This window comes from Jujubicoccus corallicola (assembly GCF_047345645.1).
Taxonomy (GTDB): domain Bacteria; phylum Pseudomonadota; class Alphaproteobacteria; order Rhodobacterales; family Rhodobacteraceae; genus JBLEFH01.
This window is the reverse complement of record NZ_JBLEFH010000001.1, coordinates 1-57,038: the sequence shown is the minus strand read 5'-3', so window position 1 is coordinate 57,038 and position 57,038 is coordinate 1. Positions and strand designations below refer to the sequence as shown.

50 protein-coding genes, 2 tRNA genes and 1 rRNA gene (1 of these 53 running past the window's edge) are annotated in these 57,038 nt (G+C 59.6%); 31 read left to right on the top strand and 22 right to left on the bottom strand.

Annotation, left to right across the window (positions count from 1 at the left end; genetic code table 11):
* The 6 genes from pdxA to ACMA5I_RS00240 form a co-directional block, all read right to left on the bottom strand.
* On the bottom strand, positions 1 to 874 hold the 5' portion of the coding sequence (pdxA, locus tag ACMA5I_RS00265; RefSeq protein WP_525884214.1) for a 4-hydroxythreonine-4-phosphate dehydrogenase PdxA. Its footprint begins 107 nt before the window's first position; 874 of the gene's 981 nt are visible here — the first part of the coding sequence; the start codon lies at positions 872 to 874; the stop codon falls past the left edge of the window.
* Between the two features lie 13 nt (positions 875 to 887).
* Positions 888 to 1,841: a phosphoglycerate dehydrogenase gene (locus ACMA5I_RS00260; RefSeq protein ID WP_525884213.1), complete on the bottom strand. Its 954-nt coding sequence runs from the start codon at positions 1,839 to 1,841 to the stop codon at positions 888 to 890.
* A complete protein-coding gene (locus tag ACMA5I_RS00255; protein WP_525884212.1) occupies positions 1,841 to 2,725 on the bottom strand; it encodes a dihydrodipicolinate synthase family protein in 885 nt (294 codons plus the stop codon). Before ACMA5I_RS00255 ends, ACMA5I_RS00260 begins: the two co-directional genes overlap by 1 nt.
* A gap of 3 nt (positions 2,726 to 2,728) precedes the next feature.
* The gene (locus tag ACMA5I_RS00250) at positions 2,729 to 4,174 is read right to left on the bottom strand and encodes a tripartite tricarboxylate transporter permease (RefSeq protein ID WP_525884211.1); all 1,446 of its coding nucleotides are present in this window, start codon (positions 4,172 to 4,174) and stop codon (positions 2,729 to 2,731) included.
* Between the two features lie 131 nt (positions 4,175 to 4,305).
* Positions 4,306 to 5,259, bottom strand: a complete 954-nt coding sequence (locus ACMA5I_RS00245) for a Bug family tripartite tricarboxylate transporter substrate binding protein (protein WP_525884210.1) — start codon at positions 5,257 to 5,259, stop codon at positions 4,306 to 4,308.
* A 32-nt stretch (positions 5,260 to 5,291) separates the two neighbouring features.
* Positions 5,292 to 5,744: a tripartite tricarboxylate transporter TctB family protein gene (locus ACMA5I_RS00240; RefSeq protein WP_525884209.1), complete on the bottom strand. Its 453-nt coding sequence runs from the start codon at positions 5,742 to 5,744 to the stop codon at positions 5,292 to 5,294.
* 263 nt (positions 5,745 to 6,007) lie between these two features.
* On the opposite strand from ACMA5I_RS00240, the gene ACMA5I_RS00235 reads away from it, so the two are divergent.
* Entirely contained in the window at positions 6,008 to 7,120 is a 1,113-nt protein-coding gene (locus tag ACMA5I_RS00235) for an iron-containing alcohol dehydrogenase (protein WP_525884208.1), read from the top strand.
* Between the two features lie 51 nt (positions 7,121 to 7,171).
* Here ACMA5I_RS00235 and ACMA5I_RS00230 read toward each other — a convergent pair whose 3' ends face one another.
* Entirely contained in the window at positions 7,172 to 8,056 is an 885-nt protein-coding gene (locus ACMA5I_RS00230; RefSeq protein WP_525884207.1) for a LysR substrate-binding domain-containing protein, read from the bottom strand.
* Positions 8,057 to 8,234: 178 nt separating this feature from the next.
* On the opposite strand from ACMA5I_RS00230, the gene ACMA5I_RS00225 reads away from it, so the two are divergent.
* The 10 genes from ACMA5I_RS00225 (at position 8,235) to ACMA5I_RS00180 (ending at position 17,873) form a co-directional block, all read left to right on the top strand.
* Positions 8,235 to 9,245, top strand: coding sequence for a hydroxyacid dehydrogenase (locus ACMA5I_RS00225; protein WP_525884206.1), 1,011 nt, complete (start codon positions 8,235 to 8,237; stop codon positions 9,243 to 9,245).
* Positions 9,246 to 9,920 (top strand): RraA family protein, encoded by a 675-nt coding sequence (locus ACMA5I_RS00220; RefSeq protein ID WP_525884205.1) that lies wholly within the window; start codon positions 9,246 to 9,248, stop codon positions 9,918 to 9,920.
* Positions 9,921 to 9,946: 26 nt separating this feature from the next.
* The gene (locus ACMA5I_RS00215) at positions 9,947 to 10,900 is read left to right on the top strand and encodes a Bug family tripartite tricarboxylate transporter substrate binding protein (protein ID WP_525884204.1); all 954 of its coding nucleotides are present in this window, start codon (positions 9,947 to 9,949) and stop codon (positions 10,898 to 10,900) included.
* A 63-nt stretch (positions 10,901 to 10,963) separates the two neighbouring features.
* A complete protein-coding gene (locus ACMA5I_RS00210) occupies positions 10,964 to 11,425 on the top strand; it encodes a tripartite tricarboxylate transporter TctB family protein (RefSeq protein ID WP_525884203.1) in 462 nt (153 codons plus the stop codon).
* Between the two features lie 7 nt (positions 11,426 to 11,432).
* Positions 11,433 to 12,938, top strand: coding sequence for a tripartite tricarboxylate transporter permease (locus ACMA5I_RS00205; protein WP_525884202.1), 1,506 nt, complete (start codon positions 11,433 to 11,435; stop codon positions 12,936 to 12,938).
* Positions 12,939 to 13,057: 119 nt separating this feature from the next.
* Complete coding sequence (locus ACMA5I_RS00200) at positions 13,058 to 14,074, top strand: MBL fold metallo-hydrolase (RefSeq protein WP_525884201.1); 1,017 nt, start codon at positions 13,058 to 13,060, stop codon at positions 14,072 to 14,074.
* 62 nt (positions 14,075 to 14,136) lie between these two features.
* Entirely contained in the window at positions 14,137 to 15,111 is a 975-nt protein-coding gene (gene dctP / locus ACMA5I_RS00195) for a TRAP transporter substrate-binding protein DctP (protein WP_525884200.1), read from the top strand.
* A gap of 7 nt (positions 15,112 to 15,118) precedes the next feature.
* Positions 15,119 to 15,631 (top strand): TRAP transporter small permease, encoded by a 513-nt coding sequence (locus tag ACMA5I_RS00190; protein WP_525884199.1) that lies wholly within the window; start codon positions 15,119 to 15,121, stop codon positions 15,629 to 15,631.
* Complete coding sequence (locus tag ACMA5I_RS00185) at positions 15,631 to 16,923, top strand: TRAP transporter large permease (RefSeq protein WP_525884198.1); 1,293 nt, start codon at positions 15,631 to 15,633, stop codon at positions 16,921 to 16,923. Before ACMA5I_RS00190 ends, ACMA5I_RS00185 begins: the two co-directional genes overlap by 1 nt.
* Positions 16,924 to 16,928: 5 nt before the next feature.
* On the top strand, positions 16,929 to 17,873 hold the full coding sequence (locus ACMA5I_RS00180) for an SMP-30/gluconolactonase/LRE family protein (protein WP_525884197.1): 945 nt from the start codon (positions 16,929 to 16,931) through the stop codon (positions 17,871 to 17,873).
* Positions 17,874 to 17,896: 23 nt separating this feature from the next.
* On the opposite strand, the gene ACMA5I_RS00175 is transcribed toward ACMA5I_RS00180, so the two are convergent.
* Positions 17,897 to 18,796 (bottom strand): LysR substrate-binding domain-containing protein, encoded by a 900-nt coding sequence (locus tag ACMA5I_RS00175; protein WP_525884196.1) that lies wholly within the window; start codon positions 18,794 to 18,796, stop codon positions 17,897 to 17,899.
* A gap of 94 nt (positions 18,797 to 18,890) precedes the next feature.
* On the opposite strand from ACMA5I_RS00175, the gene ACMA5I_RS00170 reads away from it, so the two are divergent.
* The 5 genes from ACMA5I_RS00170 to ACMA5I_RS00150 are packed head-to-tail and all read left to right on the top strand — an operon-like array spanning position 18,891 to position 25,270.
* A complete protein-coding gene (locus tag ACMA5I_RS00170; RefSeq protein WP_525884195.1) occupies positions 18,891 to 19,853 on the top strand; it encodes a TAXI family TRAP transporter solute-binding subunit in 963 nt (320 codons plus the stop codon).
* A gap of 3 nt (positions 19,854 to 19,856) precedes the next feature.
* Positions 19,857 to 21,716 (top strand): TRAP transporter permease, encoded by a 1,860-nt coding sequence (locus ACMA5I_RS00165; RefSeq protein WP_525884194.1) that lies wholly within the window; start codon positions 19,857 to 19,859, stop codon positions 21,714 to 21,716.
* Positions 21,713 to 23,041 carry an acyclic terpene utilization AtuA family protein gene (locus ACMA5I_RS00160; RefSeq protein ID WP_525884193.1) on the top strand — a complete coding sequence of 443 codons (1,329 nt, stop codon included), beginning with the start codon at positions 21,713 to 21,715 and terminating at the stop codon, positions 23,039 to 23,041. The genes ACMA5I_RS00165 and ACMA5I_RS00160 overlap by 4 nt, the downstream gene beginning before the upstream one ends.
* A gap of 1 nt (position 23,042) precedes the next feature.
* Positions 23,043 to 23,348, top strand: a complete 306-nt coding sequence (locus ACMA5I_RS00155) for an AtuA-related protein (RefSeq protein ID WP_525884192.1) — start codon at positions 23,043 to 23,045, stop codon at positions 23,346 to 23,348.
* Positions 23,349 to 23,401: 53 nt separating this feature from the next.
* A complete protein-coding gene (locus ACMA5I_RS00150) occupies positions 23,402 to 25,270 on the top strand; it encodes a 3-hydroxybutyrate oligomer hydrolase family protein (RefSeq protein ID WP_525884191.1) in 1,869 nt (622 codons plus the stop codon).
* A 500-nt stretch (positions 25,271 to 25,770) separates the two neighbouring features.
* On the opposite strand, the gene ACMA5I_RS00145 is transcribed toward ACMA5I_RS00150, so the two are convergent.
* The 10 genes from ACMA5I_RS00145 to ACMA5I_RS00100 form a co-directional block, all read right to left on the bottom strand.
* A complete protein-coding gene (locus tag ACMA5I_RS00145) occupies positions 25,771 to 26,010 on the bottom strand; it encodes a hypothetical protein (RefSeq protein ID WP_525884190.1) in 240 nt (79 codons plus the stop codon).
* An 807-nt stretch (positions 26,011 to 26,817) separates the two neighbouring features.
* On the bottom strand, positions 26,818 to 27,729 hold the full coding sequence (locus ACMA5I_RS00140; RefSeq protein WP_525884189.1) for a LysR substrate-binding domain-containing protein: 912 nt from the start codon (positions 27,727 to 27,729) through the stop codon (positions 26,818 to 26,820).
* A gap of 87 nt (positions 27,730 to 27,816) precedes the next feature.
* On the bottom strand, positions 27,817 to 28,773 hold the full coding sequence (locus tag ACMA5I_RS00135) for an alpha/beta hydrolase (RefSeq protein ID WP_525884188.1): 957 nt from the start codon (positions 28,771 to 28,773) through the stop codon (positions 27,817 to 27,819).
* Positions 28,774 to 28,830: 57 nt separating this feature from the next.
* A complete protein-coding gene (locus ACMA5I_RS00130) occupies positions 28,831 to 29,292 on the bottom strand; it encodes a (R)-mandelonitrile lyase (RefSeq protein ID WP_525884187.1) in 462 nt (153 codons plus the stop codon).
* 18 nt (positions 29,293 to 29,310) lie between these two features.
* Complete coding sequence (locus ACMA5I_RS00125) at positions 29,311 to 30,060, bottom strand: carboxymuconolactone decarboxylase family protein (protein WP_525884186.1); 750 nt, start codon at positions 30,058 to 30,060, stop codon at positions 29,311 to 29,313.
* Between the two features lie 483 nt (positions 30,061 to 30,543).
* On the bottom strand, positions 30,544 to 31,851 hold the full coding sequence (locus ACMA5I_RS00120) for a tyrosine-type recombinase/integrase (protein ID WP_525884185.1): 1,308 nt from the start codon (positions 31,849 to 31,851) through the stop codon (positions 30,544 to 30,546).
* A 165-nt stretch (positions 31,852 to 32,016) separates the two neighbouring features.
* A tRNA-Thr gene (locus tag ACMA5I_RS00115) sits at positions 32,017 to 32,092 on the bottom strand.
* Between the two features lie 75 nt (positions 32,093 to 32,167).
* Complete coding sequence (locus ACMA5I_RS00110) at positions 32,168 to 33,634, bottom strand: heme biosynthesis protein HemY (RefSeq protein WP_525884184.1); 1,467 nt, start codon at positions 33,632 to 33,634, stop codon at positions 32,168 to 32,170.
* Positions 33,635 to 33,649: 15 nt separating this feature from the next.
* Positions 33,650 to 35,329 carry a COG4223 family protein gene (locus ACMA5I_RS00105; protein WP_525884183.1) on the bottom strand — a complete coding sequence of 560 codons (1,680 nt, stop codon included), beginning with the start codon at positions 35,327 to 35,329 and terminating at the stop codon, positions 33,650 to 33,652.
* Between the two features lie 123 nt (positions 35,330 to 35,452).
* Positions 35,453 to 36,109, bottom strand: a complete 657-nt coding sequence (locus tag ACMA5I_RS00100; RefSeq protein WP_525884182.1) for a uroporphyrinogen-III synthase — start codon at positions 36,107 to 36,109, stop codon at positions 35,453 to 35,455.
* Between the two features lie 98 nt (positions 36,110 to 36,207).
* On the opposite strand from ACMA5I_RS00100, the gene tsaD reads away from it, so the two are divergent.
* From tsaD to ACMA5I_RS00065, 7 genes are all read left to right on the top strand, one after another.
* Positions 36,208 to 37,281: a tRNA (adenosine(37)-N6)-threonylcarbamoyltransferase complex transferase subunit TsaD gene (tsaD, locus tag ACMA5I_RS00095; RefSeq protein WP_525884181.1), complete on the top strand. Its 1,074-nt coding sequence runs from the start codon at positions 36,208 to 36,210 to the stop codon at positions 37,279 to 37,281.
* Positions 37,278 to 38,201 (top strand): NAD(P)H-dependent glycerol-3-phosphate dehydrogenase, encoded by a 924-nt coding sequence (locus ACMA5I_RS00090; protein WP_525884180.1) that lies wholly within the window; start codon positions 37,278 to 37,280, stop codon positions 38,199 to 38,201. Before tsaD ends, ACMA5I_RS00090 begins: the two co-directional genes overlap by 4 nt.
* A complete protein-coding gene (locus tag ACMA5I_RS00085; RefSeq protein ID WP_525884179.1) occupies positions 38,202 to 38,468 on the top strand; it encodes a YciI family protein in 267 nt (88 codons plus the stop codon).
* Positions 38,465 to 38,884 carry an EVE domain-containing protein gene (locus ACMA5I_RS00080; RefSeq protein WP_525884178.1) on the top strand — a complete coding sequence of 140 codons (420 nt, stop codon included), beginning with the start codon at positions 38,465 to 38,467 and terminating at the stop codon, positions 38,882 to 38,884. The genes ACMA5I_RS00085 and ACMA5I_RS00080 overlap by 4 nt, the downstream gene beginning before the upstream one ends.
* A 280-nt stretch (positions 38,885 to 39,164) precedes the next feature.
* Positions 39,165 to 40,403 (top strand): efflux RND transporter periplasmic adaptor subunit, encoded by a 1,239-nt coding sequence (locus ACMA5I_RS00075; protein ID WP_525884177.1) that lies wholly within the window; start codon positions 39,165 to 39,167, stop codon positions 40,401 to 40,403.
* Positions 40,400 to 43,555, top strand: a complete 3,156-nt coding sequence (locus ACMA5I_RS00070) for an efflux RND transporter permease subunit (protein WP_525884176.1) — start codon at positions 40,400 to 40,402, stop codon at positions 43,553 to 43,555. The genes ACMA5I_RS00075 and ACMA5I_RS00070 overlap by 4 nt, the downstream gene beginning before the upstream one ends.
* A gap of 129 nt (positions 43,556 to 43,684) precedes the next feature.
* Positions 43,685 to 44,920, top strand: coding sequence for a Hint domain-containing protein (locus ACMA5I_RS00065; protein ID WP_525884175.1), 1,236 nt, complete (start codon positions 43,685 to 43,687; stop codon positions 44,918 to 44,920).
* A 62-nt stretch (positions 44,921 to 44,982) separates the two neighbouring features.
* Here ACMA5I_RS00065 and ACMA5I_RS00060 read toward each other — a convergent pair whose 3' ends face one another.
* The gene (locus ACMA5I_RS00060) at positions 44,983 to 46,302 is read right to left on the bottom strand and encodes an MFS transporter (protein WP_525884174.1); all 1,320 of its coding nucleotides are present in this window, start codon (positions 46,300 to 46,302) and stop codon (positions 44,983 to 44,985) included.
* 212 nt (positions 46,303 to 46,514) lie between these two features.
* Between ACMA5I_RS00060 and cyoA the strand changes: the two genes are divergently transcribed.
* The 8 genes from cyoA (at position 46,515) to ACMA5I_RS00020 (ending at position 55,097) form a co-directional block, all read left to right on the top strand.
* Positions 46,515 to 47,558: a ubiquinol oxidase subunit II gene (cyoA, locus tag ACMA5I_RS00055; protein WP_525884173.1), complete on the top strand. Its 1,044-nt coding sequence runs from the start codon at positions 46,515 to 46,517 to the stop codon at positions 47,556 to 47,558.
* Positions 47,559 to 47,569: 11 nt separating this feature from the next.
* Positions 47,570 to 49,579: a cytochrome o ubiquinol oxidase subunit I gene (cyoB, locus tag ACMA5I_RS00050; protein WP_525884172.1), complete on the top strand. Its 2,010-nt coding sequence runs from the start codon at positions 47,570 to 47,572 to the stop codon at positions 49,577 to 49,579.
* 22 nt (positions 49,580 to 49,601) lie between these two features.
* The gene (gene cyoC, locus ACMA5I_RS00045) at positions 49,602 to 50,213 is read left to right on the top strand and encodes a cytochrome o ubiquinol oxidase subunit III (RefSeq protein WP_525884171.1); all 612 of its coding nucleotides are present in this window, start codon (positions 49,602 to 49,604) and stop codon (positions 50,211 to 50,213) included.
* Positions 50,213 to 50,599: a cytochrome o ubiquinol oxidase subunit IV gene (cyoD, locus tag ACMA5I_RS00040; protein ID WP_525884170.1), complete on the top strand. Its 387-nt coding sequence runs from the start codon at positions 50,213 to 50,215 to the stop codon at positions 50,597 to 50,599. The genes cyoC and cyoD overlap by 1 nt, the downstream gene beginning before the upstream one ends.
* Complete coding sequence (locus ACMA5I_RS00035; protein ID WP_525884169.1) at positions 50,596 to 51,336, top strand: SURF1 family protein; 741 nt, start codon at positions 50,596 to 50,598, stop codon at positions 51,334 to 51,336. Before cyoD ends, ACMA5I_RS00035 begins: the two co-directional genes overlap by 4 nt.
* A 364-nt stretch (positions 51,337 to 51,700) precedes the next feature.
* Entirely contained in the window at positions 51,701 to 53,290 is a 1,590-nt protein-coding gene (locus ACMA5I_RS00030) for a sodium:solute symporter (protein ID WP_525884168.1), read from the top strand.
* 16 nt (positions 53,291 to 53,306) lie between these two features.
* The gene (locus ACMA5I_RS00025; protein ID WP_525884167.1) at positions 53,307 to 54,632 is read left to right on the top strand and encodes an ABC transporter substrate-binding protein; all 1,326 of its coding nucleotides are present in this window, start codon (positions 53,307 to 53,309) and stop codon (positions 54,630 to 54,632) included.
* A gap of 12 nt (positions 54,633 to 54,644) precedes the next feature.
* Complete coding sequence (locus tag ACMA5I_RS00020) at positions 54,645 to 55,097, top strand: universal stress protein (RefSeq protein ID WP_525884166.1); 453 nt, start codon at positions 54,645 to 54,647, stop codon at positions 55,095 to 55,097.
* On the opposite strand, the gene ACMA5I_RS00015 is transcribed toward ACMA5I_RS00020, so the two are convergent.
* The 3 genes from ACMA5I_RS00015 to rrf all read right to left on the bottom strand — a co-directional run bounded on the left by ACMA5I_RS00015 (position 55,049) and on the right by rrf (position 56,857).
* Complete coding sequence (locus ACMA5I_RS00015) at positions 55,049 to 56,131, bottom strand: LacI family DNA-binding transcriptional regulator (RefSeq protein WP_525884165.1); 1,083 nt, start codon at positions 56,129 to 56,131, stop codon at positions 55,049 to 55,051. The two genes, ACMA5I_RS00020 and ACMA5I_RS00015, sit on opposite strands and share 49 nt — an antisense overlap.
* 430 nt (positions 56,132 to 56,561) lie before the next feature.
* Positions 56,562 to 56,638 (bottom strand) — tRNA-Met (locus tag ACMA5I_RS00010).
* A gap of 104 nt (positions 56,639 to 56,742) precedes the next feature.
* A 5S ribosomal RNA gene (gene rrf / locus ACMA5I_RS00005) occupies positions 56,743 to 56,857 on the bottom strand.
* Positions 56,858 to 57,038 lie beyond the last annotated feature (181 nt).

The window sequence follows — 57,038 nt, the reverse complement described above, 5'->3', positions numbered from 1 at the left end:
CGACAGAACAGCGGTCGAGAGGGAGACCGAGCGAGACATTCACCGCAGTGTCGAAGGCAATCAACTTGATCGGGATATGACCCTGATCGTGATATTGCGCGATCACCAGATCTAAGGCGCCGGTGTTGGCGCGGTGATACACTGTGTCGGCCGAGATGGGGCCGACCACATTGATGCCCTCAGATTGCGCGCGTTCGACCCCCGGCATCACCTGAATATCATCTTCTCTCCCGAAGAGACCATTTTCACCGCAGTGAGGATTGATCCCGGCAACGGCGATGCGCGGCTCAGCGATGCCCATCCGTTTCAGGTGCGTGTGCCCTGTCTTGATCGTTTCATAGATCCGCTCAGGTGTGGCGCGCTCAATCGCGTCCTTGAGCGAGACATGCGTGGACACATGGAGCACATTCAGTGTGGGTGAGGCGAGAAGCATCCACGAGGATTTACTGCCGGTGAGATGCGCCAACATACCCGTATGGCCGTCATAGTGGTGTCCCGCCGCGTTGAGTGCCTCTTTGTTGATCGGTGCGGTGACGATCCCTTTCGCGTCCTTGTTGAGACAAAGCTCCACAGCTTTTTCGATATACCGGAAACTGGCTTCACCGCAGGCCTCTGAAAGAACGCCGAACTTGCCGGGGAGCCCATCTACAGGAACATGAATAACCTGCAACGCGCCGTTTTTCGCGCTGCCCGGTTCGGTCAAATCTAGGTCAATCTTTGTCGCCTCCAGCGCGCGCTCAAGGGTATCCCGGTCACCGATTACGGCGTAGCGGGCGCGTTCTTCGGGCGAGAGGGTCGCCATCGCTTTCACGGTGACTTCAGCGCCAACACCGGACGGATCACCCATAGTGATGACAATTGGTTGCTGGGTCATAAGGATCTCCGGTTTACGGGTTCAGCGCGGCAGCGTTGAGGCAACGCGGTGGACGTTTACCGCTCAACGCGGCATCAAGACTTTCAATCACCATGAGGCCGACATTTTCGACGGCCTCAATTGTGTCGGCGCCAGAATGCGGGGTGAAAATCGCGCGTGGATGCTTGAAGACCGGATGGCTGATATCCGGAGGCTCTGAGACATAGGCGTCGATGGCCGCAGCCCCAAGCTGCCCGCTTTCCAGCGCATCGGCTACAGCATCGAGATCAACAACTTCGCCGCGCGCCAGATTGATCAGTGCCGCGCCGGGCTTCATCATCTCCAAAGTCTGTGGATTGATGAGGGCAGAGTTCCCTTCGCCGCCAAACACATGCAGTGAAAGGTAGTCCGCGCGGGCAAGCACGTCCTCGAATGATAGCAATTCGATGCCATGGTCCTTCGCGAAACCTTTGTCGGGATATTTGTCCGTCGCGATCACGGCCATACCGAGGCCTTTGGCAAGTATCGCAAGGCGTTTACCGATATTTCCAAGCCCGACGATCCCGAGAACTTTGCCGCCAAGCTGCGTGCCGACTTGACGATCCCAACCTCCGCTCGTCACGGAGGCGTGGCCCTGTGGAATGAAGCGAGCCATCGAGAACATCATGCCGATTGCCAGTTCCGCCACCGCGTCCGCATTGGCACCGGGCGTGTTGCAAACCGGAAGACCGGCTTCGCTGCAGGCCGCAATGTCAATATTGTCCACGCCAACGCCATGTTTGACCACGGCCTTCAATTGCTCTGCGCCCTGTAACGTCTCAGCATTGACCGAAACCAATCCGACCACAAGCGCGTCGGCGCGGCCGATATGCTCGCAAACCTCTTTCGCATCGGCACAGCGCACGAGGTCCCAGCCTCGGCGCTCAATTTCCTCCGGCACGCGCCCGTGTTTTCCGAAACCGGGTGAGGTCGTGACAATGAGGCTCATCAGATCAACTCATATTTCTTGAGAATGGCCTCGATGGCACGATCCTGCTCTGGATCTGGAAGAAGCGCCGGTTGCCGCGATGCGCCGACAGAATTGTCCATCACCCAGAGCGCACGCTTCACGAGCGCAGGCGGATAGCCCAGACCATAAAGATCCTTGCGGAAATTCCCGTATATTTCCTGCGCTTTTGCGGCGCCTTCCTCGTCGCCCGCATTAAAGCAAGTGACAATATCGGCCAGCACATGCGGCATGACATTGCCGAGGCCGGAGATGGCGCCTTTTGCACCATTCTGGAAGGCCCAGTGAACGAGGTGATCGGGGCCCGAATAAACGTCGAAGCTGCCCTGCTCATTGCTGATCGCGATATAGTCCTCAAGCGTTTGCTGAGCCCCGCCGGAGTCCTTGATGCCAGCGATATTCGGATGGTCAGAAAGACGACGCGCGGTCTCCGGCTCAATGTGATTTTGCGTCCGTGGCGGAATGTCATAGAGATAGATCGGCGTGTTCACTGCATCAGCCACCGCCGTGAAATGCCGCACCAGACCGTCTTGCGTGCAAGCGATGAAAAACGGTGTGATCACAGCGATCCCGTCAACGCCAATTTTATCGAACGCTTTGGCAAGCTGGATTGTTTCATAAGTCGCGGGCATTCCGGCATTCACGATCACCTTCGCCCGGCCAGCGACCTCGTCGACCACCTCTTCGGTGAGTCGAACCTTTTCATCAAAAGTCAGCGCGGAAAAATCACCATTCGTGCCAGCGCACATGATGTTGTTGCCAGCATCAATCTGACGGCGGACCTGATTGCGCGTGGCCTCGTAATTCAGCGTCTCGTCATCGTTGAAGCATGTGACGAGGGCGACGAAGGCTTCTTTCTGAGCCATCTTTTACTCCTTCGGTTCGGTGAAGCGCTTGCGCGCACGGGCTGACGCGATGAACGGCCATGCGATGGATAGCGCGGTCAGGGCGAGAAACAGCAGGGTGATCGGGCTCGACACGAAGGCGATCACGTTGTCATTGCTCTGCTGAAGGCCGCGCCGCAGGTTGGATTCCAACAGCGGGCCGAGGATGAGCGCGATACAGAGCGCCGCTTGGCTAAAGCCGAATTTGTGCATCCCCCAGCCCAGCACACCGAACCCGACCATGGTGTAGAGATCAACCACGTTCAGATTGATGGCGAACGATCCGATGAAGCAGAAGATCACGATGGAGATGGCCAAGAGCCGGCGCGGGATCATCAGGATGCGGCTGAAAAGTGGTATGAGCGCCATCCCGAAGATGAACATAAAAATGGTCGCGATGAAGGTTCCGCCGAAGATGCCGATCACAACGTCCGGATTCGTTTGGAAAAGCATTGGGCCTGGTGCAAGGCCTTGGATAAGCAGCCCGCCCATGAGAACAGCGGTCACCACGTCCCCCGGAATGCCAAGCGCGAGCAGCGGGATCAGCGCGGCGGCGCAGACGGCGTTGTTGGCGGACTCGGTGGCCGCGATGCCGGGTGCATAGCCGGTTCCGAATTTCTCGGGTGTCTTAGAGGCGCGGCGGGTCTCGTTATATGAGATCCATGAGGCGGTTCCCGAGCCGGTTCCGGGGACAATGCCGATCAATGTCCCGATAATCGACCCGCGGAAGAATGCGCCTCGGCTTTCTTTCATGTCCTGACCTGAGGGCCAACGGCCTGTGACGCCGCGGATGGGATCTTCATTAGAGGCAATCCGCTCCATCTGCGTAAAGACTTCTGAGAGGGCGAAAAGGCCGATCAGAGCGGGTGTGAAGGCAAACCCCGATGCGAAGCCCTGAATGCCGAAGGTATAGCGCATGACGCCAGCAATCGGGTCGGCCCCAACGGTGGAGATCAGAATGCCAAGAATGCCGGATATCGCGCCTTTCAGAAGGTCTCCCGACAGCGATGCGATGATCGTCAGGCCAAACAGAGCGAGTGCAAAATACTCCGAAGCGCCGAATTCAAGAGCGATCCCGGCGAGTTGCGGCGCCAGTGCAGCGAGAACGATAGCGGCGAAGAGCCCTCCGATGGTGGAGGCAATCGTCGCCATTCCAAGCGCCTTGCCTGCTTCGCCGCGCTGAGCCATCGGATAACCGTCAAGCACCGTTGCAGCGGAAGCGGGCGTGCCGGGGGTCCGAAGCAAGATGGATGAGACGCAGCCGCCATAGATGCCGCCGATATAGATCCCGATCAGCATGTTCAGCCCCATCACCGGGGTCATTCCAAATGTCAGCGGGATCAGGAGCGCGACGCCCATGGTCGCCGTCAGGCCGGGCAGCGCGCCGATGACCAGGCCGCCCAGTGTGCCAAGAGCGATCGTCCAGAGCACTTGAGGCTCAAAAAGCGGGGTCAGAAAAGCGATAGTTTCCACAGCGTCCTCGGATCATCTTGGCCGCGCCCTGTGGCGGGCGCGGTTAATGAAGAGGCGGCGCATGTGAGGTCACACGCGCCGCGGCGCTATCAGTTGTTCATGCCAAGCATGCCAAGGTTTTCGAGAACCTGTTCGGATGTTTCGAGTTCAGAGCGCGCACGCGCCTCAAACTCTTCCGGCCCCTCATAGACAACGAGCTCACCCATATCGGTCAATTGCTGGCGAAATTCTTCGTCATTCGCAATTTGCTCAACGGCGTCGCGAAGGAAGGCCAAAACTTCTTCATCGAGGCCCTTGGGCGCAATCACGCCTTTCCAGGACGACCAAGTGAAATCGACGCCTTTTTCAACGGCTGTTGGTGTGTCCGGGAAAAGGTCGATCCGCTCATCTTCCATGACGAAGATCGGCGTCATCTGCCCTGCGTCTGACGCGGCTTTGGCTTCTGCCGGGGACGCAACCATCGCGTCGATATGGCCGCCGATACAAGCGGTCCGCGCTTCGGAAGACCCGTTAAAGGGAACAGATTCAATCGCGATCTCTGCGCGAGCTGCGAAGGCTTCTGCCGAGATTTGGTTCGCCCCACCTGCACCGGAGTTGCCGACCTGAATCGGCGACTCAGCCGCGTATGCGATCATCTCGTCATAATCGTTGAACGGCGCATCTGCGCAAGCGACCATGACTTGCAAGGACCGCGCGTAGAGCCCGATAAACTCAACGTCGTCAAATGAATAGTCGGTTCCGCCGATAAGGGGCTTGATGACCAGCGGTCCCTGTGCGCCGGTCCCGAGTGTATAGCCATCCGCGCGTGCGTTCAGCGCCGCAGAGGAGCCGATACCGCCGCCACCGCCGGGCTGGTTGCGCACAACCATCGTCCCATCGAAAAGGCGCTCGAACGTGTCCGCGACGATCCGCATGGACAGATCCGTCGATCCCCCTGCCGAGTAAGGGACCACAACCTGTATGGGTCTCTCTGGATAATCGGCCCAAGCCGTTCCTGTCATGGCCGCAATGGCCGCTGTGGTCAGAACCAGTTTTTTGAACATTTAACGTCCTCCCTTGTCATGTTCTGTGTGGATCAGGGCAACCAAACCCCGAGAAAGCGCGTGAATCCGAAATAGACGACCGCCGTCATTGCGATCGGAAACAGGATCACGATTAACCAATTGCGCTCTCCCAAAAGCAAAAGACCGATGATGAAAGTTGCGAGGGTTGCGGGCAGATAGCCGAGGGGCATGAAGGCGGCTGCGTAGGCAAACATCAGCACCGCGAAGGCACCCATAGCCAGCAATGTCGCACGCGACGGCATCTCGATATTGTCGTCCCCAGCGGGACGCTTCAGGGCTCGCAGGATAAGCAAAATCGCGAGACAGAAGAGAAAGGCGATCATCAGCCACGGGATAAATGACGGACCTGTAAAACTCGTGCTGAATCCCGAGCCAATATAGGTCGTCCGCCACGCCGTCAGAGCGCAGAAGACGAGCAGACCGGCGCCGATCCAGATATCGGAGTTTCGCTCAGAAACACGCATAGATTGTCCTCCCCGCAGCTGTTTTTCACGCCGCTTGTGGCCATCTTGTAAGGATATCGTTAAATTGTCAATTAGTAAAATTAATTAGGAGTCAATGCGTGGATGGAGACGGATTATTTCCACATAAAACATATGTTTAACTCATATTATTGGCTTCAATAGCACAAAATTTCTGGAGGTATAATTGTAAAAATAATTGACAAATCACGCTCAGATAGACTCATCTTGGGAAAGCCAACGCTATATTCGGAGAGGATTCGCCCATGCTCACGCTGGTAGACAACATCGACTTACGATTCCCGCCCCTCATCAAATTCGGTTTCGGGACTCTGTCGAAGCTGTCTGAGTGGATCGACGCCCAAGGATATCGTCATCCCTTCGTTGTTGCGGATCCCTTTAATGCCGGGCGTCTCGACCTGCTCGGGCTTGGCGAGGTCGCGCATTTCGGCGCCGTTGAGCCAGAGCCGGGCGTCGCGAATCTCGCAGATGCTGTCGCCGCTGCGAAAGACGCGGATGTCGTCATCGGTTTCGGGGGTGGCTCTGCAATGGATCTGGCAAAGCTGGTCTCGATCCTCAGGGGGCGAGACCTTCAGCTCGACGACATCAGAGGCCCTAACCGTGCGCCTGCGCGGGGTGTCGGACTTGTGCAAATTCCGACCACCGCCGGCACGGGATCCGAGATCGGCGCGAGGGCCTTGGTGACGGATCCTCAAAGCAACAACAAGATCGCGACGGAAAGCCCGTATATGCTGGCTGACCTGGCCATCGTAGATCCTGAGTTATCCATGTCCGTCCCAGCCGCAATCACCGCAGCAACGGGGGTGGATGCGATGGCGCATTGCGTTGAAGCGTTCACGTCGAAACGGGCACACCCTGTCATAGACATGTATGCGCGCGAGGGGATCCGCCTGATCGGCCATTTCCTGCGCCGCGCCGTCGAAGATAGGGAGGATGCGGAAGCCCGCGCGGGTCTCGCCCTCGCGGCACTCTATGGCGGCGTTTGCCTTGGTCCCGTGAATACGACCGCAGGTCATGCGCTCAGCTATCCGCTTGGCACGCAGTATAAGCTGCCTCATGGCATCGCTAACGCGCTCATTTTTCCACATGTGCTTGCCGCGAATGAACCCGCCGTGGCGGAAAAGACACGAGAGGTTCTGCATTGTCTGGGGCTCAGTGACGCTCGTGAGGTCAAGACCGCCGCGCTCGGCTTTTGCGAAGGCCTTGGCTTGGATATGCAGCTTCGGGCGCATGGCGTTCAGGAGGACAGTCTGACGTCCATGGCACAAGAAGCGCACGGCATTCGCCGCTTGCTGGACTGGAATCCCGTCGACTTGTCGCTCGCGGATATCGAAGCGATTTATAAAGACGCGTATTGATAGGACTTTGCGAGCGCCGACATGTTTAAGGATGCTGAAAAGCAAAGTTTTCTAGCGCCTCACACCATATTCACCGCTCAAATCGGCCAGCACATCATGTAACCGCTCGATGATATCGCTCCTTGGCGACACCGTCTGCTCAACGATTCCGATCTGACGTGTGACTTGCGGTTCGCCGAAAGGCAGGCGGGTGAGTTTGCGATCTTCCGGCTCCTGCAGAGCGACATGGGGGACGACGGAGACGCCCATACCCTGCCGCACGCAAGTTACGATGGAGCCGATGGTGTCGATCTCAGCGATGTCATTCGGAACGACCCCAAGGCGCGAGATTTCGGTGTCGATGAGATTGGCGAGCGGGACGGTGCTGCGAAAGCGGATATAGGGCCGGCTTTTCAGCAAGGCAATCGGGTCGCTAATTCCGGTCCCTTTCGGGGCGATGAGCCAGAGCGGTTCGCGCAGAAAGGGGCTCCACCGCAGGGCCGATGGAAAGCCGACATGCTCGGCGACGACCGCGGCGTCGAGGCGCCCGGCGGAAACGTCTGTGATGAGCGTCGAGGACAGCGAGACCCTTAGATTCGCTTTCAAATCGGGGTAAAGCTCGCGCATCCGGACGATGGCCTTGGGGAGCAAATTCAGCGCGCTGGAGCGTACGGAGCCGAGCATCAGGGTGCCTGAAATCCGGTCTCCGCGCAGACTCGCCTTGGTATCATCCTCCATTTTCAGCATATTCTTGGCCATCTCCAACACCTGATAGCCATGGGGCGTCAGCTTCGGCGGGCGCGACTTGCGCTCGAAGAGCGGCGTGTTCAGTTCCTGCTCAAGCGCATGAATTTGCTGACTGACTGCCGATGGGGTCAGGCCGACGATATCCGCCGCCTTCGCAAAGGTTCCGTGGTTTGAAATCGCCACGAGGGTTTTAAGTTGCCGGGTATCCATCGCTTAAATCCAGTTTTGCTTAATATAAACATGATAATTATTCGCTTTTATTAAGTAAATCTTTTTCTTAACGTTATTCCGGGAGGAGTTCACCGCCGGTTGGGAGGCCGTCGCGGAAGCTCATAGACAACAAAAATTTGCACGCTCTGCGCTGTCAGGGCGAACGGAGAAATATGCGATGAGCAAAACCATTCTCGTCACTGGTCCAGACCTTGATGCCCGCGCTGCGCAGTTCGTGGCGGATCGCGGCTATCAGACGGTTCACACGCCTGCTTATGCCGATAGCGATGTGATTTCTACACATTTGAAGGAAACGGGCGCTGTCGGGGTCGTATCGCGAATGGGGCGTCTCGACGCGAGCGTAATGGACGACGCGCCGCAGCTTCGGGTGATCTCGAAACATGGAGTCGGGGTGGACAATATCGACCTCAAGGCGGCGGCGGATCGCGATATTCCGGTGCTTGTCGCGACGGGCGCGAATGCGGTGTCCGTTGCGGAACATGCGATTGCGCTGTTGCTGACAGCGGTGAAGCGGGTGCTTCCGCTTGACGAAAGCCTGCGTGCGGGCCGTTGGGAAAAAGCTGGATTCCAAGGCAGGGAGATCGCGGGCTCGACGCTCGGGCTTCTGGGGATGGGGTCAATCGCGCAAGCAACCGCGCGAATCGCCAAAGGCCTTGGTCTCAACGTTATCGCGCATGATCCTTATGCGAAAGACGATGTTTTCGAAGCGCTCGGCGTGCGTCGCTGCGAGGCGCTTGGCGAGCTGCTGCGTGAAAGCCATTTCCTCAGCCTGCATTGCCCGCTCACCGATCAAACGCGCGAAATCATCAACGCCGATGCCATCGCGCAGATGCCAAAGGGTGGCTATGTTATCAACACCGCGCGCGGCGGGCTGATTGACGAAAGGGCGCTGCTTGAAGCGATCCAGTCCGAACATCTTGCGGGTGCCGGGCTCGACTCTTTCGCCGTGGAGCCACCCGCCGCCGATCATCCGTTCTGGAAGGAGCCGCGCATCGTTGTCACGCCGCATATCGGCGGTGTGACGCATGAGGCCGGCGGACGCGTTGGCGTCGAAGCCGTGCGCGGCATTTTCCAAATTCTCGACAATGAACCGATTGCCGTGCAGCGGATCGCCAACCGTGCGCTCCTGTCCGACGCGGCGATGCCAAAGCTCAAAGGGGAGGAATAAATGTCTGTGGGCTTCCGAATTTGCCAGCGCGAAAGCGCGGCTTCGAAGGATCTGGTTGCGGCTTTTGCCAAATTGCCGGTCGCGAATGTGTCGGACTCAATGTCCCGCGTCTTTGCGGGCGGGCCGAGTTTGCGCCCCCTGCATAGATCGGGTGGCATGGCGGGTGTGGCTCTAACCGTGCGCTCGCGCCCCGGTGACAATCTGATGCTGCATAAGGCAATCGATCTTGCAGAGCCGGGAGATGTGATCGTCCTCGATGCAGGCGGCGATCTTACCAATGCAGTTATGGGCGAGTTGATGCTTGCTTATGCCGTCAAAAAGGGCGTTGCTGGATTTGTCCTTAATGCGGCGATCCGCGATCTCGACGCCTTTGTCGAAACAAACCTGCCGACCTATGCCGCCGGGGTGACGCATCGCGGCCCGTATAAGGATGGGCCAGGCGAGATCAACGTGCCGATCAGCCTCGATGGCATGGTTATCGCGCCGGGCGACATCGTGATCGGTGATGCTGACGGGGTGCTCGCCATCCCGCAGGCCGATGCACAGGACATCTTGAAAAAAACCCAAGCGAAGCAGGATGCGGAGACGCGTCAGATGCAAGCTATCGCCGAGGGAACGAATGACCGCAGTTGGGTAGACGCCGCACTGAAAGAGCGTGGCTGCGTGTTTTTGTAAGTCAAACAAGCAAAGGGAGGAATATCATGCTTGGTAATTTGAAAAAGACGGCGCTGACCGGTGCCATGGTCCTGTTCGCCAGCGCGGCGGCGGCCGAATATCCGGAGAAGCCGATTGAGGTGATCGTTGGCTTCTCCGCCGGCGGCGGGACCGATGTGATGGCGCGGACCGTGGCGCCCTTTATCGAGAAATATCTTGGCGATGGCGCCAGCGTGGTGGTGAAAAATACACCGGGCGCGAGCGGCCAGATCGGGGTGACCGAAGTCGCCGGGTCCGACCCGGACGGCTACACCATCGGCACCTATAACCTGCCCGGCATGATGGCCCGCACGCTCGACCGCGAAGCGGATTACGATGCGGAGAGCTTTGCCTATCTCGCCAATGTCGTGAATGATCCGAACGTCATCGTGACATCGAAACGCAGCGGCCTCGATACCATCGACAAGCTGCTTGAAGCTGCGAAAGCCGAGCCGGGTGCGATCACCGTCGGCATGTCGAGCCTTGGCGGCGACGATCACTTTGCGCTCAACAAGCTGCAAAACCTGACGGAAACCGAGTTTACGATCGTGCCGTTTCGCGGCTCCGCGCCCGCGCGGACGGCGCTGCTCGGCGGCCATGTCGCCATGGGGATCCTGAACATCTCCGAGGTCGCCAGCTTTCAGGATGAGATCAACGTTCTGGGGGTCGCGCAGGAAGAGCGTTCCGATTTCGCGCCTGACGTTCCGACTTTGCAGGAGCAGGGTGTCGATTTGATCAACGGCTCCATGCGCGGATTTGTCGCCCCGGCGGGTTTGCCGGAGGATGTGGAAGCGAAACTTCTCGAAGCGTTCCAGCAACTGGAGCAGGACGAAGAGTTTCAGGCAGCCATGAAGGAAACCGCGAACCCGACCGAGGTGGTCGTCGGTGAGGATTTCAAGGCGCTGAATGCCGAGACTCTCGATCTGGCGGAAACTGTCTGGGAAGAAAGCCCCTGGCAGTAAGCCGCTCCCGGCGCGGCGGCTTATACGCCGCGCCGCCATCCTCATTGAATTGGAACCGAAGTCATGTCCAAACCTGACACACCTCGTCTGGTCCGGGCCGAGACACTGACGGCGATCGGCATCATAATCGCAGCCGCCGCGTTTCTTGTTCCGACCTTCTTCATGCAACCCATGTCGGCGCTTCTGCCCGCCGCGATGCTTGTCGGTCTTCTTCTTCTCGGCGCGGCCATGCTGGTCAGTGATCAGCGCAAAGCCGCCGCGGGCGAGCCGGCCGTCCCGGTGACCACATCCCCCAAACGCGTGATCGGGGCCTTTCTTCTGATCCTCGGCTACGCGCTCTGCGTTGATTTTATCGGATTTTACGTCAGCACGATCATCGCGGTCCCGCTCGTCGCCTATATCTTCGGCTTCCGCAGTCCGGCAGGGCTGGCGCTCGCGACGGCAATCGTCGTCGCCGGGATCTACATCATTTTCAATCTGGCAATGTCGCAGGATTTCCCTGCTGGCCGCCTCTGGAACCTGTGAGGCCGCTATGTATGGAGATCTTCTCAACGCTCTGCCCGAGGTCCTGTCGCTCTCGAATTTCTTGGCCGTCGCTATCGGGGTGATCGCTGGGATCACCGTCGGCGCGATGCCTGGCCTCAGCGCGACTATGGCCATTTCGGTGCTGGTCCCATTCACCTTTGGCCTTGAGCCGCTCGTCGCCCTCGGCCTGATGGCGGGCATTTACAACGGCGCGATGTATGGCGGCGCGGTCCCCGCAGTGCTGTTGCGCATCCCCGGCACGCCCGCAGCCGTTGCAACAAGTTTCGACGGCTACCCGATGGCGCAAAAAGGCGAAGGCGGTTTTGCCCTGCAAGTCGCGGTCGTCTCCTCGGCCTTCGGCGGCATCGCCAGCGCCTTCGCGCTGATGCTGCTCGCGCCGCCACTCTCCAAAGTCACCTTGCTCTTTGGCCCGGCGGAAGTCTTCTGGGTCGCCGTCTTTGGCCTCTGCAGCATCATCTTCCTGCTCGGCGGAAGCGTCGTCAAAGGTTTGATCAGCGCCTGTTTCGGGGTTTTTGTCTCCGTCGTCGGCTCCGATCCGATCTACGGCACCGACCGCTACACCTTTGGCCAGCTCGAACTGCTCGACGGGATCAACATCGTGATCCTTCTTGTCGGTCTCTATGCGTTGCCGCCGGTGATCGACCTGCTCGGAACCCCGCTGAAAACCGATGATGCCAATGAAAATCTTGGCACAGACCCCATCTGGCGCAGCCTGCCACGGATGTTCCGCTTCTGGAAAACCTGGCTCCGCTCGTCGATCATTGGTATCTGGATCGGGATCCTGCCCGGTGCAGGTGGCTCGATGGCGGCTTTCATGTCCTATAACGAGGCCCGCCGTGCCAGCAAAACCCCCGAAACATGGGGCAAAGGCGAGCCCGAGGGCGTCGCCGCCGCCGAAACCGCCAACAATGCGGACACCGCTTCGGCGCTGATCCCGGCCCTGACGCTCGGCATCCCCGGCACCGCGGTGGCCGCCGTCATGCTCGGGGGCTTGCTCATCCACGGCCTGCAACCGGGACCCATGCTTTTCCGCGACAACCCCGATATCGTTTTCGGCTTCATGTGGCAGTTCCTCTTCGGGGCGATCCTGCTGATCTTTCTCGGCGGCTCGCTGGCCACCAACAGCTTCGCCAAACTGCTGAAGTTGCCGCGCCCGCTGCTCGGTTCGGTCATCATCGTGCTGATGCTGATCGGCGTCTACTCGATCCATGGCCGCATGTTCGATGTCTATATGATGCTCGGCTTCGGCGCGGTCGGCTATGTGATGGACAAGCTCGACTTCCCGCTCCCGCCTGTGGTGCTCGGCCTCATCCTCGGCGCCTTCGCCGAAGAAAACCTGCGCCTCGCCCTGCGGATCGGCCGCGGTGACTGGACGACGCTGTTTGCCAACACAACGAGCCAGGTGCTTATCGCGCTGACCCTCGCGGTCGTGTTCGGCCCGACGATCAAGCGCCGTCTCATTGGGAACAAAAAGCAGGAGGGCGAGGGCTGACACGCGGCCCCGCCAACAAGGCGTCTCCCGCGGCTCGATCAGGGGCCGCGGGAGCCCAAAAACCCAAACCACAAAACAGACTTTGGATAGCCAAGGCACAAAAAGTAACGGAGGAAAGAATGAAATTCTCTACCAAATCGTTTGCGCTCGCTGCCACCGGCCTTGCACTCCACGCAGGCCCGAGTTTCGCGCAAGCTGACCCAGATCTTTCGGCGCAGCATGTTGCGGCAGCTCAGGACGCCGCAGGGGATGCTTTCAGTCACGTGCTGGGCAACTGCAACAATATCGGCAAGTCCTTTACGCCGCCCAGCAGTGAGGGGGGCAACCCACTCGAAAAGCTTATCGGCAAAGGTGAACCGCGCCCCTATTCGATTTTCGACAATCTTCATTTTCTTGGCACCGGGTGGGTGTCGGCCTGGGCGATAGAAACATCGGACGGGATCATCCTTTTCGATGCGCTCAACAATGAAGAAGAGGCCAAAACCTACATTGAGGACGGCCTGACAGCGCTTGGACTTGATCCGGCCGACATCAAGAAAATCATTGTTGCCCATTCACATGGTGACCACTATGGCGGCGCGGTTTATCTCAAAGAGAAATACGGCGCTGACATCATCATGTCTGACGCTGACTGGAAAGAGCTCGAAAAACCTGAACTTCAGTTTGACAACGCGCTTTGGGGTCCGGCACCCGAGCGCGACGTAACCGTACAGGATGGTGACACCGTCACCTTGGGCGATACCGAAATCCGTATAATCGTCACTCCGGGCCACACGCCTGGAACCATTTCCCCCATAGTGCCGATGAAGAGCGGTGATGAAAGCTACACGGCGGTCATATGGGGCGGCAACGGTCTGAACTGGGGGCCGGTGGCCGAGCGTTTTGTGTCGATGATGGACGCACAGGCCCGGCTTGCGGATCTGGCAAGCACGGATGATATCGACGTCTTTCTCTCCAACCATCCCGGTCTCGATAACAGCATGGCCAAGATCGACGCGCTGGAGACTCAGCCAGCCGGAGATCCCAATCCCTATGTGATCGGCGCGGACGGAGTTGCATCGGTCATGACGGCGCTGCGCCACTGTGTCGCCGCGCAGCTTGCCAGTTTTGCGCCAGATCAGGTGCCAGCAGAGTAATCGCGAAAATCTTCGGGCTTCGCTGTTGCGGCGCCCTTTTGAACATCGAAAGGAAATCAACCATGAAACTCACGACCCTCACATCCATCGTCGCGCTCACGCTGACCGCGGGGCTCGCCAATGCCGCTAACTGGACCGGCTATACCTATTCGGCCGTATCGACCACCGCCGCAGTGAAGGGGATGAACCGGATCAGCGAACGCGTCGCGGAAGAAACCGACGGCGAGCTGGAGATCACCATCCATCTTGGCAAGACTCTGCAAATTGCGTCCTCTGACATTACGCAGGCCGTGGGCGACGGAATTGTCGATTTCGCTGCGGATTTCTTCTTCTCCGGCAATGTGCCGATCGCGCGGGTTCTGAGCCTGCCGATGCTGATCGAGAATGATGAGGAATGGGATGCGGCTTATGCGGCTATGGAGCCGATCCTGACAGAAGCCTTCGCCGAACAGGGCGTCACACTGCTGGGCGGCTATCGCTACCCGCAACAGGTTTTGTTCACCACCTTCGAAATCGACAGCCTCGACGATCTTTCAGGTCACAAGATCCGCGTCACCTCGCCCGAGCAAGGCCAGTTTGTCGAGGAATTTGCAGGCGCCCCGATCACGCTTTCGGGGAGCGAGGTTCCTACTTCGCTTGAGCGCGGTGTGATCGACGGTGTTCTGACCGCGAGTGCGGGCGGCGCCAAGAACTGGCATGAATTCCTGCCATATAACTATCGGTTTGCGGTGAATTACGGCAACTCGATGATCATTGCGAATACGGACTCCTTCGACGCGTTGAGCGCGGAAGACCAGCAAGCTTTGCAGGACATCGTGACGGAAGAAGGCGCTTCGATCACGGCGGAATTTCTTGAAGATGAGGAAGCGCAGAAAGCCGCGCAGGCCGAATCCGGCATGACCATCACCGAGGCCGCCGAAGGTGATGCCGAAGCTGCGCGCGAGAAGCTCGCTCCGTTCTGGGAAAGCTGGGCCAGCGAAAACGGCCCGGAATATGAAGAGGCGCTGGCGCTGGTGCGTGAAGCGATTGGTAAATGAGATGGAAATGCACAACGTGAAAGGACCGGCTTCGGCCGGTCCGCTCTTTGACCTTCTTGCGAAGATCACCAAGATTGCGACGGGGATCGTTCTCGTCGCCCTCGTGATCCTCGTCAGCGGCGAAGCTTTCCTGCGCAGCACGGCGAATATCTCGCTGGGCTTTGCCGAGGAACTCACCGGCTATTTCGTCGTGATGCTGACTTTTTTCGGTGCGGCGCTTGCTCTGCGTGCTGGCGCCCTTTTCCAAGTAAATTTCCTGTTCAACGCTTTATCGCCACCTGTCCGGACTTGGCTGCGCCGCCTATTCGCGCTGGCGGCACTGCTCATGTGCGTCGTTTTTGTCTGGAAAACCGCGGATGTGATGCTCAGTTCCCTGGATCGCGGGAAATTCGCGCCGACTGTGCTGCGCACCCCGCTCTGGATCCCGCAATTCCTCATGCCAACGGGCTTTGCCTTCATCGCGATCTTTCTGATCGAGCAAATCGTACTGACATTCCGTGCGACCGAGGGAGATGAATAATGGAAGCTATCCTCGCATTTGGGCTGCTCATCGGTCTTATTCTCGGCGGCATGTGGGTGCAGTTCGCCGTCGCCGGTGCGGGCCTATTCTACATCTGGCTGCTGCAAGGCTTTGGCGGATGGAAAGCAATCGGTATCGTCAGTTGGGGCTCGGCCAACAGCTTTACACTGGCCGCGATCCCGCTCTTTGTTCTCATGGCCGAAATCCTTCTCGGGTCGGGCCTCAGCACGCGGCTCTATAACGGTGTTGCGCCGTTTATGCGGCGTTTGCCCGGCGGGCTCTTGCACACCAATATTGCAGGAAGCGGTATATTTGCTGCGATCTCGGGAGGCAGTGCGCCCACGGCAGCCGCGATGTCCACCGTTGCGCTGCCCGAACTCTCCGCGCGCGGCTACAATCGCCGCCTGATTGCGGGCTCGCTCGCGGCGGGCGGAACGCTCGGCATTCTCATCCCGCCCTCCATCACCATGATTATTTATGCGACCTTTACAGAAACCTCTATCGCGCGCCTTTTCGCGGCCGGGCTTATTCCGGGCATTGTTCTGGCGCTGATGTATATGGGGTTCATCATGCTCCGCGCGTCCATAAATGCCGATCTGGCGCCGAAAGATATGACGAAATCCACCCCTGCCGAACTCGGAGCGGCGCTTCTCGATATCGTTCCTTTCCTGCTTCTGATCATCGTTGTTCTGGGCAGCATCTATGGCGGCATCGCCACGCCCACCGAGGCGGGCGCGGTCGGTGTGATCGGGGCGGTCGTCATCGCCGCGATCTATCGCCGCCTCAACGTCGATTTGCTGAAAGGCGCGCTCTCGCGCACCGTCTCAATGAGCGGCAACATTCTCTTCATCGTCTTCACCTCAATGATCTTCGCCTACGCCACAGCGATCTCCGGAATCGGTGAGGAACTGGTGACCTATCTTGAGGAGGCAAATGTCTCCCGCACGGCCTTCCTGCTGATCATCATGGTGGTGTTCGCCATTCTGGGCTGCTTCATGGAAGGCTTGGGAATGATTGCGATTATCGTTCCGGTCATCTTTCCAGCGCTTTCGGCTCTCGGCGTCGACCCGATCTGGTTCGGTGTTTTTGTTGTGATCCTTGTTGAACTGGGCCAGCTTACGCCGCCACTAGGTGTCATCCTTTTCGTCGTCGCAAGCTCGTCCGATGAGGTGAAAGTAGAGGATGTGATCATGGGCACGCTGCCCTTCTTTGCGATCATTCTGCTGTTTATCCTGTTGATGATCGCCTTCCCGCAAATCGCGCTTTACCTGCCCTCCATCACCATAGGATGACCGTTATGACATATCCATTTCCAGATCCCGTGGTGATTGACGCGGAGGTTTTCGCAGAGTTGCCTCCCGCATTGCGCCGGCCCGGCGTGGCGTCTTACTGGGCCGAAAAGAACCGGCGCGGCGCGACTGTGGACAGCTTTATCGAAGGCCCGTCTTTCGATCGCGATGGCAATCTGTGGTTTGTCGATATCCCGTTCGGGCGCATCTTCAGGGCGGACCCGAGCGGGCAGATCACCCAGATGGCGGAATATGATGGCCAACCAAACGGGCTGAAAATCCACGCCGATGGCAGGATTTTCATCGCCGATTTCCAGAACGGGATCGTGCATCTTGATCCTGCCACAGGCGCCGTCTCGGCGGCGCTGGCGGATTGCGACACGGAAGGTTTCAAGGGCTGCAATGATCTGCATTTCGGCGCGGATGGCGCGCTCTATTTCACGGACCAAGGGCAAACTGGCCTACATGATCCTTCCGGCCGAGTCTTTCGCTGGGAGCCGGAGACGGGCGCATTGCGCTGCCTCATAGATAAGGTGCCAAGTCCAAACGGCTTGGTGCTTGATCTGAATGAACATGTGCTGTTTCTGGCGGTCACCCGCGCCAACGCCGTCTGGAGGCTACCCATCTCGCCGAGCGGGCGGGTGAATAAGGCGGGACTATTTCTGCAATTCTCCGGGGGGCGCGCAGGTCCCGATGGTTTGGCGCTCACGTCGCAAAACGGTGTGTTGGTGTGCCAGACAGGGATGGGTCTCGTTTGGGTGCATGACGATCTTGGGCGACCGGTTGCAATCATTCGCTCGCCGCGCGGGCTTGGAACGACAAATTGCGCGTTTGGCGGGGATGATGGACGGTTTTTATATATTACGGAATCTGACAGCGGGAGCATTTTGCGCGCAGAATTGCCTGCGAAGTTGAATATATCCGGCGCACCGATGTTCGCGCATCATCAGTAAGACATGCATGATGATCGGGTGCTCTATCTCCTCGCCTGCTTCACCAGATCGCAAAAGGCGGCGGCGGCGGGGGAGAGGGCGCGCCCGGCGCGTCTGACGAGGCCGATGCGGCGGGTTGCGCCGAAATCGACGATGTCTCGTGTCACGAGGCTTTCCATTTGGAGAACGGGGAGCGTCAGGGTGGGCAGCGCGGTGATGCCGAGGCCAGCCGAGACCAACGCGCCAGCGGTGGCGAGATGCGAGACCTCAAACCGCGGGTTGAGCTGGGCACCTATACGAAGGCAGGCGCCGTTCAGAAGTTCGCGCACGCTCGTCCCTCCGGCCATCGCGATGAAGGGCATGCCGACGAGTTCCGACCATTTGAAAGCGCGATCCTCTTGGAGCGGCCCATCAGCGAGGCCGACCGCGACGAAGGCGTCATTCATGATGGGCTGAAAGTCGAGTCGCTCGCGCGTCGTGACGGTGCCTGCGGTGAAGCCTACATCGGCGATTCCGCTCTCGACAGCATCTAGGACGCTGCCCGAAAGCGCGTCGATGATTTGCAGGTCGATATCCGGATATTTGGCGACGAAGGCTTTGAGAATATCGGGAAGAAAACCGGCGGTCACAGAGGGCAGCCCGGCGATCGTGAGGCGTCCCGATCGCGCCGACATATAGGCATCGAATTCGCGGAGCGCGTCCTGCGCTTCATTGATCATCCGCCTGGAAATATTCGCGAAAACATCCCCTTGCGCGGTTGGCGCGACATTGCGGGTGTCCCGGTCGAACAGCCGCGTATTCAACCGGCTTTCCAGCCCGGCAACGTGGCGCGACAAGGCGGATGGGGAGAGGCCAAGTGTGTCTGCCGCAGCACGAAATGATCCCGTCTCCTGCAGTGCCACAACGATCTTGAAGTCGGTCAAAGAGATATTATTGCTTTCCATGCACCTATAATTAACAAAATTGCACTTCACGCAACGGTTTTGCTACCCCATCCTGAAGCCATGGCCCGACAGAGGCCGGATTTGGGAGAACAACATGAAATCTGCACTTTTGGCGCTGACAAGCGCGACCATTCTATCCACGGCGGCCCTTGCGCAGGATCAGGATATTCTTATCGGCTCGACCTCTGCGTCGTCGAGCCATTACGGCTACTTCGTCGCCGTCGGCCAATTGATCAATGAAAATGTCGACGGCTTTTCCGCCTCGGTCGTGGAGACAGGTGCAACGATGGACAACATTCGCCGCATGTCTCGCGATCAGGTCGATCTCGGGCTCGTCACCACAAACACAGCGCAACACGCCTTTGCCGGAACGCATGAATTCGAAGACAATGCCCAGGATCTGCGGTTGCTTTGGGTCTACACCAACGCCCCGCAAAACGTGATCGTGCGCGCCGATGCAGGCGTCGATAGCCTCGAAGGGCTGCAATCCGTCCGCTTCAATCCGGGCATCCGCGGCTCGGCGACGGAGTCGACCACCGAAGCTGTGTTTGAAACCCTCGGCCTCTCGGGCGACTATGTGCGCGGATCGACCACCGATATCGTCGGCGCGATCAAGGACAACCGCGTCGCGGCCTATGTGAAGTCGGGCTCGGGCATGAAACTTGATGGCTCGACTATGGATATCGCCACATCGACCGACATTGATGTTCTGGGTCTGACGCCGGAACAGGCGGAGACTCTGCGCCAGGAGATGCCGGATATTTCGGTCATTGATGTGCCCGAGGGCGCAGCGGATGGCATTCCGGCCTATACGACATGGAGTTTCGGTGTCGGTGTCGGCGCACCGTCCACGATGGATGAGGAAACCGCCTACAACATCGTCGCGGCAATCATGGCCGACGAAACAGCGCAGGCCAACGCGATGGCGAGCCTGAAAGAAGACGATCTGGCCGAAATGACCCTCGAATATGGCACGATCCCGCTGCATCCGGGCGCGGCGCGTTGGTTCGAGGAAAACGGCTTCGACCTTCCCGAAAAACTTCAGCCGCAGGACTGACCCATGACCCTTGCGCGATTTCAGACGGCGCTCGCTATCCTAGTTGGCGCGTTCGTTTTCTACACCGCTGCGGTCGGCCCCTTCGAGGGGCTGGTCCAGCGTGCGATCTTTCTGGCGCTGGTCTGTTGTCTGGGATTTGCGCTTTATCCGCTGGGGCAAGGCACCACATGGCGGCCAATTGGTCTGATTGTGGACCTTGCCCTCGCCGCGATCACCGTGATCGCCTGCGGCTATATCATCTGGAATTATGAGACGATCATGGGGTCGCTGCCTTGGGCGACACCGCTCGACATGGCGCTCACGGTCGGTCTCGTGGGGGCGGTGCTGGAGTTAGGCCGCCGCACTGTGGGATTGATTTTCCCCATTCTTGTGCTGCTCGGCCTTGCCTATGCCCTCTTTGGTGATGGCCTCCCGGGTGCGCTCGGACATCGCGGATTCGACGCGGCCTTCGTGACGGAGACCATCTTTTTGGGTGACCTCGGAATCTGGGGAATGCTCACCGGTGTTGCCGCCACGGTCATTGCCGCCTTCGTTCTTTTCGGGGCGCTCTTGCTTCATACCGGCGGAGGACAAGCCTTCATGGATTTCGCGATGCGCGTCGGTGGCCGCCAACCCGGCGGCGCGGCGAAAATCGCCACCATCGCCAGCGGCCTTTTCGGAATGATTTCCGGCTCTGCGGTCGCCAATGTGGCCACCACGGGCAATTTCACTATTCCGATGATGATCCGCCTCGGCTATCCGCGTCCCTTCGCGGCGGCGGTGGAAGCTGTGGCCTCAACCGGCGGGCAGATCGCGCCGCCCATCATGGGGGCCGCCGCCTTCGTGATGGCCGAAATTCTCGGCATGTCCTATTGGACCATAATCGTCGGCGCGATCCTCCCCGCCGTTCTTTTCTACGTTTCCGTCTTCATGACGGTGCATTTCGTCGCGATCCGGCGCAATCTGGCAGTCTTGCCGGAGGAAGAGTTGCCCGCCTGGTCACTCGTCCTTGCGCCGCGCCGCGTGCTTCCGATCCTCTGCGCCTTGGGCGGACTTGGCATCGGTATCTATCTTGGGCGGTCGATCGCGACCTCCGCCTTCTATGGCGTGATCGGACTGCTTGTCGCTTTCATCGGCACGCAAGCAGGCCGCCTCTCGCTGCGTGAGATGGTTGGGCGTATTGTTTCCGGCCTCGAAGATGCGGGTAAGGGCATGGTGATCATCGGCGTTCTTCTCGCGGGTGCGCAGGTGCTGGTGTCGATGATCAATCTCACCGGGATCGGCGTCACACTGTCCTCGCTCATCGTAAGTATGGCGGGCGACTCGACGGTGCTGGTGGCGCTGATCGTCGGCGTGATTTGCCTCATCATGGGGATGGGTCTGCCGACGACTGCGGCTTATGTGCTGGTTGCAGCGACCTTGGCGCCCGCGCTCACCGGTGTCGGCGTTCCGCCTCTCGCGGCCCATCTTTTCGTCTTCTACTTTGCAACCGTCTCGGTGATCACGCCGCCCGTCTGTGTGGCTGTTTTCGTAGGCTCGGGCATCGCGAACACGAACTGGCTGCCAGCGGCAGGTGAAGCTGTGCGTCTTGCCGCGGTCACCTATGTCGTGCCCTTCCTGCTGCTGCTTTATCCGGGCATGACGATGCAGGGCGGCGCGTTTGGGATCCTTCAAGCGGTGGTCGCGGGTCTCGCGCTTGTTCTCGCCATCCCGGCGCTACTTGCGCGCACGAAGCTGACTGGAAACCGGCTCGCTGATGTGGCCATCCTCGCGCTCGTGATTGTTCTCGCGATCTGGCCTCACCCGCTGGCGTCACTGTCTTCGCTGGTCATCCTCGCCGCTGCCTACATTCTGACGCACAGAAAGAAGGAGGCTCTGACATGATGATCAGGATCGGAGCAGGCGCCGGATTTGCAGGCGACAGGATCGAACCCGCGCAGGATTTGGCGGAGCGTGGAGAGCTGGACTATCTCGTGTTCGAATGTCTGGCGGAGCGGACGATTGCCTTGGCGCAACAGGCGAAGTTGGAAGACCCGGACAGCGGCTATGACCGGATGCTTGAGCGGCGTATGCGCGCAGTCCTACCGGCTTGCCAGAAGAACGGCACCCGGATCGTGAGCAATATGGGCGCGGCCAACCCTGTTGCCGCTGCGCATAAACTTCGCGAAGTGGCGGCGGATCTTGGCCTCAAGGGCCTTAAGGTGGCGGCGGTGACCGGCGACGATGTCTTTGCGCATGCGGAGGCGCTAGAGCTGCAGGAAACCGGCGCTCCCGCCACAGCGCTCGGCGACAAACTGGTTTCGGCCAACGCTTATATCGGGACGAGCGCGATTGTTGCCGCACTGGATGCGGGTGCGGATGTCGTCATCTGCGGCCGCGCCTCAGATCCCGCACTGTTCCTCGCGCCGCTCATCCATGAATTCGGCTGGGCGATGGATGATTGGGACAAACTCGGGAAAGGTACGTTGATTGGGCATTTGCTGGAATGCGGCGCCCAGATCACCGGCGGCTATTTTGCGGACCCCGGCTATAAAGACGTCGCTGATCTCGCGCATATCGGCTTCCCGATTGCAGAGGTCACCGCAGATGGAAACGCGGTGATCACCAAACTGGATGGCACCGGTGGCGGCGTCAGCAAAGCAACCTGCACCGAGCAGTTGGTTTATGAAATCCACGACCCGGCGGCGTATTTGCAGCCCGATGTCATCGCGGATTTTTCCAAGGTTCAGTTTGAGGAGATTGGTCCTGACCGCGTGGCCGTCTCGGGTGCAACGGGCCACGCGCCAAGTGGCTCATTCAAGATTTCCGTCGGCTATCGAGACGGCTGGATCGGCGAGGGTCAGATTTCTTATGCTGGCCCCGGATGTATCGCTCGCGGCCAGCTTGCGATTGACCTTATTCAAGCGCGTCTCCAACCGCTGAGCGGCGAGGTGCTGGAGCAACGGGGCGAGTTGATAGGCTATAATTCCGTCACGCCGCTGCCTTCGGAAAACAATGTTGAACCCAACGAAGTTCGCATGCGCTTCGCAGCCCGCTGCCTCTCGAAAGACACAGCCGCGCGCGTGGCCGAAGAAGTCGAGGGACTGTATCTCTGCGGGCCATCCGGCGGCGGCGGCGTAACGGGCCGCGTGCGCGAAGTAATCGGGATCGCCTCGGGATTCATGCCCGCGTCCGACGTGCCGACGCAATTCGAAATCTGGGAGGTGTGAGATGCGACTTCGAGAACTGGCCCATGCGCGCACGGGTGACAAAGGGGATATGTCGAATATCTCCGTCATCGCGTATCGCCCCGAAGACTGGCCGCGATTGGAAGCGGAACTCACCGAAGACCGTATCGCGGCGTATTTTCAAGCGCTCGGCGTGAGCGAAGTGCGGCGCTATCTGCTCCCGCAGCTTCACGCGATGAATTTCGTTCTTCGAGGCGCGCTGTCGGGCGGTGTGACCCGGTCTCTGGCACTCGATGCGCATGGGAAATGCCTCGGTGCAACGCTGCTTAATCTGGAGCTCGACGACTGAGCCCGGCCAAGTGCCGGACAGTCAATTATGAATTCAAAGGGAGGGAAGCTGTCATGTCAGCGCTATTTAAAACCACCTTTGCGAGTATCTGCCTGTTTGGCATCAGCCCCGTTCAATCCGCTTTCGCGCAAAGTGAAGCGCCCGAATGGCTTCGGGTGATGGATGAGCGCGTGTTCGACGGAGAGACGGACGATCTCGTGACCGCCGGGCTCGGCGTTGAAGGGATGATCGCCGGGACCCTTTCCGAATATGCCGATCCTCTCAACCCGACAGCCGCCGAGTTGCGTCGTGCCTCGCTAGGCACTAATGGAACCGTCGGTTTCGGAACCCTCTACGGGCCGAATGTGGACGCTTCAACAGGTGAAGTCTCGGGAGATGGAAAGGCGGCAGGCACCGAATATCTCGCCTATGGCGATGATGGCAGCGGGCAACAGAACGTCTCGTTTCTGCTTCAAGTCCCCACAGATTTCGATCGCACAGAGCCGTGTGTTCTCGCGGTTCCGGTCTCTGGCTCGAACAGTCTTTACCGCGACGTGGGAATAATCGGCTATTGGGGTCTGCAAAAGAATTGCGCGGTGGTCTACACGGATAAGGGCCTCGGCAATGGTTTCCACGATCTGGAACGTGATCGCGTCACGCTGATTGACGGGACGCGTAGTTCCGCAGAAGCCGCGGGTGCGGATGCACATTTCAAAGCGGATCTCACCGAAGAGGCGCGCAACGCTTTTCTGGAAGAGTATCCGCATCGCATCGCGTTCAAACACGCCCATTCCAAGCAGAACCCAGACGCGAGCTGGGGGCGCGATGTTGTCCGCTCTATCGAATTCGCGCTCTACCAGTTAAATAATACAAACCCCGAGAGTGAACCGCTCACAGCGGACAACACCCTCGTCATCGTTGCTGGCAATTCCAATGGCGGCGGTGCAGCGCTTTATGCGGGTGAGTATGATGATGCAGGTCTCATCGACGGGATCGTGGCCGCGCAGCCCCAAGTTCAGCTGGACCCGGATGATCGTGTTTCTGTCAGTCGCGGTGAGACAACGCGAGAAGGCACCGGGAAATCTTTGCTGGACTACTTCACTTACGGCCTCATCTATCAGCCCTGCGCCACTCTCGCGACGCCGGACGCCCCTTGGGCAGATCGCGTCACGCAAGCTGCGCAGCGTTGCGAAAGCCTTATTGAGAAGGACCTTGTTGACGCCGATACGGTCGAAGGTGCCGCCGCGGAATCGCTCCAAAATTTGCGGGATTATGGATGGGAGCCGGAATCGGATGCGCTGCATCCTTCGCATTTCGTCATCGCACCGACCGCAACGGCGATGAAATACGCATCGTCCCACGGTCGGCTTGGCGTGGAAGACCGCGTCTGCGGACTTTCCATCGCTTCAGTTGGTAAGGATGGCTTGCCGCGGCCCGTTCCAGAGGCGGAAATCGCACCGATCTTCGCAAACGCACCCGGCGGTGCACCCACAGGGTCCATTGTCGTCATTAACGATCTCGATCCGCGCGGCCCGATTCGCAATGATATTTCCCAATCGTCAAGCACCGGGCGCGAGGATTACAATCTAGATGGTGCGCTTTGCCTGCGCGAACTTGTTGCTGGCGACTCTGACATGGCGATCCGTGTGCAAGAGGGCATCGACGATCTGACCGGCGACGCCGATCTGCATGGAACGCCCACAATCATCGTGCATGGCCGCGCCGATGCGCGTGTTCCCATCGGCTTCACATCGCGCCCCTATCTTGGGCTGAACAATCTCACCGGTGATGCCGACCTGCCGCCCAGTCAGGTTGTGCGCGCAGAAGTGAGCGACGAAGGTCCGGGAGAGGATGGCAGCGGCTTGATCATGCCAGAGATCTCGGCGGATCCGGGCGATGATCTGATTTCCGTCGAAGATGGACACGTGACCGTTCCCGACTGATTTCGCCGGCTCAAGGGGATAAGTTGCGTGACTGTCGTTCGTTATTTTGAGTTATACCCACGCCCCTTTGTTATCGTTTGGATGGCATATCCCCTCCCGCTGATTTCGAAACAACAACCACAACCTAAACCCACACACGCTGCGACGAACAAATTTTTCTACGCAGCGGGCGCGCGAATATCCCCCGTTAGAAAACAGTTTCAAAGGACCCAAAGCTCTTTCAAATAAGGCTTGAGAAGATGAGCGTTTATCATGATCGGGTGAACATCCGTGGTTGAGAGTAGCATATAAAGCTCAACGAATTTGACTGAGAGCGGCCGGCATGGTCGCAAGATCAACCGGGAGCGGGAATGTCGAAAGGCGGGGAAACCGCAAAGCCGTCACAACCGCGCAACTTTTCGACCGTGCCAAGAGATATACCACACCGCCGGCATTGGTTGCGCTTATTTCCTGCGACCTCCGCACTTGCGGGCATATTTGCGCAAGATTGCCGCATGACCTCAGCGCGAGGTGAACGCCTTGCCCTCAAAGGCGATGTGATATTTGCGAAGGCGCTCGGCGGCAATGACGCGGACGAGGCTTGGCGCTTTGGTGCCAGCCGCACCGCCTCCGCCGCCGGTCGGGTCGGACGTGCCACCGGACGCCACAACGGCGGCAACCGTGAGCGCGTAATCGTTGAACGTGACGCGATCACGCGGCGACAGCACCGACAGAATGCCCGCCGTCGGTGCCCGCCACACCTCGCCGCCGTCGATCTCGCCCGCCTCAAGCGGCTTGCGCGCCAGCGGCGCTCAGTCCGGTCTCGCCTTTCATTTGAGCGTTTGGGGATTTTGGGGAGGGGATTTGCACTCCGTAGCTTTTATAGTTTTTCGCGTATATCTTTTTCTCACGTTACATATATTACTTCCCCAACTTCCCCATTTATATATTTATATAATAAAAACAGATGTATAAGGAAAAAATATGGGGATTTTGCGGGGATTTCAGGCCCTTTTTGGGGATCAAATTTGCCCATTTTGCGCGAAATCCGCCGCCGATGGCTTCAAAGCCAACGAGGCTTTGGCAACTTTCCACCCCTTCCCCGGCCCAAAATGGGGGGATTTCCCGCCTTCCTCCTCCAAAGGGGGCGCGGAGCGGGCGGGAAAATGGGCGCGAGGGGATGCGCGGAAGACCCCAAGACGGGGCGCGGGGATGCGGGATTGATCGCCCATCAAAACGGCGGGCGATCATCATTGGCGGGCACGGCCTCGCCGGTGACGGTTGCGACAAGCTCTTTCGCGGCTTCATTCCACCTCAGCCCCTTTCAACAGCTTTGGCCCCGCACCTTGCCTCGATCAAAGCCTTTCTCGACCATAACGTTGCTGCAGGTCCCGCCTCCTTCCATATGGTAAGCGGCAAAGATGGGCGGGAAGCGGACTCGCGGCGGTGAAGCTTGGAAGTCGTAGCATTATCGTAAAGCCGACATTTCAGACAGGAGGGGAGAATGACATTCAATTATATCAAAAAAGATTAATCATGCGGAAGCTATGCTGTGGGATTGGATCGGACTAGTGACCAGACGCCTTGACCTTGTCATGGCGCAGCGCCTTGACGAAGGCCGCGAACGCTGGTGAGTGCTGACGGCGGCTTGGGTAATAAAGGTGAAACCCTTCCCAAACCGGCGCGTAATCGGGCATGACGATCTGCAAACGACCGGCCTCGCAATCCGAGCGGGCCAGATCTTCAGGAACGAAGGCCAGTCCGAAACCATCCCGCGCCGCATCTATGACGTCATAGATGTTGTTGAAGACCAGCCGGCCCTCGACCCGCACACTGATCTCGCGACCGTTTTCTTCCAGCTCCCACGGATAAAGACCACCATGGGTCGAAAGGCGCAGATTGATGCAATCCTGCTCGGTCAGATCGGCTGGCCTTTCCGGCACCGGATGTGTCTCGAAATAGGAGGGTGCCCCGATGATCACGAAGCGGATATCAGGGCTGATCCGCGTGGCGATCATGTCGCGCGCCACCTGGGAGCCAAGCCTGACGCCTGCGTCGAAGCGCTCGGCCACGATATCCTGTAACCCGTAATCCACCGATATCTCGACATTCACCTTGGGATAGGCGTCTAGGAAATCGCGCAGCTTCGGCCACAGAAATTGCCGGATTTGGAAATCGCCGGCGGTGATACGGATCGTTCCGGCGACCTCGTCGCGCAGGGAACTCAGACCATCCAGCTCGCTGGCGATGTCTTCGAAATGCGGGCCGATGCGTTTCAGCAGACGCTCGCCAGCCTCGGTCGGTGAAACGCTGCGCGTGGTTCGTGTCAGCAACCGAATATCCAGCCGCTCTTCCAACTGCCGCACGGTATGGCTGAGGGCGGATTGCGACACGCCCAATCGCGCGGCGGCCTTGGTAAAGCTTTGTTCGCGCGCCACCTCGAGAAAGGCGATCAGATCAATGATATCCTTGCGCTGCATTGATGAAATTCCCTCATGCCGGAATGCCGAGTATGTCATTTTGGTCATGAGGGAACAATCACCACCAGCGGTCAGATGCCTGTTGGTTCAGGACAGCTTTTCCTCAAAGAACTGTCCCAGCTTGTCGAACGGGATCAGGTCCAGGTCGTCATAAAGATCAACATGACCGGCGCCTTCGACCCAATGCAGTTCTTTCGGCTCGGCCGCGCGGGCATAGGCATCCTCACTAAATTCGCGCGAATGGGCTTGATCACCCGAGATGAAGAGCATCGGCCGTGGTGAGATCGTCTCTATATCATTGAACGGATAGAAGTTCATGAAGGTCATGTTGCTGGTCAGCGTTGGATGCGTCGTCCGGTCGGGCGACTGTCCATCGGGCGTCACATTGCCGCGTTCGGTGCGATAGAAATCATAGAACTCGTCACCGATCGCATTGCCTGTCAATTCATGCGGTGTCCCGCTGGTCAGTTCGGGCTCCGCGCCTTCGAATTCGGCATAGCGTTGCTGGGCGGCATCCGCGATCACCTGCTTGCGCTGTTCGACGCTTTGCGATTTCTGCAACGCGTTGCGGTTGGCCTGACCCATGTCATACATGCTGACAGTAGCAATCGCCTTGAGCCGCGGATCAATCTTGGCGGCGCTGATCAGGAAACCGCCACTGCCACAGATTCCGATGCCACCGATACGCTCGCGATCGACAAAATCTCGGGTACCGATAAAATCGACGGCGGCATTGAACGCCTCGGCATAAAGATCGGGCGAGACAAGATTGCCCGGCGCGCCCTCGCTTTCGCCCCAATAGGGTAGGTCAATCGACATGGCGACGAACCCCATCTCGGCCATCCTGGTCGCATAGAGATTGGCGCTTTGTTCCTTGACCGCGCCCATGGGGTGACCGACGACGATGGCCGGATGGTTTGCCGCCGCATCCATATCCTTGGGCGTAAACAGATTGCCGGCAACCTTGGTGCCGTAAAGCGTTTTGAAGCTGACCTTTTCGCGGGTCACGGCATCAGAGGTATAGAAGTTGTTTTGGGTCGTCATGGTGTTATCTTTCAAGCCTTTGAAAAAACGCGGGTCTCTTCGACCCGCACCCTAGGGTTATTGGCCCAGATATTGTGCGTCAGTAACCGGCTCCATCCACTCGACGGCGGTATCGCCTTCGACTTGCTGAATGGCCAGATGGGTGATTGCGGTGGTATCCGTGGCCCCGTGCCAATGCCTGACACCGGGCGGGCACCAGACGACATCCCCTGCATTGATCACCTGACGTTCGCCACCCTCTTCCTGCGTCCAGCCGGTGCCTGAGGTCACCACAAGCGTCTGACCATGCGGATGGGTGTGCCAGTTAGACCGCGCACCGGGCAGAAATGTGACCTTGCCTGTGCTGAACGGGCGGTTTTCGTTGGTGCCGAAGACAGGTTCGACCAAGGCAGTTCCGGTGAAAAGATCTTCAGCGCCAATGGTGGCGGCTTGCGATCCGTTACGTGTGATGCTGCCCTCCTGCGCGATGGCGGGGGCGGTCGCGACGCCGAGGGTTACGGCTATGATAAGCGTTTTCATGTCAAAGATTCCTATCGATTACTGTTCGCGGCTGTCGAAGACGTCTTGAAAGACGGGCATTGCCGAAAAGACGTTTGGCCAATTGGCGTAGAAGGCTAGTTGTGTCAGCGCCTCGGATGCCTCCTCGCGCGTCAAGCCGTTATCCATGGCGCGGTTCAAGTGGAACGTGACCTGCTCGCTTTGACCGTTGGTCACCAGAGAGCTGACCGTCACAAGGCTGCGGTCGCGCGGGTCCAGATCAGGGCGCTGCCAAAGGTCCAGAAACAGCGGATCCTGCGTGAAATCGACGACGCCCTGCGAGGTCGGTCCATAGGTCTCCTGCACGTTGGACTGGCGCGCATCCTCGGTTTGCTTATCAAGTGGCAGCAGTTCAATATCCGCTCCGGGCAGATCGGTCGTGGCGATACCGCGCTGATCGTAAAGGTCGGCAGCAGTTTCAGCGGCTACGACGCCATTGTTCCAGCCGGAGTAAAAAGCCAGATGGGTGATGATTCCCGAGAGTTCCGACGGGGTAACGCCATTATCCAGCGCGCGGGCAAATTCCTGAGGCTGCAACTCCGTCTTTTCACCAGCGATCAGCGCCGCGACCGAAACCACGCTGCGATCACGCGGCGAAAGGCCGTCGCGCTGCCATAGATCGCCTTCGACGACATCGGCATTGTAGGCTGCAAGCGCTGGCGCGGCGCGTTCAAGCGGGGAGACGGTCTGTGCAAGGCTTGCCGTGCCCGTCAGCAAGAGTGCGACTGCCAAGGGTGCAAGTGTTCTCATGTCATGCTCCTGTGTTTTCTAGACAGGAATATGGAGGGGGTTACGTTAGATGATTAGACGCATAATTGCGAATGGGCCTATGAATGAGATTCATTAATTGCATTGCCAGCGATGCTGAATCGAGCCAAATCACGTATTAAGCTGACATCTTTCCGTTGCAGACATTGGTTCACGGCCCAATCGCGCTCAGCCGCCTTTGTCCGTTCAACTAGCGCAACATTGCAGATAAGTGATCGGTTTGGTGAATGCTGCATTACAGCGAGCAACTCTCGCACAGGTCGGCTTTGGGCCGAAAGTGCGCTTCGGGGCCCGTCGCATATTAAGATATAACTTAGGGTTTTGATAAAAACTTTGAACTCACACCTGCTCTTCTGATTAGAGATGCTCAATAACTGTATGGACGAGATATTTAGCGTGCTTGTCTCGCGTTTGCTCTATTGACTAACCGGTGAGTGTTCCAAAAGGAATTTCCATTTCATTTACTCAAAATGCGATCCGCTCCAGTGCTGCCCTTCTCCCTTCAAGCGCGCCGCCAGTGCCACATCTGGGTCGCTGATATTTGTGACCAAGAATATCCGCGCGGATGCGATCATCCACACCGGCGGAAAGAAGGGCGTCTTCGACATAGTGGCGAAGGGAATAGGCGGAATGCGCAGCCGTCTCCCTTAACTCGTGTTCCCGCAAATATTTGTTCACCAATGCAGACCAGCTGTCTGTCCGATTGCAATATCTCTGGATTCCGCACCGCGCGACGATGCGCTTAGCTGCGGCGAGTGAAATGCCCAGAAGAGGAATCTCGCGCTTGGTATGCGCTACTTTCAGTTCTCGGCCATGGGGTGCAACCCGGAGGAACGGGATTTCCTCATTGACCTCAAAATCTGAGACTGGCGCTTCCGTGATCTCGGAGGGGCGAAGGCCCGTGTTGATCATCACCAGAAGAATATCTCGCGCTTCGGCGTTCAGCCTGTACAGCGCGCCCGGCGCGAGAAGGCGCGTTTCGATCCAATCGCGCGAGAACGCCGGGCGCCTGCCTTCATCCGCGCCTTTCAGGCGCAGATTGGCGAAAGGGTTGATGAGATGCGGTGCACGCAACTCGCCCCATGTCTTAAAGATTTCGGACATTGTGCCGATGGACTTGTTTGCCGTATCGAACGCTGCGCCGTCTTCGATGCGCTTGGACCACCAGTTGCGGAAGGTGATGGCATCATCACGGGTGATCTCGTCAATGCGCGGTGCGACAAGCTTGCCATGTTGTTTTGCGCTCTGTGTCGCCTCAAGGAATTGTCGGACGGCGCGATGGCGTCGCTCTTTCCAGCGTTTTAATTGCGGGGCGGATTTCTTGAGGTGCCGCGTGCGCGTCAGTTCGAAATAATCGTCCAGAACGGCAAAGAGGTCAGGCGCGTTGGATGTTTCCTTTTGGCTAGACGGTGCATCCGCATCCAATGCTTCAACGGCACCTGTATGCACCGCCTCTTCAGACGGCCCTTCATTCCGAAACCTTAGCAAATTCGCGGGTGCATAGATGCAAGCCGGGTTCTCGGCTATGCGGCGGGCGATCTCCGCGTCGCAGGCATTTAGGGACAACCCACAACCCAGTGCGTCTTCCCAATCCGCAAGCATGATCGCTTCAATCTGCGCGGCCTTGAGCTTCGCCGCCTGCCGGTCTGCGGTGTGGAGCGCGAGGCGAATTTGCGAGACGGGTTGCCCGCATTTCCCGACAACCACGCCGCAATAGCGCTTCGGGACGCGCTTCACCCAATAGAAGCGTCCGCGATCGTTCACGACGCTCATGAGCGTCGGCCCTTAAGCGTCGGACGGCGTCGCGCGGTTAAGCGCTCAGGCGCAAATGTTGCGGGATTTCGGCCAAGCGCAAAACATGCGGAAACCGGTAAGTCTAGGAAAGTACTGAAAAATTTGAGATTTCGTGGAAAACCGACTTCGCATTTCGCGAAAAACTGGTGCCGCTGAGAGGACTCGAACCTCCGACCCCATCATTACGAATGACGTGCTCTACCAGCTGAGCTACAGCGGCATCAGGTAGCGGCTGCATAAGGCGATGCGGCCGCGCTTGCAAGGGCGAAATCGCGGGAGCGGCCCGCGATCCGGATTAGGCTTTGGCGGTTTCCTCGGCCTCGGCGGTCGCGTCGTCCTGTTCCACTTCGATCACCTCGGCGTCCTCATCGGCTTTGGCCTTCGCGGCGCTGTCCTCAAGGAGCGGCATCAGCGCGGCCGGGCTGACAGCTTGCGCATCGTCGAGACGGGGCGGCGTGGTCCATTCGAGGCTGTCGAAATAGCCATCCTGCGAGAGCGGCGCCCATTCGGCTTGCGGCTTGTGGGTCACGTTGCAGACCCATTGCTTGCCTTGCGAGGCGGACATGGCCTTGGTCAGCCAGCCGCGCACCACATGGTCAGGCGCGCCTTCGCCGCGGTCAATCGCCGCCATGATGGAGAGCGAACGCGTGGTCGGATCGTCTTCGGCCACCTTGCCAATCGCGCGGCGGGCGGCGGGGAAATCTTCGGCGGCCAGGGCGAGTTCCGCTTCGAGCATCCGCGACTCAGCATTCCCGCTATTGGCTTTGATGAGCTGCTGGAACCGCTTGCGGCGCTCTTCAGGTGTCTCTTCCGGCTCAATCGCGGCAAAAGCGTTGGCGAGCGCCGGGTGCGGGTTCATGCCCCAGGCCTTTTTGAGGACGCGCGTAGCTTCCTGCTTGTTGCCATTTGTCGCGGCCAATTCGGCGGCCATGACAGCGGCAGGCACGAGGTTCGGCGCGAGGCTGTTGGCGCGTTTGGCGGCTTCCTGCGCGGTCTCGGTCACGCCCGCGTCGCGGGCGGCCATCGCGGCGCCGGTGGACAGAACGGCATCGCGGCGGTTCACCACGTCTTTCGGCAAACGCATCGCTGCGGCTTGCGCTTTCAGCGTGGTGCGCGCGCCTTCCCAATTGCCTTGCTCGGTTTGCAGTTCAAACAGCGTGTTAAGCGTTTCCGAATGTTTCGGGCGCATCTGCGCGGCTTTCTCGGCGAGCTTGGCGGCGGTTTCCTTGTCGCCGGTCTGAAGCTGCTGCTGCATGAGGCCGCGGGTGCCGACGAAGCGGGTACGGTCGTCTTTGACCAGCGCCTTGTAATGCTCGGTCGCAGAATTGTGGTCGCCCGCGCGCTCGGCTGCTTGGGCCGCGATCAGATGCATCAACTCGGGCTGGTCGAGGAATTTCTGCGCCTTCGCGGCTTCACTCTTGGCTTTCGCCCCATCCCCCTCAGCAAGCGCAATCACCGAGTCGCGGAGCGCCTCGTGACCCTTACGGTCGCGGCGGCGGGCGAAATAGCGCGAGATCGCCGTTTCATCTCCGGCGAGGAAATGGAGCACCGCCAGAACCAGACCCGCCAGCTTCCAGGCAATCCAAACGACCGCGCCGAGTGCCGCAAGAGCGATGACCGCTTCGAGCATCGTGAAGACATATTCTTTACCCGCAAAGGCGACCGCAATGGAACCTTGCTGGTCCAGCATATAGTCGAGCCCGAACGCCGCGAGCAGGGCAACGCCGATGAAGAACAGGATCTTGATGAGTGTAGAGATCATGGGTGCGTCCTCGCCTTATTCGTTGCTGCTCAGCGACTGCATCAGGGTGCTGAGTCCATTTTTTGCGTCTGCGCGTGCGCCAGCCCGCTCAAGCCACTCCGCCATCACGTCGCGGGCGGCGGAGGGCAGCGCCTCGGCTTCCTCCATCGCTGCGCCCATTTCGTCATTGGTCACATGGCCCTCGACGCGTGAGAGAATGGCGTCGGGCGTGTTGCCCTCGGTCGGCTCAATCGAGCGCACCGAAATGCGGCTTTGCAGGAAGCCGGTGATCGAGTTGCTGCTGTCCCCGCCCACATCGCGCTGCGCGGCGCTGATCGCGTCACGGGCAAGGGCATCGAACCCGTCAAGCAGCGTGGACACGGCCTCAACTCCGCCCGCATTCTCGGACAAAGGAGCCGGGATCGACACGCCAAGCGCTTCAAGTTCGCCAAGCGGTTCCTGATAGCCCGCGCCCTCTTCAATCGCGCTCTGAATGGTCTCCGCCAGTTGCAGGCCTTCGGCTCGTGTCTCGGCCGCTTGCGCCGCTTCTTCGCTGGCCGCGACCTGCTCTTCCGCTTCGCTCAGGCGCTGCTGCGTTGTCGCCTCAACCTCTTCGATTCGCTGGGCAATCGCGCCGGTGCGCGCCGAAAGATCGCTCATCTGGGCGCGCATCCCCTCAACCACAGAGGCAAACTGGCCAAGCTCCTGCGCCGCTTCATCCGAAAGCGAGCTAAATTGCGACGGATCGAACTCCTGCAACTGGGCCGAAAGACCTTGCAGCGTGTTTTCCGTCTGCGAAATCCGGGAATCAAGCGCGCCGACATCGCTGGAAGCCAGTTGCTCCTCAAGCGCGGCGATCTGATTGCTGAAATTCTCTGTGGCCTGACTCACGGCCGCTTCAATCTCGCCGCTCATATCGCCCGACGCGGCACCCGCCTCGGCGATCTGCGCCTCGATCTCTTCGCGGAAGCTCGCAAGCTCGTCCTCGGTCACGCCTTCCGCCGAACCGGGGCTGAGGAACTCGGCAACCGGGGCCATGCCCTGCGGCAAATGCGGCGCGAGCTTCGGACCCAGCCAAAGCGCAAGAACCCCGCCCGCCAGAAGAATAGCAAGGAAGGACAGGAATTTCCCTGCGATCGAGCCGCTGTCATCGCTGTCACTCGTCGCCGGAGCCGGTTTTTGCGGCGTTCCGGTGCGGGCGGGCGTTTGCTTCGCCGCACTGCTTTGCGATCCAGTCGGCTTCGGCGGTTCAGTCTTGGCAGGGGTCGGTTTCGGCGTATCGGTTTTGGACGCCGTGCTTTTCGGTGCTGTACTCTGCGTCTTTGCAGGTTTCGCATCGGCCACGGCCTTGTTCGGCGTCTTGTCATCCGTCTTGGCGCTGGCCGCCGCGCCGGTCATGGACGCGCCGCCCGCGGTTGCAACCGCAGCGACGCGGCTTTGCCCGTCCGCATCTTTGCTGGCCGATGTTTTCGCCGATTTACTTGCGCCAGTTTCAGGCTTGGAAATCGCCGCATCTTTCGCCTCGCCAACGCCTGCTTTGCCGGGCGCGGCGGTCTTGCCACTATGCTGCGAAGGGGTGGTTTTCTGGCTCTGCGCGGTCATTTCGCCAGCTTTGGCCGGGGATGCTCCGCCTGCGGGGACGGATTTGCCTTTCTCAGCCTGATCAGTCTTTTTGTCGGCAGATTTCGACGATGAACCGTCCTTGCGCTCGGCCATTGGCACCTCTCCTTCCCCTTAGGGACCGCGAAAAATCGCGCCTCCCTACCCTGTTGCCCTATCATTAAGGGAGGCCAGCAGCGATTCCAAGCAGTTCCCCGGTTTTGTCACAATTTAAGCCGCTTAACGGGATGCGGCCTCCCGGATCGCTTCTTCCATCAACCAACCCTCGGGCCGGTCAATCGTTCCGATTCGAGCGCCTTTTTTTGTGATCTTGGCGGCCACGGCGGGGCTCATGGCAAGGTAAAGCGGATCGCCATCCGGGGCGTCGCCGATCCAGTCCATCAGCAGGGCGGCACTGCGCGGTGAGTAAAGCGGGACGGTCGAAATCGCGCCTTCCGCCAGTGTCGCAAGTGCCGCCAGATCGGGCGGCAGCGCCGGTTGATCATAGATCGGGATACTCCGAACGCCGGGCAACTCTCCCGTCAGATAGGTGCCACTCAGATGCACAAGCCCGCCCCGCGCGACCTTCTCGGCCTCAAGCAGCGCATCGAGGCTCGCCAGATCACCATCCGCCGTTTGCGCTTTCATGCCCACCGCCATCGCCGCCTCAGCGCAGCGCGCGCCCACGCACCAAACGGGCAGGTCCCGGCGATCCGACAGCGCGGCAAAGACGCGCACCGCCGCCGCCGAGGTGAACACGAGCTCCTCAGCATCCAGCGGCGGCAACGTCTCAACAGGCGCGATCCGCATCACCGGCGCAATCAGGCAAGGCAGCGGCGCGAGCCGTGCCGCGAGCGCTTCGCTGGAGGCTTGGGGGCGTGTGAGCAGAATGGTCATGCGCGCATTCTCCCGCTCCGCCCCGGAAATTCAAGCGGCGTCACTCTGGGCAGCGTTGCGAATTGCCTTGGCCGCGCGCGGGTGCTACGCGATGGCTTATGACACTTATTCTCGGCATCGAAAGCTCCTGCGACGACAGCGCCGCCGCGATCCTGCGCGGCGCGCCGGGCGCGCCTGCCGAGATCCTGTCGAGCCGCGTGGCGGGGCAAGAGGATTTGCATGGTCGTTACGGCGGCGTCGTCCCCGAAATCGCCGCCCGCGCCCATGCAGAGAAGCTCGATGCCGTGATCGCGTCCGCGCTAAAGGAAGCCGGCGTGACGCTGGCGGACCTCGACGCCATCGCCGTCACCTCCGGGCCGGGCCTGATCGGCGGACTTCTCGCCGGGGTGATGAGCGCCAAAGCCCTCGCCTTCGCCGCCCAAAAACCGCTGATCGGGGTCAACCACCTCGCCGGACACGCGCTCACGCCGCGCATGACCGATGGCGTCGTCTTTCCCTATCTGATGCTCCTCGTCTCCGGCGGACACTGTCAGTTTCTCCACGTCACGGGCCCGGACCAGTTCACCCGCCTCGGCGGCACCATCGACGACGCACCGGGCGAGGCCTTCGACAAAACGGCCAAACTGCTCGGCCTGCCCTATCCCGGTGGCCCGGCGGTCGAGGCCGAAGCGAAGAAGGGCGATGCCACTCGCTTCGCCTTCCCGCGCCCGCTCATGGACCGCCCCGGCTCCGATATGTCCTTCTCCGGCCTCAAAACCGCGCTGCGGCGGGCGCGGGATTTGCTGATTTCGGAAAAGGGCGGGATCACCGAGCAGGACCGCGCCGATCTTTGCGCCGGGTTTCAGGCAGCAGTCGCAGATGTGCTGGCGGAAAAGACCCGCCGCGCACTGGCCGCCTCCGGCGCGCCGCTCATTGCCGTCGCAGGCGGCGTCGCGGCAAACACGCCTATCCGCGTAGCGCTGGAACGCGTCGCGGCGGAGGCGGGTGCTGATTTCCTAGCCCCACCCCTCAAATACTGCACCGACAATGGCGCGATGATCGCGTGGGCCGGGCTGGAGCGCTTTGCGGCGGGCGATGTCGATGACATGACCCTCAACGCTCGCCCCCGCTGGCCGCTGGATGAAAACGCAACGCCCATGCTCGGCGCGGGCAAACGCGGGGTGAAGGCATGATCGGGGTCATCGGCTCGGGTGCGTTTGGCACAGCACTTGCCATTGCTGAGGCCGAAGGCGGGCAGGATGTCACGCTCTGGGGCCGCAACGTCGATTGGGCCCGCGAGAATCCGCGCCTGCCGGGGGTGACCCTGCCCGGAAAACTTCGCACAACAAGCGATTTGGGCGATCTCAAGACCGCTAAAGCCCTGCTGCTGGTCTTGCCTGCCCAGCAGACCTCCGGGTTTCTCGCGGAGAATGGCGAGACACTGCCCAACGTCCCGCTCATCCTCTGCGCCAAAGGTCTCGAAACGGGCACCGGGCGAATGCAGTCGCAAATCGCCGCTGATTTGCCGAACCCGCTGGCCGTCCTCACCGGACCCGGCTTCGCAGGCGAAATCGCGCGCGGGCTCCCGACGGCCCTGACGCTCGCGGGTGGCGACAAGGCCCTTCAGGAAAGGCTCTCCACTCCGCGCCTCCGGCTCTATCGTTCGGACGATATGACCGGCGCGCAACTCGGCGGTGCGCTGAAAAATGTGACGGCCATCGCCTGCGGCCTCACGGCGGGCGCGGGTCTTGGCGAAAGCGCCCGCGCGGCGGTAATGACCCGCGGCTTTGCCGAAATCCGCCGTCTCGCGCTCGCCATGGGCGCGCAGGAGGAAACGCTCATGGGTCTTTCTGGCCTTGGTGATCTGGCGCTGACCGCCGCCTCCCGCGCCTCGCGCAATTTCGATTTGGGCTGGCGACGCGCGACCGGCGAGGCTGATGGCAACAACACCGTCGAGGGGGTCGCGACCGCCGAAGCCGCGCTTCTTCTCGGCAAAGAATACGGCGTCGACCTGCCCCTTGCCGCCGCTGTCACCGATGTTCTCAAAGGCGCGCTGCCTCTCGACGCGGCGATGCAGGAGTTGTTATCACGTCCCCTGAAAGCGGAGGAATAAATGCTGTTTGCCCTGATTTGCAAAGATAAGCCGGACCACTTTGAGACCCGCAAAGCCAATCGCGACGCGCATCTGGCCTATGCCAAGGAGAGCGGCGCGGTGAAATTTGGCGGCCCGCTCATTGAGGACGGCAATATGGTCGGCTCCCTCTGCATTCTCGATGTCGAGGACCGCGCGGCGGCGGAGGCTTGGGCCGCCAATGACCCTTATGCCAAAGCCGGGCTCTTCGCCTCCACCGAGATTAACGAATGGAAGCATGTGCTATGAACTACTGGCTCTTCAAATCCGAACCCAACACCTTTTCCTGGGATGATCTCGTCGAAAAGGGCGACAAGGGCGAGGAATGGGACGGTGTGCGCAACTATCAGGCGCGTAATAACATGCGGGAGATGAAGGTCGGGGATCGCGGGTTTTTCTATCACTCGGTGAAGGAAAAACGCATCGTCGGCACTTGTGAGGTGATCGCCGAGGCGCATCCGGACAGCACCACCGATGATGACCGTTGGGAATGTGTGGACATCAAGGCACTGGACGCCTTCGAGACGCCGATCACCCTTGATGACGTAAAAGCCGATGAGCGGTTTGACGAAATGATTCTCGTTAATAATTCGCGGCTTTCGGTCCAGCCCGTCACGAAAGACGAGTGGAAAGCGATCTGCGAAATGGGCGGTGTGAAACCCTAACCTGCCGTTGGGTCATAAAAGTGACATAAGGAACAGGGGCTTGCGCGCCGCGCGCAAAGCCCTTATTCCGACGATGAATTTTCGGTGATTGCATCTTTTTTCTATCACCGCGTGTCGCAGTTTGATGCGCCTTTTTACTTTCTAAAGTTCCTGCCCGTTGGCGAAATTCGGCACATGTCGAGTAGTTAACTTTGCCTTAGTCTTTGCAATCTGAGTCAGAGTTAACATAGATTTGAAGTCACGTTCCGCGTTTCTGCGCGTCCCAACAGAAGGCCTCCCCATGCAAAAGTTTCGCGTTTCGCTTCTCTATCCGTCCGTTTTCATGGGCAGTGTGGCCCTCGCAACCCTGCCCGTCTTCGCGCAGGAAGAGGGCGAAGACGCGCCGCAACAACAGCAGGCCCCGGCACCGATGGTTGTGACCGCTGAAATCAATGTCGCGCCGATTGAGGCCCCGGAAAGCTTCACCGCAACGGTTGAGGCCGTGGAAAGTGTTGATATTCAGGCGCGTATTCAGGGCTTCATCGAAGAAGTCACTTTCGAACCGGGCCAAATCGTTACGGAGAACGATGAGCTGTTTAAGATTGAGCCGGATCAGTATCAGGCGCAGGTTGCCTCGGCACAGGCCGCTTTGGCGCAAGCAGAGGCCGAGCGGGTGCGGGCTGAGAGCGAAGCCAATCGCCAGCAGGCCCTCGTTAACCGCAACGCCGCCGCGCAGGTCAATCTCGAGCAGGCGCGCGCGGATTTTCAGGTCGCACAGGCCAATGTGCAGGCTGCGCAATCGAGTGTTGAGCTCGCGGAAATCGACCTCGGTTACACCACGATCACCAGCCCCATCACCGGCAAAATCGGCCGCGCGCTGATCACCAAGGGCAACTTTGTCGGACCGTCCTCGGGCGCGCTGGCGGAGATCGTACAACTTGATCCGGTGCGCGTCGTCTTCTCGATTCCTGAGCAGATCATGCTGGAGCTGACCGAATCCGGTCAGGCGAAGGAAGGCACCGAGAATATCAACTTCAATCTGCAACTGGCGAATGGGTCGGAATATCCGCATAGCGGCACCTTCGAATACATCTCGAACACGGTGGACACCGCGACGGGCAGCGTCGCGGTGCGTGTGATCTACGAGAACCCCGAAGCTGTCCTGCTTCCGGGCCAGTTCGCGACCATCGTGATTGAGGAAAAGAACCCGCAGGAGATGCCGATTGTCCCGCAAACGGCCGTGCTTCAGGACCGCGAGGGCCGTTACGTTTTTACCGTGAATGGCGACAATACCGTCTCACAACGCCGCATTTCCACCGGCGCGCGGGTCGAAAATGGCTGGGCCGTCACCGAGGGACTTGAGGGCGGTGAAGCTGTGGTCGTGCAGGGCGTGCAGCGTCTTCAGGATGGCATGGCGGTAAACGTGGCGGAGACCGGCGGCAGCGAGCAAGCCGAAGCGCCCGCTGAAGACTCCGCAAGTGAAGCAGGGGCCGAAGCCGCTGACGACGAAGCGACTGAAAACGCGGAAAACACCCAATGATCTCCAATTTCTTCATCAGCCGCATCCGCTTTGCGCTTGTCGTCTCGATCCTGATTTCGATCGTCGGCGGCCTTGCGCTTCTCTCCCTTCCCGTTCAGCAATATCCGGCGATTACCCCGCCGACAGTCAACGTCACCACCGTCTATCCGGGCGCGAGCGCCGAGACGATTGCCGATGTGATCGGCGGTCCCATCGAATCCTCGGTGAACGGCGTGGACGATATGAGCTTCATGTCCTCCACCAGTTCCAACGCCGGGCAATATTCGCTCGCCATCACCTTCGAAATCGGGACGGATTCCGATCAGGCGCAGGTGAATGTGCAAAACCGCGTGCAGCTTGCCATGTCGAGCCTGCCCAATGCGGTGCAGCAGCAGGGCGTTTCGGTGCGTGCGAGCTCGCCGGACTTCCTGCTTGCGCTCGGCTTCTATGCGGAAGATGGGCAGATGGATAACCTTGAGGTGTCCAACTACGTCAACAGCCGGATCATTGATGAGATTGTCCGGATTCCGGGCGTTGGCGATGCGTCGGTGATCGGCGCGTCCGAATACTCGATGCGGGTTTGGCTCGACACGCCGAAGATGAATGCGCTCAGTGTGACCGCAGCCGAAGTCTCCGCAGCGATCCAGACCCAGAACGTGCAGGCCGCCCTTGGTGCCGTTGGTGCGCCGCCCTCTCCCGACGGCACATTGGTGCAATACACGCTCGTCGCCGAGGGCCGTCTGGCCGAAGCTGAAGAATTCGAGCGGATCATCGTGCGGACCGGCGAAGATGGCAGCATTGTCCGCCTTGGCGATGTGGCCCGGATCGAACTCGGGGCGCAATCCTACGACGCGCAGGCCAAGGTCGGTGCGCGCGATGCGACCATGATGATGGTCAATCTTGGGCCGGGGGCGAACGCGCTCGAAACCCGTGATTCCGTGCTCGCCATGCTGGACGACGCACAACAAAGCTTCCCGCAGGATCTGAAATACGAGGCCGTTTACGACTCCACCCTCTTCGTGAGTTCCAGCGTGGATCTCATCATGACGATCCTCGTTGAAGCCTTCATCATCGTGATGGTCGTGACCTTCCTCTTCCTGCAAGACTGGCGCGCGACCGTTGTGGCGGGCCTTGCCATCCCGGTCTCGCTGCTCGGTGCAATGGCGGTGCTGCTCATCATGGGCTACTCGCTCAACACGATCTCCCTGCTCGCACTGGTGCTAGCTATTGGCCTTGTGGTGGATGACGCGATCCTTGTGGTCGAGAACGTCCAACATATTCTGGAAGAGCACCCCGAAACGCCGGTGCCGGACGCCGCGCGTCAGGCTATGGGGCAAATCACGGGCCCGATCATCTCAACCACCTTCGTGCTTCTCGCGGTGGTGGTGCCAACGGCGTTCCTTCCTGGCATCAACGGTCAGCTGTTCCGGCAATTCGCCGTGACGCTCTCCGCAGGTCTCGTGATGTCCGCCATCGTGGCGCTGACGCTCAGCCCCGCGCTCTCGGCGATCATGCTGCGTCCGCCAAAAGAGAACCGTCGCGGGCCGCTCTCCTATATCGAGAAATTCCTAAACTGGCTGCGGAATACCTACGGGAAAATCGTGGGCGTGCTTCTGCGCCTCTGGCCAATCCCCGTGGGCATTCTCGCGGCATGTATGTTTGGCGCCTATTACTTCTTCACCAGCCTGCCGAGCACCTTCCTCCCGGCGGAGGATCAGGGCGCGGTCTTCGTGAACATCCAGCTTCCAGACGCGGCCTCGCTGGAGCGGACCGAGGAGATCATGGAAGTCGTGCGCGAGCGTCTCGACGGCACGCCCGGCGTCCAGGAAGTCCTTTCCGTGGCGGGTTACAGCATCCTTCAGGGCACGCTCTCGCCAAATGGCGGGATGGCCGTCGTCGCGCTGGAGCCATGGGAGGATCGCCTATCCGCAGAGACACAAATCGGCGGGATCCTCGGCGCGCTCAATCAGGAGTTTGCGCAGATCCCCGGTGCCTCCATTGCCGCCTTCCCACCGCCGCCGATCCCCGGCGTAGGGGCCGTTGGCGGTCTTGACCTCCGGCTTCAGGCGCTTGAAGGTCAGGAGCCGGCAGAACTGGCGCAAACCCTGCGCTCTTTCCTCGCTACGGCCAATCAGGACCCGGCAATCGGCGGTCTCTCATCCACCTTCAGCGCCGATGTGCCGCAGGTCTTTGTGAACATTGACCGCGTCCGTGCGGAACGCCTCGGCCTCAGCCCGCAGGACATCTACACGACAATCGGCACGAGTTTCGGCTCACGATATGTGAATGATTTCACCACGGGCGGGCGAAACTATCAGGTCACGATCTCCGCTGAGGGCATGTATCGCTCCGAGGTCGAGGACGTACTGGATCTTTACGTGCAAAGCGACACCGGCGCGATGGTGCCGATCCGCACCGTGGCCTCCACCACAACCGTGCTTGGCCCGTTTGTGATCACGCGCTTCAACCAGTCGGTCTCCGCCTCGATCAACGGCCAACCTGCCGCAGGCCAAAGCTCCGGCGCGGCCATGGCGTCCGTGGAGCAGATCGCGCAGGACGAGTTGCCGGAAGGTTACGGCGTCGCTTGGGCGGGCCTGTCCTTCCAAGAGGAACAGGGCGGCGGCAACCAGCTTGCGGTCTACGCGCTGTCGCTGGTCTTCGCCTATCTCTTCCTTGTGGCGCTCTATGAGAGCTTCGCGCTGCCCATCGGCATCATGCTCTCGCTCGGTGCAGCGGCGTTTGGCGCGGCACTCGGCCTCGTCAATGCCGGATTGCAAATGAGCCTCTATGTGCAGATCGCCCTCGTCCTGCTCATCGGTCTCGCGGCGAAGAACGCCATTCTGATTGTCGAATTCTGTAAGGAGCGACGCGAAGAAGGCATGTCGATCAAGGACGCCGCCCGAAGCGGGGCGGAGACCCGTTTCCGCGCCGTTCTGATGACCGCCCTCGCCTTCATCTTCGGCGTTCTGCCGCTCGCCCACTCCCACGGCGCGGGTGCGGGCGCGCAAAACGCGGTCGGGAATACGGTGATCGGCGGGATGCTCGGCGCGACGCTGATTGGCCTCTTCATCATCCCAACGCTCTATTTCCTCATTCAGCACATGTCAGAATGGGTCGGGCGAAAAACGGGGATGAGGGTCCCCGCCGATGAGGCACAGAAGAGCGAAAGCTAGCTGAGAAACAGGCTCCTTCAGGAGCCTGTTTTTTGTCCTGAACCGGATACAGCGCCAAGTTATCGCCGCACATCTTTTCTTCACGCTTCCTGCCTAAGGTCCTCGCAAACAGCTTAGGACGACTTGCAGATGCCAGAGATAAAAGATCCTTTCGTCATTGCGACGAATTATTTCAATACGGACGGAATGACGAGCGCGCAGAACGGGCTGACCTTCGTCATCGATCCGCATGTCACTGGCCAAACACCGGATCCGGGTGCCTTTAAAGGGTATTTCACTCACGCGACTTGGTATGACAACAACGGTGACGACCATCTTGAGGGCTCGGATTACATGGAAGCCCCCGCGGAGCATTTCAACAACGATATCAAGATCGCCGCGGTTGAAGGGAGCGACTACAAGGGCATTGCCGACGACTACGTCTATCTCACCCATATCGACGGTTTTGAGAACTCGACGCTGACCTTTAGTGATGGCACATCGCAGAAGGTGTACGTCGCCACGCGCACCCTCTCCACGGGGGAAACCTATCTCGATTTCTGGGACGGCGAAGAGACGGAGGCGATTCAAGCCTATATGAATGCGCACAACGCGCGCATCACGGAACTGACGCTGGGCCAGCATGATGCCATCCTGTGGGAACGGATCTATCAGCCCTCGTTTGACGACGCTTTCGAACAGCCGGTCTGTTTCACACGCGGCGCGATGATCAAAACCGCTGACGGCGCGGCTCCGGTGGAGACGCTTCAAGCCGGCGATCTCGTCTGGACGCTCGACCATGGGATGCAGGAAATTCTCTGGATCGGGCATCGTGTCTTGTCTCTTGATGCGTTGAAGGCGCGGCCCGAATGGCGACCGATCCGCATCACCGCGAACACGCTTTATGGCGCGCAAAACCACGGGGCGCTGACCGTCTCGCCGCAGCACCGCATCCTAATCGACTCGCCCGTGGCGAAACGGATGTTCGGATCGGAGCAGGTTCTGGTCCCCGCAAAGGCGCTGCTGGAGCATCCGGGCGTTTCGGTTGATGAAAATGTCGAAACGGTCGAGTATTGGCATATCCTTCTCAAGAACCACGAAATTCTCTGCGCAGACGACATTCTTGTCGAGTCGCTTTTTCTGGGTGAGGAAGCGCTCAAATCTCTCCCCGGCGAGGCGTTGGGCGAGATCGACATTCTGTTGCCGAAAGATGCGGCGAAAGGGATCCGAATACAGCCCGCGCGGGCATTCATCCCACGCGGCAAAGGCGTGGCGATGATCGCGCGTCTGATCAAAAATCGGAAGGCTTTGGTAGAGAGTGCTGGCGGCAAACCTTCGCAACTGACGAGAGAACCGATGCGGTCGGACGCACATCTCGCCTGCTAAACGGGCACTAGTTCAATGCGAAACTGCGGGGATGGAACGCCCAACCGGGCGCTCCGCTTGCCTTAGCGCCAGGAACTGTCCTCGCGCGTCCTCTGCGCCTGCGTCCGGCTGAACAGCGTCAGAGCCGCAAGGGTGCAGATTGCGCCGGAGAGCAGATACGCTCCCGAGGACCAGAGCCCGAGTGTTTCGGTGAGATAAAGTGCCACAAAGGGCGCAAAACCAGCACCGAACATCCATGAGAGATCCGCCGTCAGGTTCGACGCGGTATAGCGATTTTTCAACGCGAAACCGGAGGCCGCAACGCCGGAGGACTGGCCGAAGGACAGACCCAAGAGCGAGAAGCCGATAAACACATAAAGCGCTTCGCCGCTCAGGCCGAGACTGAGCAACAGCGGTGAGATGATGGCGAAAATCGCGATGCCGATGGCGCAATTGCGCAGGAGTGTCCGGCGGCCGACGCGATCCGCGATAAAGCCGGAGGCGATGATCCCGCCAAGGCCAAACAATGCGCCGACGATCTCGATCCAGAGCAGACCCATGATGTTCTCCGGCGCGTGGATATACGCCCAGCCGAGCGGGAATACGGTGACCATGTGGAAGAGTGCCAGCGTCGCCAGTGGGGTGAACGTGCCGACGAGGATGTTCACCGCCTCTTCCCGCAGGAGGCTTGGGTTGATGCGCGGGCGGAGTTCTGCGTCGGAGAACAGCTCTTCAAACTCATCGCTGACAACAAGGCGCAACCGCGCGAAGAGGGCGACCACGTTGATGGCGAAGGCGACGAAGAACGGATAACGCCAGCCGAAGGCAATGAATTCTTCTTCCGACAGAGAGGTCCGCAGAAAGATAAAGAGACCCGCCGCAAGGATGAGGCCAATCGGCGCGCCAAGCTGCGGCAGCGTTGCATAGCGGCCTTTTTTCCCTTCCGGCGCGTTCATGGCGAGCAGCGAGGACATGCCATCCCACGCGCCGCCCAGCGCCGCGCCCTGCCCCATGCGGAACAGCAAAAGGCTTGCAACCGTCAGCCAGCCTTCCTGCTCATAGCTTGGCAGGAACGAGATCGCGACGGTGGAAAGGCCGAGCAAAAATAGCGCTGAGGTCAGCTTGGTGCCGCGCCCGAAGCGCCGGTCGACCTCCGTGAACACGAAGGTGCCCACAGGCCGCGCCACGAATCCCAGCGCCAGAACGGCGAAGGCGTAGAGGACACCATTTGTCGGTGTGGCAAAGGAAAAGATGAACTCGGGGAACACCACCACAGCCGCGATCGCGAACACGAAGAAGTCGAAAAACTCCGATGTGCGCCCAATAATCACCCCAATCGCGAGATCGCTCAGATTTACGTGGGGTTTTGGCTTGGCAGATTGCGTTTTTGCGGCTGAAACCATGATCATACCTCGTTCACATCCTATATATCCATAAGCAAAGCGACGGTTAGGATGCAAGAGCGACACTAGCACGTCATTTGGGAATATCCCATGGACAATTCTGGTCGATTTTGCTTTGTTGACCGCGTGATTTTAGCCAACCGGCCAGATGGCAGTTGCGGCAATCAAGCCTCGGCACAGATTATCCGGCCTAGGAACTGTGAGTTTTCGATATGAAACGATTGCGGTATCCAGTTTTAGCGGCGATTCTTTTGTTGGTTGCCGGCTGTAATTCCGAGGTGATGGCGCCTTCGGGCGATGTTGCAGCCAAGACGCGTGATGTTTTCTGGATTACGACCGCCCTGATTCTCGTGATCGTTCTGCCGGTCATGGTCGCGACCGTGATGTTTGCCATCCGCTATCGCAGTTCCGGGGACGAAGAGCGCGAAGCGGAATACGACCCCGATTTCCACCATTCTACTCAGCTTGAACTTTTGATCTGGGCGGCGCCTCTGGTGATTATCATCTGGCTGGGTGCGCTCACATGGGTCAGCACCCATAAGCTGGACCCTTACCGGCCACTCGACAGTGAGACGCAAGGCGTTGAGGATGATGAGGAGCCGCTGGTCATTCAGGTCGTCTCGATGGACTGGAAATGGCTCTTTATCTATCCCGAACAGCAGATTGCGGTGGTCAATGACCTCGCCGCGCCGCTGGATAGGCCGATCCGGTTCGAGTTGACCGCGACCGAGGTGATGACAGCCTTCTACGTGCCAACGCTGGCCGGGATGATCTACACGATGCCTTCGATGCAGACTCAGCTTCACGCGGTCATCAACGAGGAAGGCACCTATAAGGGCATGGCCTCGCATTACAGCGGCGCCGGGTTCTCTGACATGGATTTCCAGTTCCACGGGATGCAGGAAGAGGACTTCGACGCGTGGGTCGATGAGGCCCGCAACTCGGGCGACACGCTCGACCGCGACGAATATCGCGAGCTTCTGGAGCCAAGCGAGGACGTGGACCCGATTTATTACGCCCTCGGCGACGAAGAGCTTTACCACGATATTCTCAACCGCTGCGTAGAGCCGGGCAAGATGTGCATGGACGAGATGATGATGGCCGATATGCACAGCGACGGTTACGGCACGCCGATTGACGAAGCCGAAGGCGAAGGCACCCATTCCGATGATACCGCGGAAGATCATTCCGGTCATAATATGGACATGGCCGCACCGGCGGCTGCCGAGAATGATCAAGCGGAAACCACCAACTGACAGGTGATGACATGGCGACTGAAGTAAGCGCAACGGATAGCACATTTCTTTTCGGGCGTTTGGCGTGGGACAAGCTCCCGCTCTCCGAGCCGGTCGTCGTCGCGACCTTCATCGGGGTGGTCATTCTCGGCACCGCCGTGGTCGCGGCCGTTACCTATTACCGCCTCTGGGGCTATCTCTGGAAAGAATGGTTCACCACGGTGGATCACAAGAAAATCGGGGTCATGTATATGATCCTCGGGCTCATCATGTTCCTGCGCGGCTTTGCCGACGCGATCATGATGCGGATCCAACAGGTCTGGGCCTTTGGCGGCTCAGAAGGGTATCTCAACTCCCACCACTATGATCAGGTCTTTACGGCGCACGGCACGATCATGATTTTTTTCGTGGCCATGCCTTTCGTGACCGGGTTGATGAACTTCGCGGTGCCGCTTCAGATCGGCGCGCGGGACGTGTCCTTCCCCTTCCTCAACAATTTCAGCTTCTGGATGACAGTGGGCGGCGCGGTCCTGGTAATGATCTCGCTCTTCATCGGGGAATTTGCGCAGACCGGCTGGCTGGCCTTCCCGCCGCTTTCCGGTGTGGTCGCCTCACCACGAGAGGGCGTCGATTATTACATATGGGGCCTACAGGTCGCAGGGGTCGGGACGACTCTCTCCGGGATCAACCTTTTGGTGACGATCCTGAAAATGCGCGCGCCGGGCATGACCCTGATGCGGATGCCGGTCTTCACATGGACGGCACTTTGCTCGAACATCCTGATCGTCGCGACCTTCCCGGTGCTGACCGCGACGCTGACCCTGCTCGCGCTCGACCGCTATGCGGGCACCAACTTCTTCACCAATGAGCTCGGCGGCAACCCGATGCTCTATGTGAACCTGATCTGGATCTGGGGCCACCCGGAGGTCTATATCCTCATCCTTCCGGCCTTCGGCATCTTCTCCGAAGTGGTCTCGACCTTCTGCGGCAAGCGCCTCTTTGGCTATAACTCGATGGTTTATGCGACGGTCTGTATCACCATTCTGTCCTACATCGTCTGGCTGCACCACTTCTTCACCATGGGCTCCGGCGCATCGGTAAACGCCTTCTTCGGGATCGCGACGATGATCATTTCGATCCCCACCGGCGCGAAGATCTTCAACTGGCTCTTCACCATGTATAAGGGCAATATCCGCTACGAACTGCCCATGATGTGGTCGGTCGCCTTCATGCTGACTTTCGTGATCGGCGGCATGACCGGCGTGATGCTCGCGGTTCCCCCGGCGGACTTCATCGTTCACAACTCGCTCTTCCTCGTCGCCCACTTCCACAACGTGATCATCGGCGGCGTGGTTTACGGCATCTTCGCGGGGATCAACTACTGGTGGCCGAAAGCCTTCGGCTTCAAGATGAACCAGTTCTGGGGTCATGTCAGCTTCTGGTGCTGGACCATCGGCTTCTGGCTCGCCTTCACCCCGCTCTATGTGATGGGCCTGATGGGCGTGACCCGTCGCCTGCGGACTTTTGAGGACCCCTCCCTGCAAATCTGGTTCGCCATCGCAGCGCTCGGCGCGTTCGTGATCGCAATCGGGATCTTCGCCCTCGTCATGCAGATCTTCATGTCGATCAAGGATCGCGAGAAACTGAAGGACGAAACCGGCGATCCATGGGATGGACGCACCCTCGAATGGGCGACCTCCTCCCCGCCGCCGCATTACAACTTCGCCTTCACCCCGGTCGTCTACGACATCGACGCCTGGACCGATATGAAAGCGAACGGCTATGAGCGTCCGAAATCCGGCTTCCTGCCGATCCATATGCCGAAAAACTCCGGCATGGGCGTGGTCATCGCCGGCATCAGCGTGGTGCTTGGCTTTGCCTTGGTCTGGCATATCTGGTGGCTGGTGGCGGTGTCCTTCATCGCGGTTCTCGCGGCGATCATCTGGCACACCTTCAACTATGATCGAGATTACTACATCCCGGAGGCCGAAGTAACGGCGACCGAAGAGGCCCGCACACGGGCACTGAGCAGCGGGGCTTAATAGAACCATGAGCGCAGAGATCATGACAGAACGCACGGATAAGCGCGTCTATCACCTCGACGAGGAACCGCATCACCCGGAGGGCCACAGCACCCCGCTCGGCTTCTGGATCTACCTGATGAGCGACTGTCTCATCTTCGCGATCCTGTTTGCCACCTATGCGGTGCTCGGCTCGCGCTATGGCGGCGGTCCCGGCCCGAAAGAGCTGTTCGATCTGCCGCTGATCGCGCTCAACACGGCGATGCTGCTGACCTCCTCGATCACCTTCGGCTTCGCGATGCTGCGGATGTATGCCAAGGATCAGGCGGGGATGATCAAATGGCTGCTGATCACGGCGGGCTTCGGCTTCGCCTTCCTCTGTATCGAGATGTATGAGTTCTATCACCTCATCCATGAGGGCGCGGGCCCGCAGCGCTCCGCCTTCCTCTCGGCTTTCTTCACACTGGTCGGCACTCACGGTCTGCACGTGACCTTCGGCCTTGTCTGGCTGGCGGTGACGATCATGCAGGTCCGCAAACATGGGCTCACCTCCGCCAATGAGCGGCGCATCAACTGCCTGTCACTCTTCTGGCACTTCCTCGACCTGATCTGGATCGGCGTCTTTACCTTCATTTACCTGATGGGGATGATCTGATGAGCAAGCATGACCATCACGACGAGCATGTCGCGCAGTTCCCGCATGGCACCAAGCGCGATTACATCACCGGCTTTATCCTAGCCGCGATTCTCACGATCATTCCCTTTGCGCTGGTGATGTCCGGTGGGGTGGTCTCGCCGCGCACCACGGCCATCATCGTGCTTATCTGCGCAATTCTTCAGATGGGCGTGCATCTGGTCTATTTCCTTCATATGTCGCCCAAGGTGGAGAGCGGCTGGTCCGTCGTCTCCATCGCCTTCACGCTCATTCTGGTCATCATCGTCGTCGCCGGGACCATCTGGGTCATGTTCAACATGGACGCCAATATGATGCCGGGCATGGGGCAGGAAGAGCTGCCGATTGAAGAGCGGTCCATCCCTTGACGCATCCCGATGAGGACACGCCCCGCCGCCGACCGCTCTTGCAGTTGGCGGCGGTTCTCGTTCTGGGCGTGGCGATGCTGGCCGGGTTCCTCTCGCTCGGTGTCTGGCAAGTGCAGCGGCTGGCGTGGAAACGCGACCTGATCGCCCGCGTCGATGCCCGCGTCGAAGCGCCCGCGGTGAACTGGCAGGAGATCACGGGCCTGCCGCCCGACGAACAGGAATATTGCCACGTCACCGCAACCGGTGTTTTCGACCATTCAAAAGAGGCCTTCGTGCAAGCGGTCACGGAACTCGATGCCGGGTTCTGGGTGCTGACACCGCTCCAGACGGCAGATGGACAAACCATCCTCATCAATCGCGGATTTGTGCCGCCTGAACGGGTGGATCCCGCCACACGCGCCGAGGGTCAGATCGACGGCGAAGTCACCGTCACCGGCCTTGCACGCCTGACAGAACCCGAGGGCGCATTTCTGCGGTCCAACGACCCCGAAAACGACCGCTGGTATTCCCGCGACATTGACGCCCTCGCTGCCGCGCGCGATCTCGGCGCCGTGGCGAATATCTTCATCGACGCGGATGACACCGCCAATCCCGGTGGCTATCCGGTGGGCGGGCTCACCGTGATCCAGTTCCGCAACGCCCACCTCGTCTACGCGCTGACATGGTTCGGCCTCGCGATCATGGTCGCCGTCGGACTCAGCATCCTCATCCGCCATGAGCGCCGTTTGCGGGGTTGATCCGGCGGCGGAAATCGCCCGACTGTCCACCAAAATCATCGCAGCGCCAGCGCTCGCCAAGTGACCCCGCGTCACATCACGCGCATATCCAATTGAAATTCAATCCCAATCTATAAATCCGCCGAAGTTTCGGAAATCTCTGAACACCCATAATAAATAGTTACAATTATATCGAATTACACTTTTGGAATCGCTTGACCAAACCGGTTTGGATTTGCAACCCTAGATCACGATATAAAGTAACGCCGATCTGTTTTTCCCCTTACCAAGTGCGTTATGTGACCTGTCCACGGTGATGCAGCGGCGCAATGCGGGAGGCCATGCACCTCCCACGGCATCATGCCGGTGCACAAGGGAGGACAACTTGCCGGGACAATTTCAGGTCACCGCGATCGATCTCACAATTCTGGTCGCCTATATCATTCTCAGCCGCGTTTTGGCGATCTGGCTCGTGCGCGGGCAAGCCAATGATGCGGATGGCTTCTTTCTCGGCGGGCGGAATTTCATCTGGCCAATGATCGGCTTCTCGCTCTTTGCAACGAATATGTCCGGCGCGTCCTTCGTGGGCCTTGCGGGGGCGGGCTATAACTCGGGAATTTCGGTCTATTCCTACGAATGGATGGCCGCGGTGATCCTCGTGTTCTTCATCCTCTTCGTGCTGCCGTTTTACCTGAACTCCAAGGTCTTCACGATGCCGGAGTTTCTGGAGCGGCGCTATGACCGGCGGTCCCGCTATCTCTTCGCGATCATGCTCCTGATCCTCGGCGTGTTTCTCGACTGTGCGGGCGCGCTCTATGCGGGCGGCCTCGTGGTCAATACGCTCTTCCCCGATCTGCCGCTTTGGGTCGGCGTTCTTGGGCTGGCTTTGCTCGCCGCCGTTCTGTCGGTTACCGGCGGTCTCGGCGCGGTTGTGGTCTCCGACACCATTCAGGCCGTCGTGCTGATCATCGGCGGAACGATCATCTTTTTCGCCGCATGGGCCGCCATCCCCTCTTGGGACGCGGTGCGCGAAGCCGCCCCGGCGGGCGCGATGCATATCGTCCAGCCCATGTCGGACCCGGCGCTCCCATGGCCCGGCCTCATCACGGGCGTGCTGATCATCGGCTCCTATTTCTGGATGACCAACCAGCTCATCGTGCAGCGCTGCCTTGGGGCGAAAAACCTCGATCATGGCCGTTGGGGCGCACTCTTTGCGGGCTTCCTGAAGCTGCCGATCCTCTTCATCATGGTGCTGCCGGGGACAATGGCCGTCGCGCTCTACCCCGACCTGCCGAGCCCGGATCAGGCCTTCCCGATGCTAGCCTTCGATCTGCTGCCCATCGGGGTGCGCGGCGTGATCCTCGCGGCGCTGGTCGCGGCGATCACTTCCTCGGTCGACTCCATTCTCAACTCGTCCTCGACGCTGATGACGATGGATCTGGTGCGCCCGCTGCGCCCCGGCATTTCGGACCGCTCGCTCGTGTTGATCGGCCGGATCACCACCGCCGCCGTGACGCTCGTCGCCGTCCTCTGGGCGCCGCAAATCGTCAACTTCCCGTCGCTCTGGCAGTATCTTCAGTCGATCCTGTCCTACATGGTGCCACCGGTGCTGGCTGTGTTCCTCATGGCGATTTTCTGGAAACACACCTCGGCAACCGCCGCCTTCGTCACCCTCTGCGTGGGGGTCGGCGCCGGGATCATCGGCTTTGCGATGAACGAGGTGTTCAACGTGTTCTCGATCCAGTTCCTCTACGCTTCGGGCATCTCCTTCGTCCTCAGCATCTTCATGCTGATCGTGGTGAGCCTCTTCACCGAAGGGCCGAGCAAGGAAGTGCAGGACACGCTCACATGGTCGCCCGCGCTCTGGCATGAGGAAACCGAAGCCCTCAAGGGCAAGCCGGCGTGGCAAAACTATCGCTACCAGTCGATCGCGCTGCTCGGGCTCACCGCACTCATTGTCGGCATCTACTGGTAAAGGAAGGGAGACGGACATGGAATTCACACGACGTCAACTTCTGGGCAGCGCCGCCGGACTGGCCGCGACGAGCCTCGCCGCACCGCCGTTGCTCGCCCAAAGCGGAACAACGGAAATCACCTTCGCCTTCGCCCCGGACGAATCCGGGGCGGTGCAGGCCCTGATCGACGGCTTCAACGCCAGCAACGAGCAGGGTATCGCGGTCAAATGGCTCAAAGCGCCGGAGGATACCGACGATTTCTTCCGCTATCTCGTTTCGGAATTCGAGGCCGAAGCGGGCGAAATCGACGTGTTCGGCGCAGATGTGATCTGGACGGCGGAACTCGCGGCGCGCGGCTGGACGCAGGATGTGTCCCGCCGTTTGCGTGCGGAGCTGGACCCCGACGCGTTCTTGCCCGTCCCTCTCGCCGCGACCTATGCGCAGAACCGCTATTGGGCCGTGCCGTGGTATACCGATGCCGGGATGATCTACTATCGGCGCGATTTGCTGGAAGAAGCCGGGATCGAGCCGCCCCGCACATGGGACGAGTTGATCGCCGCCGCGCAGCAGATCACCGAAGGCGGCGGTCCGGAACATGGGCTGGTCCTGCAAGGCGCGCGCTACGAAGGCGGCACCGCCACGGCGCTGGAATTCATCTGGTCCGCCGGGGGCCGCGCATGGTCGCCGCAAGCCAGTAATGCCGGGACCTTCGGCATGAACATGGTGGATGACAACATCATCGTGCTGAACTCCGCGGACTCTATCGCCGGTCTCGCCAAAGCGCGGGAAATGGTCGCCTCCGGCCTCATCCCCGAAGCCGCCGCGAACTGGAATGAACGCGACGCGTTGGCGGTCTTTGCCGCCGGAGGCGCCGTCTTCATGCGCAACTGGCCCTTCGCCTACGGCGTCATCGGCACCGAGGGCTATAACGGCATTTCACAAGAGCAAGTCGGCGTCATCCCGATCCCCACGCTCCGCGCCGGCGCGCCCTCCTTCGCCTGCCTCGGCGGTTGGAACATGGCGATCCCGTCCGACAGTGCAAATGACGATGCGGCCTGGGCCTTCATCCGCTATGCGCTCGACCCGGCGCAGCAACGCGCGATGGCCGAGCAAGGCGGCTTCCTCCCGGTGCGCAGCGCGCTTTACGAGGACGACGCGCTGACCGGAGCCGTCCCCATGCTCTCGCTCGGCCGCAGCGCCGTCGAAACGGCCCGCGCGCGGCCAAGCTCGGTCATCTATTCCGACCTCTCGCCGCGTATCTCCAACATGTTCAACCGCGTGCTAACCGGCGATCTGGAGCCCGAAGAGGCCGTGCGCCGCACCGCCGATGAGCTGCAGCGCATCGTCACCAATGCTGGTTAAAGGAAAAGCAGAATGACCAATCCCAATTTCCCCATGCGCATTTTGGTGGCCAGCGACGGTTCCGGCCCGTCCGACACGGCGATGCTCATGGCGGGCGAGCTGGCGGAGAAAACTGGCTCGGAGCTCTATGTCCTCCATGTCTCGCTGATCTCGCGCTATCTCTATCCGGACATCCTGTCCGACGCGCAACTCGACCGCATCAAGGCCGAGGCCCAGAAACGCCTCGACGCGGAAGAAGCCCGCGCCCGACAAAGCGGCGTCGAGATTAAGGAAAGTTTCCTGCGCCTTGGCCGCCCGGCAGATGAAACCATGCGGCTTGCCCAAGAGCTTGATGTCGGGATCATCGTGATCGGCAACCGCTCCGGCGAAGCGATGCGGCGGATCCTCCTAGGCAATGACGCCGAAAGTATCGTCCGTCACGCGCATTGCTCCGTGCTCGTCGTCCGTGAGCCGGATCCAAGGTGAGCCAGATCAGGTTTCGGCGCGGCCGTGCTGAGACCCTCCACAAAAACGGGGCTGAGAACCGTCTGGCTCTCGGCCCCTCTTTTGTCGTTGATCTCATTCATCAGCGCGTCAACCATCAGACCCCAGGCCTCTTTGAACGGTGAGCGCGTTCCCGCGGGAAGCGGCGTCAGATTTTCACGCGGATAGCGCGCCAGATCGTCGTTATGGGCAACAAAGGACACATCTTCCGGGATCCGCAAACCACGCGCCTCCAGCGCCCGCATCGCGCCGGTCGCCACGACCATATTGCCCGCAATCACCGCAGTCGGCGGCTCCGGCAAATGGTCAAACAGCGCCGCAATCGCATTTTCACCAAGCTGCTCCGTCATCATGCCGCGCCGGATATATTTCGCCTCCAACGTTCCGCCGACCGCATCCAGCGCCTCACGTACACCCGCCTCCCGCTCTTGCGCGAAAAACTGCGTGTCTGGCCCGTCGATCAAAGCAATCCGCCGGTGTCCCAGCTCCGTCAGATGCTCCGCCAGCATCCGCCCGGTCGCCCGATTGTCGAGATCGACATAAGGATAATCGCAAATCTCGGCATGACGCCCATGGGTCACAAAAGGCACCGCATTCTTGCCCAAAGTCGCAAAGCCCTCGTCATCGAGGTTCGGATTCAGCACGATAAAACCATCCAGCGCGCCATCCCGCGCCAGCCGGATATAGGCCTCCGCCGTCTTCGCCCCCTCGGGCATCACATTGAGAACCACCAGAATATCGCGCTTCCAGAACGCCGTCGCGAGGCCGAGCATCACCTCCAGAAGTATGTTGCTCTCCTCCTGCTCCGTGCGCTCCGGCACGACCAGCCCCACAATGCCCGACTTGCCCGACCGCAGCCGCTGCGCCAGCACATTGGGCCGATACCCCAGCTCCTTCGCCGCCTCCCGCACACGCCTCCGCGTCTTGTCGCTGACATCCGGAAAATCATTCATAGCCCGGCTCACCTGCGTCCGGGACAACCCAAGATGCTCACTCAGTTCCTTAAGGGAGGTCACTCTTTTCAACTCCGCATTCTGCTTTCAGATGGTCATGTTTCTCACGATAGATCGGGGATTAGTATCTAAAGTACATATCGGCAATAATTTAGGTCAGTCTGAGAGGGTAAAGTGTATCTTAATCATGCTGCTTTCGGTCACATATCGATCTATGTCAAACGTTAGGCGCGCAATCTGAATAAACAGTTTCAAAATAGCATCGTGTGCACCGATTACGGCCTTGCCGAAAAGCTTTGGGCTTTGAATATTTCATGGCTTTTAAAAGAGTAATCATGTGAGCGGCTCCGATCCGAAAAATTTTCCGATCATAGCCCGTCATTGTCGCGCGGACAATTCTCTACGCATGCGAATGCTTCGCTGCCGTGGTACGGACTCGCAACGCTTACGTTCCAGTCTATCCGTAATGCACTGTTATGTTTGTAAATTAAGTTGGTTGCGGGGGTAGGATTTGAACCTACGACCTTCAGGTTATGAGCCTGACGAGCTACCGGGCTGCTCCACCCCGCGTTGGTGACGCCGATTTGTTTCGGTCGTCGGGTTTTCCCGAAGTTTAGGTGTATCGGGATATGGTTTTGAGATTGTGTTGAGAGCGTTTTCGCAGTTTTTGTCAGGTTTGGCGGTGACTTACTCTCCCACGTCTTGAGACGCAGTACCATCAGCGCTACGGGTCTTAACGGCCGAGTTCGGGATGGGATCGGGTGTTTACCTCGTGCTATGTCCACCAAACCGGTCAAAAACTGCCCTGCCGGACCCCTTTTGGGGTGCGGCAGGTACACGAGAATGTCTTATCCAAGGTTTATAAGTGTTTCATCTGAGTGATGGCTGTCTCGTATCCCTTGAAGAAACATCATGCCTCTTCCGGGTCGGTTCAAGCCGATCGGGCAATTAGTACCAGTCAACTGAGTGC

What these genes read in the sequence shown, in the direction of transcription:
- ACMA5I_RS00260 (WP_525884213.1), bottom strand. Translation starts at nt 1,841, where the DNA reads ATGAGCCTCATTGTCACGACCTCACCCGGTTTCGGAAAACACGGGCGC.
- ACMA5I_RS00255 (WP_525884212.1), bottom strand. Translation starts at nt 2,725, where the DNA reads ATGGCTCAGAAAGAAGCCTTCGTCGCCCTCGTCACATGCTTCAACGAT.
- ACMA5I_RS00245 (WP_525884210.1), bottom strand. Translation starts at nt 5,259, where the DNA reads ATGTTCAAAAAACTGGTTCTGACCACAGCGGCCATTGCGGCCATGACA.
- ACMA5I_RS00240 (WP_525884209.1), bottom strand. Translation starts at nt 5,744, where the DNA reads ATGCGTGTTTCTGAGCGAAACTCCGATATCTGGATCGGCGCCGGTCTG.
- ACMA5I_RS00235 (WP_525884208.1), top strand. Translation starts at nt 6,008, where the DNA reads ATGCTCACGCTGGTAGACAACATCGACTTACGATTCCCGCCCCTCATC.
- ACMA5I_RS00230 (WP_525884207.1), bottom strand. Translation starts at nt 8,056, where the DNA reads ATGGATACCCGGCAACTTAAAACCCTCGTGGCGATTTCAAACCACGGA.
- ACMA5I_RS00225 (WP_525884206.1), top strand. Translation starts at nt 8,235, where the DNA reads ATGAGCAAAACCATTCTCGTCACTGGTCCAGACCTTGATGCCCGCGCT.
- ACMA5I_RS00220 (WP_525884205.1), top strand. Translation starts at nt 9,246, where the DNA reads ATGTCTGTGGGCTTCCGAATTTGCCAGCGCGAAAGCGCGGCTTCGAAG.
- ACMA5I_RS00215 (WP_525884204.1), top strand. Translation starts at nt 9,947, where the DNA reads ATGCTTGGTAATTTGAAAAAGACGGCGCTGACCGGTGCCATGGTCCTG.
- ACMA5I_RS00210 (WP_525884203.1), top strand. Translation starts at nt 10,964, where the DNA reads ATGTCCAAACCTGACACACCTCGTCTGGTCCGGGCCGAGACACTGACG.
- ACMA5I_RS00205 (WP_525884202.1), top strand. Translation starts at nt 11,433, where the DNA reads ATGTATGGAGATCTTCTCAACGCTCTGCCCGAGGTCCTGTCGCTCTCG.
- ACMA5I_RS00200 (WP_525884201.1), top strand. Translation starts at nt 13,058, where the DNA reads ATGAAATTCTCTACCAAATCGTTTGCGCTCGCTGCCACCGGCCTTGCA.
- dctP (WP_525884200.1), top strand. Translation starts at nt 14,137, where the DNA reads ATGAAACTCACGACCCTCACATCCATCGTCGCGCTCACGCTGACCGCG.
- ACMA5I_RS00190 (WP_525884199.1), top strand. Translation starts at nt 15,119, where the DNA reads ATGCACAACGTGAAAGGACCGGCTTCGGCCGGTCCGCTCTTTGACCTT.
- ACMA5I_RS00185 (WP_525884198.1), top strand. Translation starts at nt 15,631, where the DNA reads ATGGAAGCTATCCTCGCATTTGGGCTGCTCATCGGTCTTATTCTCGGC.
- ACMA5I_RS00180 (WP_525884197.1), top strand. Translation starts at nt 16,929, where the DNA reads ATGACATATCCATTTCCAGATCCCGTGGTGATTGACGCGGAGGTTTTC.
- ACMA5I_RS00175 (WP_525884196.1), bottom strand. Translation starts at nt 18,796, where the DNA reads ATGGAAAGCAATAATATCTCTTTGACCGACTTCAAGATCGTTGTGGCA.
- ACMA5I_RS00170 (WP_525884195.1), top strand. Translation starts at nt 18,891, where the DNA reads ATGAAATCTGCACTTTTGGCGCTGACAAGCGCGACCATTCTATCCACG.
- ACMA5I_RS00165 (WP_525884194.1), top strand. Translation starts at nt 19,857, where the DNA reads ATGACCCTTGCGCGATTTCAGACGGCGCTCGCTATCCTAGTTGGCGCG.
- ACMA5I_RS00160 (WP_525884193.1), top strand. Translation starts at nt 21,713, where the DNA reads ATGATGATCAGGATCGGAGCAGGCGCCGGATTTGCAGGCGACAGGATC.
- ACMA5I_RS00155 (WP_525884192.1), top strand. Translation starts at nt 23,043, where the DNA reads ATGCGACTTCGAGAACTGGCCCATGCGCGCACGGGTGACAAAGGGGAT.
- ACMA5I_RS00150 (WP_525884191.1), top strand. Translation starts at nt 23,402, where the DNA reads ATGTCAGCGCTATTTAAAACCACCTTTGCGAGTATCTGCCTGTTTGGC.
- ACMA5I_RS00140 (WP_525884189.1), bottom strand. Translation starts at nt 27,729, where the DNA reads ATGCAGCGCAAGGATATCATTGATCTGATCGCCTTTCTCGAGGTGGCG.
- ACMA5I_RS00135 (WP_525884188.1), bottom strand. Translation starts at nt 28,773, where the DNA reads ATGACGACCCAAAACAACTTCTATACCTCTGATGCCGTGACCCGCGAA.
- ACMA5I_RS00130 (WP_525884187.1), bottom strand. Translation starts at nt 29,292, where the DNA reads ATGAAAACGCTTATCATAGCCGTAACCCTCGGCGTCGCGACCGCCCCC.
- ACMA5I_RS00125 (WP_525884186.1), bottom strand. Translation starts at nt 30,060, where the DNA reads ATGAGAACACTTGCACCCTTGGCAGTCGCACTCTTGCTGACGGGCACG.
- ACMA5I_RS00120 (WP_525884185.1), bottom strand. Translation starts at nt 31,851, where the DNA reads ATGAGCGTCGTGAACGATCGCGGACGCTTCTATTGGGTGAAGCGCGTC.
- ACMA5I_RS00110 (WP_525884184.1), bottom strand. Translation starts at nt 33,634, where the DNA reads ATGATCTCTACACTCATCAAGATCCTGTTCTTCATCGGCGTTGCCCTG.
- ACMA5I_RS00105 (WP_525884183.1), bottom strand. Translation starts at nt 35,329, where the DNA reads ATGGCCGAGCGCAAGGACGGTTCATCGTCGAAATCTGCCGACAAAAAG.
- ACMA5I_RS00100 (WP_525884182.1), bottom strand. Translation starts at nt 36,109, where the DNA reads ATGACCATTCTGCTCACACGCCCCCAAGCCTCCAGCGAAGCGCTCGCG.
- tsaD (WP_525884181.1), top strand. Translation starts at nt 36,208, where the DNA reads ATGACACTTATTCTCGGCATCGAAAGCTCCTGCGACGACAGCGCCGCC.
- ACMA5I_RS00090 (WP_525884180.1), top strand. Translation starts at nt 37,278, where the DNA reads ATGATCGGGGTCATCGGCTCGGGTGCGTTTGGCACAGCACTTGCCATT.
- ACMA5I_RS00085 (WP_525884179.1), top strand. Translation starts at nt 38,202, where the DNA reads ATGCTGTTTGCCCTGATTTGCAAAGATAAGCCGGACCACTTTGAGACC.
- ACMA5I_RS00080 (WP_525884178.1), top strand. Translation starts at nt 38,465, where the DNA reads ATGAACTACTGGCTCTTCAAATCCGAACCCAACACCTTTTCCTGGGAT.
- ACMA5I_RS00075 (WP_525884177.1), top strand. Translation starts at nt 39,165, where the DNA reads ATGCAAAAGTTTCGCGTTTCGCTTCTCTATCCGTCCGTTTTCATGGGC.
- ACMA5I_RS00070 (WP_525884176.1), top strand. Translation starts at nt 40,400, where the DNA reads ATGATCTCCAATTTCTTCATCAGCCGCATCCGCTTTGCGCTTGTCGTC.
- ACMA5I_RS00065 (WP_525884175.1), top strand. Translation starts at nt 43,685, where the DNA reads ATGCCAGAGATAAAAGATCCTTTCGTCATTGCGACGAATTATTTCAAT.
- ACMA5I_RS00060 (WP_525884174.1), bottom strand. Translation starts at nt 46,302, where the DNA reads ATGGTTTCAGCCGCAAAAACGCAATCTGCCAAGCCAAAACCCCACGTA.
- cyoA (WP_525884173.1), top strand. Translation starts at nt 46,515, where the DNA reads ATGAAACGATTGCGGTATCCAGTTTTAGCGGCGATTCTTTTGTTGGTT.
- cyoB (WP_525884172.1), top strand. Translation starts at nt 47,570, where the DNA reads ATGGCGACTGAAGTAAGCGCAACGGATAGCACATTTCTTTTCGGGCGT.
- cyoC (WP_525884171.1), top strand. Translation starts at nt 49,602, where the DNA reads ATGACAGAACGCACGGATAAGCGCGTCTATCACCTCGACGAGGAACCG.
- cyoD (WP_525884170.1), top strand. Translation starts at nt 50,213, where the DNA reads ATGAGCAAGCATGACCATCACGACGAGCATGTCGCGCAGTTCCCGCAT.
- ACMA5I_RS00025 (WP_525884167.1), top strand. Translation starts at nt 53,307, where the DNA reads ATGGAATTCACACGACGTCAACTTCTGGGCAGCGCCGCCGGACTGGCC.
- ACMA5I_RS00020 (WP_525884166.1), top strand. Translation starts at nt 54,645, where the DNA reads ATGACCAATCCCAATTTCCCCATGCGCATTTTGGTGGCCAGCGACGGT.